Source organism: Cupriavidus numazuensis (assembly GCF_905397435.1).
Lineage (GTDB): Bacteria > Pseudomonadota > Gammaproteobacteria > Burkholderiales > Burkholderiaceae > Cupriavidus > Cupriavidus numazuensis.
Genome location: NZ_CAJPVI010000046.1, coordinates 1 through 57,671, shown reverse-complemented (window position 1 = coordinate 57,671; position 57,671 = coordinate 1). Strand labels below are relative to the sequence as shown.

Genomic DNA, 57,671 nt, shown 5'->3' with positions numbered 1-57,671 from the left:
GGTGAAGGGCTCCGCCACGCAGCTGCGAAAGGCGTCGCCCCAGTTGCCGCCGTACATGGCAACGGTCAGCTTGCCGCTCTGCGAGTATGCAGGGGTGGCGAAAGTGGCGGCCAACAGTGCGGCGCCGACGAGGGTGGTGCGTGTCTCCAGTCCCATTTGCTGCTCCCCTTGAGGTGGAATTCTGTGGTCTCAGGCTGTGGAGGCATTGTGGGCGCAACGGGCGCTCCGCCTCTTGCAAGTCGTCGACAAAAACTTGAATAATTGCGTCATGCTGAGAGCCTCTTCGGATTCACCAAAAACCGGCGCGGGTAAACCCGAGCTGAGCGTTGGTTTCGTGCTGCTGAACCAGTTCACCCTGGCCGCCTTTGCCGGTCTGGTTGATGTGCTGCGCCTGTCCGCCGACCATGGCGGGCGCAGCCGGCAGATCCACACGGCGTGGCGGGTGATGAGCATGGACGGACTGCCGCGTACGTCGAGCGCGGGCTTTGCGATCGAGGTCGCGGGCGCATTGCCCGATGACCCGACCGGCTTTGACTACATCGCGGTATGCGGCGGCAACGATTACCCCAACACTTACATGCCGCCGGCGCTGCGCGACTGGTTGCAGCGGACCGCAGCCAGCGGCGTGCGCATGCTTGGCATCTGCACCGGCACTTTTGCACTGGCGCAGGCCGACGTCATTGGCTCGCGCACCGTCTGCGTACACTGGAACGTGCTCGACGCTTTCCGCGCGCGCTTTCCGCAGGTGCGCGCGGTGGTGGACCACCTGTTCGTCGACGAGGGCGACCTGATTACCTGCGCGGGTTCCACTGCCGCCATCGACCTCGGCCTGTACCTGGTGGCGCGGCATTGCGGGCGCGAAAAGGCGCAGCAGGCGGTGCGCCATATGATGCTGCAGGGGATGCGGCCGGCCAAGCTGCCGCAGGCGCATTTCTATGCCGACCTGACCCACATCCAGGATGCGCGCGTGCGCCAGGCCGCGCACTTCATCGAGCAGCGCATCGACAACCCCCCGTCGCTCGACGCCATCGCGCGCTATGTGGGTCTGGGGCGCCGCCAGCTCGAACGCGCTTTCCACGAAGCGCTGGCCATGTCGCCAATGAGCTTTCAGCGTGGGCTGCGGCTTGAGTACGGCAGCTGGCTACTGCAGAACGGCCACAGCAACATCACGCAGATCGCGTTGGATTGCGGGTTCTCCGACGGCGCGCATTTCTCGCGCGATTTCCGCGCGCGTTTCGGCCTGACGCCGCGCGAATTCAAACGACGCGGCGGCGCGGAGGAAGGGACGACGTCGCCGAGTGCAGTGGTGTCGGAGCGGGTGGGGCGATAGCTGGGGGCATCGACTTTCCGCGCCAAAAATAGCGCGCGTGAATCGCCCCCAGGTTTCCGGGCGCGTGGGGGTGTGTCCATATGCGGTGGCACCGCATATCGAACGCATGATTCCTTCGTTTGATTGGCGTGCCGGCGCCCGTATCGTTGGTTCCCAATCTTCAAGACGATACGCGCCCCGATGAAATCGCCCAGCTATCCCGCTCGCCGCACAGCCCTGGCCCGCATTGCCGCTGGTAGTCTCGGCGCCGCCGCGCTGTTCTCCACGTTCCGTGCCTCTGCAGCCGCTCGTCCGGACGTGATCCGTATCGGCGTGGCCCAGCCGGCAACCGGCACGCCACCGACATTCGCGGGCAGTTCGCTTTCGATTGCCCACGCGAAGGGTTGGTTCGAGGAAGCGTTCAAGTCCTCAGGGACCCGCGTGGAGTGGTACTTCTTCAAGGGCGCCGGCCCGGCGGTCAATGAAGCGCTGGCCAACCTCCAGCTCGACTTCGCGCTGCAGGGCGACCTGCCGTCCGTCGTCGCGCGAGCGGCAGGACTGAAAACGCGCCTGGTGCTTGCCACCGGCGTGCGCTCGAACATCTATATCGGTGTGCCGCCCGACTCGCCGCTGAAGACGGTGGCCGACCTGCGCGGTAAGCGCGTATCGCTGTTCAAGGGCACCAACATGCATCTGCCGGCGCTCCGACTGCTCGAAGCGAACGGCCTATCCGACAAGGACCTGCGCCTGCTCAACCTCGATACCGCCGGGTATCTGGCTGCCCTGAGCACACGCGACATCGACGCGGCCATCGGCGCGATGGATATCCTGCGTCTGCGCGACAAGGGCGCCGTGCGCGTGCTCTATTCGAGCAAGAATCAGTCGCCGATCTATACGCGCCAGAGCCACGTCCTTGTCACGGAAGAGTTCGCCGGCCGCTACCCGGAAGCAACGCAGCAGTTCGTAAAGACTGCCGTGGAAGCGGCGCGCTGGGCGTCCGACGAAAGCCACCGCGAGGAGGTGTTGCGCACCTGGGCGCGCGCGGGCACGCCGTACGAGCACTGGAAGGAGGACTACGATGGCGAGCCGCTGCGTGTACGGATCAATCCGAACTTCGACCCATTCCTGATTGCGCGCTACAAGGACGCAGCCGAGCAGGCCTATCGGTTCCGTCTGAGCCGGTCGCGCTTTGACGTTGACCAGTGGATTGACCCGCGTTACCTGAACGCGGCGCTGAACGACCTGAGCCTGAAAAGCTACTGGCCCGTCTATCAGCCGAACGGCAAGATCCTGGGAGCATAGTCATGGCCGCCAATCCTGCCGTGTCGACCGCGCCCGGGGCGCTTGACGTCACTCACTCCGCTTCGAAAGCAGCTCTCCGCCGTCTGCTCGGGCTGCTTGCCGATCCATTGCTCGCCTGGATCGTTCCGGCCGTGCTGCTTGCTGTCTGGTTTGTGGCGGCGCGCCTTGAATGGATTCCACAGCAAGTCCTCCCGGCACCGGAAGCGGTGGCCGGGATGCTCGCCGAGCTGTACCGCAGCGGCGAGTTGTGGGCCAACCTGCAAATCAGTGCCATGCGTGTGGCCGCCGGGTTCGCGCTCGGACTGGCGGGAGGACTTGCGCTGGGCGCTGCGATGGGACTCTCGCCTCGCGTGCGCGACTACGTATATCCGACCTTCAAGGCATTCAGCCAGGTACCGGTGCTGGGCTGGCTGCCGCTGCTGATGCTGCTGGTCGGCATCGACGAGGCGCTCAAGATCATCCTGATCGCAAAAGCCGCGCTGGTGCCGATTGCGCTGAACACGTACAAGGGCATCCATAACGTGCCGGCGCGCTACCTGGAAGTGGCTCGGGTGATGAAGCTCACGGCCTGGCAGACGCTGGCGCGCGTGGTGTTCCCTGCCGCCGCTGCGCCGGTGTGGAACGGTATCCGCTACGGTCTCACTCACGCGTGGCTCGCGCTGGTGGTAGTGGAGTTGCTCGCGTCGTCCGAGGGGCTCGGCTACCTGATCGTCTACGGCCGGCAGCTCTTTCAGCTCGACCTGGTCATCGCGGCGGTGATCGTGGTCGGCGCGGTCGGCTTCTTGCTCGACAAGGGCCTGGCGCTGGCCGAGCGCGCGGTGCTGCGCTGGCGAAAGCCAGGCTTCTGAGGGCAGCGTCATGGCGAACATTCATGGTTTTCGCATTCCGCGCGTACTGCGCGGCTGGGTACTTCCGCTCGCGCTGCTGGCGCTGTGGTGGGCGGCCGTCGCGTTCGGCTGGTCGACCTCGCCGCTGCTGGTGCCCGTGTCAAAGGTCTGGGACACAGCCGTCGACCAAGCTCTCACAGGAAAGCTGGCGGTCGCGCTGAAGGCAAGCCTGTGGCGCGATCTTGCCGGCTTCGCGATCGGCGCCTCGGCAGGGCTCGCGTTCGGTGCGATGCTCGGGCTGTCGCGCCTGGCCGAAAAGCTGTTCGGGCCGACCTTCCACACCGTCAAGCAGATCTCGCTGTTCGCGTGGATTCCCTTGATTTCGGTCTGGTTCGGCCTCGGCGATGCAGCCAAGGTCGTGTTCCTGTCGCTCGCGGCATTCTTCCCGGTCGTCCTCAACACCTTCGAGGGCATCCGCGCTGTACCGGCCGACCTGCTCGACGTGGCGCGCGTGCTGCGCTTCACACGCTGGCAGACGCTGTGGCGCGTGGTGCTGCCATCGGCCTCGCCATCGATCTTCGCGGGCATCCATCTTGGACTGATCTATGCCTGGCTCGCGACGCTGGGCGCTGAGTATCTTCTCGTGGCCGGCAAGGGCATCGGCAACACCATGACCGATGGCCGCGAGAACTTCTGGATGGACCTGGTCATCTTTGGCGTGATCGTGGTCGGCCTGGTCGGCTACACGCTGAACTGGATCGCAAGCCGCATTGAGGCGCGGCTGCTGCGGTGGCGGGGCACGTCGGTCGCCATATCCTGAATTTCCGCAATACTTAACGGGAGCTGCCATGCCGCACGCCGGCACGTTGCACATCAACCATCTTCACAAGCAGTACGAGGTCAAGGGCAGGGCGCTGCCCGTGCTCGAGGATATCTCGCTAACCATCGCGCCGGGCGAGTTCGTCAGCATCGTCGGCGCCAGTGGCTGCGGCAAGTCCACGCTGCTGCGCCTGATCGCGGGGCTGGAAGACGACTATCGTGGCGAGATCCATGTGGACGGACAGCGCATCGTCGGCACGAGCCTGCAGCGCGGCATCGTGTTCCAGGAGCACCGGCTGTTCCCGTGGCTGACTGTCGCGCAGAACGTGTCGCTCGCGCTGCTTAACCGAAACCTGAGTCACACCGACAAGCGCCGCACCGTTCAGTCGCATATCGAACTGGTCGGCCTCACGGGATTCGAGAACGCGTTTCCGCACCAGCTTTCCGGCGGCATGTCGCAACGCGTTGCCATCGCCCGTGCACTGGTCACGCGGCCCGACATCCTGCTGCTCGACGAGCCGTTCGGTGCCCTCGATGCCATGACGCGCGCCCACCTTCAACAGGAGTTGCGCCGCATCTGGCAGGCAGAAGGCATCACGATGATCCTGGTCACGCACGATGTCGAAGAGGCGGTATTTCTTGGCGACCGCGTGGTCGTGATGGAGCCGCGCCCGGGCCGGATCCGCCGCTTCCTGCCGGTCGACCTGCCACATCCGCGCGATCGCGCCTCGACGGCGTTCGCTCGTGTTCGCGATGGCGTGCTGCGAGAGTTCGCCGAACAGCGCGACTCCGTTCACATCGCCGATTCCCGCGAAGTCCTTTCGCACTGATCTCTCCCGGAGTTTCCACGATGACGCAATCCTTTGAACAGCAGGCGCTCGACATTCATCCCGTCGCCGGTCGCATCGGCGCCGAAATCCGCGGCATACGGCTCGGTGCAGACGTGTCGCCGGGCACGTTTGACGCAATCCGCGCCGCGTTGCTGCGCCACAAGGTACTTTTCTTCCGCCAGCAGAACCATCTCGACGACACCGCCCAGGAAGCGTTCGGCAAGCGCTTCGGTACGCCGGTCGCGCATCCGACCGTACCCGCGCGCGACGGCACTGAATACCTGCTCGAGCTCGACTCGCAGCACGGCGGGCGCGCCAATTCGTGGCACACCGACGTGACGTTCGACCTCGCATATCCGCAAGTCTCGGTGCTGCGCGCAGTGAAGGTGCCGGCCGCCGGCGGAGATACGGTGTGGGCCAACACGGCCGCCGCCTATCAGGACCTGCCGGAGCCACTGCGCGGCCTTGCTGACAAGCTGTGGGCACTCCATACCAACGATTACGACTACGCCGCGTCGCGCCCGCTCCCGGACAACGAGGGTGCGCGGCGCTACCGCGAGGTCTTCACATCCACGATCTACGAGACCGAGCACCCGGTGGTTCGCGTGCATCCCGAGACCGGGGAGCGCACGTTAGTGCTCGGGCATTTCGTCAAGAAGCTGTTGGGCTACTCGTCGGTCGACTCCGCGCATCTGGTTTCACTGCTTCAGGGGCATGCGCATCGCCTGGAAAACACGGTGCGCTGGCGCTGGGAGGCGGGAGATGTCGCCATTTGGGATAACCGGGCCACGCAGCACTATGCGATCAACGACTATGGCGACGCCCACCGCGTGGTGCGCCGCGTGACGATCGCCGGGGACGTGCCGGTCAGCGTCGACGGGCAACCAAGCCGTGCGATCAAGCCGGAGCCGGCCGTGCGGGATGCCGCCAACGAGCGCAAGGTGGCCTGAGCATGACAGATGCTTACCGTCAATCGCCACGCCAGCTCCACCTGGGAGCCTTCGTCATGGCTACCGGGCACCACGTGGCCGGCTGGCGCCACCCCGATGCGCACGCCGACGCCGGCCGCAGCCTGTCCCACTATGCTGCGCTGGCCCGGCGTGCCGAGGCGGCCGGCTTCGACGCGCTGTTCCTGGCCGATGGCGTGGCGATCCGCGGCATGGATGACGCGACGCTGCCGCATACCGCCCGCGCTGCCACGTTCGAGCCGCTGACACTGCTGTCCGCGCTGGCCGCCGTCACGCAGCGTATCGGGCTTGTGGCGACGGCGTCGACCACCTACAACGAGCCATACCACGTAGCCCGAAAGTTCGCATCGCTCGACCACCTGAGCGGCGGCCGGGCCGGGTGGAACGTTGTGACGTCATGGTCCGATGCCGAGGCCCGCAATTTCAGCCTGGACCGGCATCCCGAGCACGCCGACCGCTACGCGCGTGCAGAGGAATTCGTCGACGTGGTGACCGGGCTGTGGGATAGCTGGGAGGACGACGCCTTCCTTTACGACAAGGCGAACGGCGTGCATTTCGACGCGTCGAAACTGCATCGGCTCGACCATCACGGCAGGCATTTTCAGGTGCGCGGCCCGCTCAATATCGCACGCCCGCCCCAAGGTCATCCGGTGATCGTGCAGGCTGGATCGTCCGAAGCCGGACAGGAACTGGCCGCGCGCACGGCCGAGGTTATCTTTACCGCGCAGCAGTCGCTGGAAGGGGCGCAGGCGTTCTACCGTGGGCTCAAGGGGCGGCTGGCGCGGTTCGGGCGCACACCGGACCAACTCAAGATCCTGCCGGGCGTTTTTCCTGTGGTGGGCCGAAGCGCGGCAGAAGCGGAGGAGAAGTTCGAGGCGCTGCAGGACCTGATCCTGCCGTCAGTCGGGCTCGCGCTGCTGTCGCAGCATCTCGGCGGTATCGACCTGAGTGGCTATCCACTCGACGGTCCGTTGCCGGATAACCTGCAGGAGCCGAACGGTGCAAAGAGCCGCTTCCAGCTTGTAACCGGCCTGGCGCGCGAGGAGGGGCTGACGATCCGGCAGCTGTGCCGGCGCGTAGCTACGGCGCGTGGGCACTGGTCGATCCACGGGACACCCGCGCAGATCGTCGATCAGTTGCAGGCGTGGTTCGAAGCGGAGGCGGCCGACGGGTTCAACGTCATGCCGCCCTGGCTGCCCGGCGGCCTCGACGACTTCATCGAACTCGTGCTGCCCGAACTGAGGCGGCGGGGCCTGTTCCGTGAGCAGTACACCGGGACGACGCTGCGCGAGCACCTGGGGCTGGTCCGACCCGGCCATCTGCGGCGCGAACGGGCAAGAAGCGCATGACCAAGCAGGGCGCGAGCGGCAGGATTGGCCACTCGCGCCACCTGCCCCATGACCGCGCCTCTCGGGGTTCCTGACCACGTTCGCCATCTACTGCTACCTCATCCGCATTTAGTGAGCTTCCAGGGGCGCGTACAACTGGCGAAATCGGCTGCAACGGCGGAACGCGCCGTATGTGGCTGACGTCGCGAGGACCGCGCCACACAGTGCCCACTTATCTGTCTGTGATGGACGGCGGATTCGTCGCGGCGGAGCGTTCCTGGATCTGGGCAATGGCGATGCGCGCGGATTTTCGCACCTCGGGGTCGCCATCCCGCAACGCGGCATCCAGGACCGCGAGCTCCTCGACGCCGCCTGCCTCCCCGAGCGCCAGGGCGGCCTCCTTGCGCACATTGCTGATCGGATACGTCAGCAGCCTCGCCAGCGCGCCGGCACTGGCGGGATCGCCCAGCCGTCCCAAGGCGCGTGCGGCTTGCAGCGTCACCTGCCAGTAGTCGTCGTCGAGCGCTGTCTCCAGCGCGACCCGCGCGGCCGCCTGCCTCAGCTTACCCAGCGTTGCAGCGGCTTCCTCGCGCACCTGCCAATGTTTGTCGCCAAGCGCCTGGAGCAGGGTGGGCAGCACGTCGTCGTTCGGAGCGAAGCCGAGCGCGCCGACGGCGGCCCGTCGCACATCCGCATTGCCGTCGTCGCGCGCGAGCGCTGCAAGGGCGGCTAGGGCAGGCTCATGGCGCAACCATCCGAGCACGCCGATCGCTTCGCGCCGTACCGTTGCCACCGGGTCAGCCAGTGCCGCGTGCGCAGGGCCGGCGCTGTCGGGCAGTCGCAATTCCCGCAGCGCACGTAGCAACGCGGCGCGGGCAGCGTCGCCAGCGCCCGCCAGGCGCGGCAGCAGGCGCAGGCCCAGCGTGGGCTGCTTGAGCGCCGACAGGCTGTTGGCAGCGGTCTCTCGGGTGGCGGCGTCTGGGTCGGCCAGCGCGTCGCATAGGGCGTCGATGGCTTCGGGTGTTTCCCAAGCAGAGAGGTATTCCGCCGCCGTACGCCGCACGTCGGCATCGGCATCCCGGCGCAAGGCCTGAAGCAGGAGCGGCAGTTGGGCTTCATCCTCGCTCTCGGCAGCGTCGATGACGGCCAGGCGGCGAACGGCAGGGTCGGCGTCGGAAAAGCGGGAATCGGCGAACGGGACACTGAAGGGAATTGCGGAAACGGAAACGGTCATGGGGCAGGAAAAGTCGGTGCGCTGACGCGCCCGTCGCCGAGCGGGCTAAGCCGTGGCGCGGGCAGGGTGGACTGGCGATGGCGCAGCAATGCCAGCAGGTGTCGCTTGATGGCGATGAACTCGGGCTCGGTGACCAGGTCGCGCGATTCGGCGCGCTCACGTGGTCGGGCAAACGGCACGTGCAAATCTTCGATGATGGTGCCGGGTCCGGGACTCATCACCAGGATGCGGTCGGCCAGGAACAGCGCTTCATCGATGTCATGCGTGACGAACACGACCGTGGGCCGGTACTCGCTCCACACGTCGAGCAGCAACGCCTGCATCATCGCGCGCGTTTGGGCGTCGAGCGCGCCGAAAGGTTCATCCATCAGCAGCACGCGCGGCCCGGTAATCATGGCCCGGGCGATCTCCGCGCGCTGCTGCATGCCGCCCGATAGCTGGGATGGGTAGCGATCGGCAAAAGCAGCCAGCCCCACGCGTTCAAGCAGCTCACGGCCGCGGCGGCGGCGTTCTTCTTTGCCGATGCCCTGCATCTTGAGACCGAAGCCGACGTTGTCGAGCGTCTTGCGCCACGGAAATAATGTGTGTTGCTGGAACACGATGCCGCGCGCGGGATCGGGGCCGTCAATCCTCGTGCCGTCCAGGGTCGCGCGGCCTTCAACCGGAACGATATGTCCGGCCAGTACGCCGAGCAAGGTCGACTTGCCGCAGCCCGAGGGGCCCAGGATGCAGACGAACTCGCCTGGCGCGATCGACACGTTGACGTCGCGCACCGCCGTGAAGCGCTGCGTACCGCTGCCCAGCGCGATGGACAGGGATTCGAGCGTGACGGCGCCTGGGCGGGTGACAAGGTCGGCAGTCGTCATCGCCCGCTCCCCGCTACCGCCAGCCAGGGCGTCGCGCGTTGCCCCGCCAGCCGCACCAGCGCGCTGCTGCCCATTCCGAGCATGCCAATCAGCAGCATGCCGACAATAATGTCGGGATAGCGTTGCACCGTGTACGACTCCCACGTGTAATAGCCAATGCCAAACTGGCCTGAAATCATCTCCGCCGTGACCAGGCAGAACCAGGACGTGCCCATGCCGATCGCCAGCCCGGTCACAATGCCCTGCGCCGCGCCGGGCAGCACGACCTCGCGCAGCACGGCGGCGCGTCCCGCGCCAAGGCTGCGCGCCGATGCCACCAGGCGCGGGTCGACCGACTCGGCGCCGTGGATCGCGCCCAGCAGGATCGGGAAGAACGCCCCGGTGAAGGTAATGAAGATCATCGACAGCTCGGACGACGGAAACATCAGAATCGCCAGCGGGATCCACGCGACGGCCGGGATCGGACGCAGCACTTCCAGCGGTGGCAGCAGGGCGACGCGCACCCATTGCGAGCGGCCGATCAGCAGGCCGAGCACCGTCGCGAGCAGCGCTGCGGACGCGTAGCCCCAGCCCACGCGCGACAGGCTGCTCGCCAGATGCCGGGCGAGCTTCGGGGATTGCAGCGGCGACCAGCCCGCGGCAAGCGTCTCGGCTGGCGTCGGCACGTTCTCGAACGTCACCACGCCAAGGTGCAGGCGATGCTGCGTGGCAAGGTGCCAGCACAACAGGCCGAACACCAGTGACGCCGCCTGCAATAGGGTGCGGGCAGGGCGCTTGTGCGAGGCAACTGGCGCTGCAGGCGCCGTGCGGGACAGCACATGGCTCGTCATCGCGGCTCCTGACGGGCGGCCAGTGTGACCGTTTGACGGGCGCCGGCAAAATCGACCACCTGCCCCCCATTCTGACTGGCCCAAGCCTGGGCGCGCGACTTCAGCAGGAAGGCGTTCAGGCGGCCATCCTTGTCGCGTGCGAACCAAGCCTGATTGCCCAGCAGCTTGATGCCGGACTCGCGGTCCTGCGCATAGAACGCACGAATCTCCTTGCCATCGCGCTGGAGGGCGGCCAGTGCCTGCAGGGCCGTCTCGGGCGACGCGTAGTTGCGCACGCGAGATTCTCCACGCACCCAGACCTGTGCCACGCGGTCGAACTTGTCGATGCGTTTGCCAGTCACCGCGTCGTTGGCTTTGAGTGGCAGCGCGGCGTAGTCGCGCAGCGCTGCCTCGTAGTCGAGCTTCTCGGCCTGGAACGCGGCGCGCAGGTAGCGATCATCGACGAACGCGTCGACGTCAAGGTCGCCATCGGCGCGTTTGAGCAGCTTGAGCGTTTCAAATGACGTCTGCACGGCCTTGCGGTACTCCGGCTTCCAGGTCAAGTCGCGCGTCTGCAGGCCGAGCGGACCATGGAACAGGTAGTTCACCTCCGGCTCCACACCGGTGACTTTTGCAATCAGCTCGCTGTATTTTTCCGGTTCAGCTGCGATCAAACGGTTCGCCTCGATCACCGCACGCAGGTAGGCGACAACGACTTCGGGGTACTTCTGCGCGTAGTCCCTTTGGACCAGCGACCCGTGGAACGTGGCCGCTTTGGCTTGCGAGCCGTCATAGATCTTGCGGGCGAAGCCGCGGTAGGGGAACAGTTCGGCGAATGGCACGAAATCGGCATGCGCTTCGATCTTGCGTGCTTGCAGCGCAGGGCCGGCGACCTCCGGAGCCTGGGTGATGATGTTGACGTCGCGCTCCGGATCCCAGCCCTGTGCAGCGATGGCGCGCAGCAGCATGCCGTGCGACGTCGACGCGAACGGCACCGAGATCGTCTTGCCCTTCAGTTCAGCCAGCGATTGCACCGGTGAGTCGACCGGCACCACGATGCCGTTGCCGCTACCTTGCGTGCTGCCCGACAACACGTTGATAAAGACGCTGCCCTTGCCCGCCTTCTGATTCGCCACGCCGTTGAGAATGCCCGGGAAGTCGGCCATCGATCCAAAGTCAAGCTTGCCAGCAACCATCTCGTTCGTGATCGGCGCGCCGCTGGTGAAGTTCTTCCACTGGATATCGTAGACGGCATCCTTGTACTTGCCATCGTGTGGCAGGTACTTCTCCAGCAGCTTCAGTTCGCGGATCAGCGCACCGCCGGTGGCGGTGTTGATCGTGGTGTCCTGCGTGCCGATGGCCACGCGGATGGTCTCCGCGCCAGCAGGATGGGCCGCAAGCAAGGCGGTGCTGGTGAGCGCGAACAACAGCGTTCTTTTCATGTCACTTTCCTTTGGATCAAGAGGAAGGGCGGGGGCTTCGTGCAGCTTCAGCGCAGCAAGTAGGGGATGTCGACGTGGACTGCGCCGGTCGGACAGTCGCGCTCGCACGGCATGCAGTACCAGCATTCGTCAAACTTCATGAACGCCTTGCCGGTGACCGGATCGACTGCGAGCAGATCCATTGGGCAGACATCGATGCAGACCGTGCAGCCCTTGTCGGCAATGCACTTGTCTTCGTCGATTGTCACGGGAACGCTGGAGCGCGCATGCGCATCGCGTGGAACCAGGGCCATGTTGTTCTCCTAGGCGGCTATGGTCTGTACGGTTTGCGGGATGGAAGCCGACGTGGTCGCGGCGGCTGGCGTCACGCGCAGGCGCGAGTAGGCCGAGCGTTCGTTGTCGTTGAGCGGCACCAGGTAGGGCTCGACCGGTCGCTTGAATGACGTCATCGTGCCGTCTTCCGCCTTCTTCAGATGGGCGTGGCAGAACCAGTCTGCGTCGTTGCGCTGGGGATAATCGACGCGGTAGTGGTACAGCCCCCAGCGGCTTTCCGTGCGGAACAGCGAAGCACGCGCTGCCATCTCGGCGCAATCGAGAATCACGGACACCTCGGCCGCACGCATGAGTTCGTGCGGGTTGGCGGCCGATACCTGCGACAGGTCTTCCCGGATCTCGCCGAAGCGCTGCAGCCCGATCTCCATGCGCCGCGTGACCTTCGGCGGCTGCAGGTAGTCATTAACGAAGCGGCGCAGCTTGTATTCGACCTGCGACGGCGCAAGACCGTGCTTGCGGTGCAGCGGGGCATACACGCGCGACTTTTCTGCTGCAACCTGTGCGGCATCGACAGCCGGAAGCTCAGTCGCGGCCGCCCGGTCAGCGGCATGTTCGCCCGCGAACCAGCCGTAGGTAAACGCGCCCAGCATGTAGTTGTGCGGCACCGCGGCCATGTCCCCTGCCGCATAGAGGCCTGGCACAGACGTGGCCGCGTGTTGGTCCACCCAGACGCCGGACGCGCTGTGGCCGCTGCAGAAGCCGATTTCCGAGATATGCATTTCAATCATCCGCGTGCGGTAGTCGTTGCCGCGCCGCGCATGAAAGCGTCCGCGGCTCGGGCGCTCATTGGTGTGGAGAATGGTCTCAATGGTCCGTATCGTTTCCTCGGCCAGGTGATCCAGCTTCAGGAACACCGGTCCATTGCCACTTTGCAGTTCCTGGTAGAACTCCCACATCATCTGGCCGCTCCAGTAGTCGCATTCGATGAAGCGCTCGCCACGGCCGTTGGCCGTGTAACCGCCCAGCGGGCCGGTGACGTAGGCACAGGCCGGGCCGTTGTAGTCCTTGATCAATGGGTTGATCTGAAAACACTCGAGATTCGCGAGTTCCGCGCCAGCGTGATAGGCCATGGCATAGCCATCCCCGGCGTTGGTCGGGTTCTCGTAGGTGCCCATCAGATAGCCCGAGGCCGGCAAGCCGAGCCGCCCGGCGGCGCCGCAGCAGAGGATCACGGCCTTGGCGCGCACGACATAGAAATCGGCCGTGCGGCAGTCGAATCCCATGATGCCGGCCGCCTCGCCCGACGGACCGGTCAGCACGCGCGTGGCGACAATGCGGTTAGTCACCTCCACGCGTGCGCGCTTGAGCTGGCGGTAGAGCACCTTCTTGACGTCGTGGCCCTCCGGCATCGGCAGCACATAGGCGCCCATATGGTGCACCTTGCGCACAGCATACTCGCCGGTCTCGTCCCTTTCGAACTTCACTCCCCAGCGGTCGAGTTCCTCGATGGTGCGAAAGCTATGGCGCGCATAGGCCAGCACGGTCGCCTGGTTGACGATGCCGTCGTTGGCCACCGTGATCTCCCGCGTGTACTGCTCCGGCGTGGCATGGCCCGGGATCACGGCGTTATTGAGTCCGTCCATGCCCATCGATATAGCGCCGCTGCGCTTGACGTGCGCCTTGTCGAGCAGCAGCACCCGAAGGGCAGGGTTGCGCTGCTTCGCTTTGATGGCCGCCATCGGGCCGGCAGTGCCGCCGCCAACGACAACGATGTCGTATTCGAGTTCGTGTGTCTGCATGATCCTTTGGGAGCGCGGAGTTGCCCGCCCAACTCGTTATAACAAGTTGGATCGATTGTAGAGGCGGCTCCATGCCGCACCAATGAATGGTTTCGCACATGCTTGTGCGCGGCGCGCATATGCGCCGCAGCGCGTCAGCTCAGCGGGGTTTCCGGGTGCTTTGCCGGTCGATCCGCAGACGGTACTGGAAGGTATCGCTGCGGAAATAGAGGAACTCGAAGTCGACAGGCCGGCCCGAGCGGTCGTGGGTCAGCCGTTCGATGCGCAGCAGCGGTGCACCTTCCCCGATCTCCAGAGCGCGTGCAAGCGGCCTGTCGGCCAGGACGGCATCAATGCCGAGGTCCGCCGAGCCGAGCGGCACCGCACAGTCGTTTTCCAGGATCAGGAAGACATCGCGCGTGATGAGGTCGGCGCGCTGTAGCTGGCGGCCGAGCGACTCCGGCAGGAACGTGATCTCGTACGAGACCGGCGCGCGATTGAGCAGCCGCACGCGGTGGATTTCCGTGACCGTCGTGCCTGGCTCGAGGTCGAGCCGGTGGGCCACGTCCGCGCGCGCCGGGACAAAATCGAACGACACGACGCGGTTGACGATCTCGTGCCCCATACGCGACATCGCCTCGGCGAATCCCTCGAGCGCCGTTACGTTCTGGAACGCCTTCGGCTGCGACACGAACGACCCCTTGCCATGCCGCTTGAAGATCAGGCCCTCGCGTTCGAGGTGGCTGAGGGCCTGGCGGATCGTGATGCGGCTGACGCCGAAGCGGTCCTGCAACTCGCTTTCGGAAGGCATTTGGCTGTGCGGCGGATGGCTGCCGTCCAGGATGCCGGCGCGCAGCGTGTCACGGATCCTGATGTAGAGCGGGACGGAATCGTCGTCAGCGAGAGAGGGGCGGCGGATGGACATGCGTATCGGACGTGGAGCGCGCAGCATTATAGTCCCGTCGCTCTTTTGGTTCCCGGCATGAGAAGCTGCGCGGTGACCAGCGGTCTGCTCTGTCTGTCTTCTACACCCTGCCGCTGGCTGCTCCGCTGGGCGAGACAGATCGCGCGAAGGACCTTCACGCAAGGTTAGGTCGCCACGGCCTCCCGCAACGTCCCCCGTCTGTATCATCGGCAGTTTGTATCGGTTGGGGGCGGCTGCCCCCGCATCGCAGCAGGAGCGCCATGAACCCGTCCGCCATATCTCCGATTGCGATCTTCTTTGTCCAGGCAAGCCTGGTTGTCGCCACGCCGTTGATCCTCTGGCGCACGTTCCGCCTGGGCGGCATCGTACCCCTGGTGGTAATGCAGATCGTTGGGGGCATTGTGCTGGGGCCGTCCTTGCTGGGCGCGCTCTGGCCGGAGCATTGGCACGCGCTGTTTGGCTCGGAAAGGTTGGCGTCATTGATGGGCCTGCAATGGCTGGCGGTAGTGCTATTTGCCTTTCTGTCTGGCCTGCATATCAGCGGCGCCGAAGCTACCGGGCTACGACGTATCGCGATCAGCGCTGCAGTCGGCTGCGTGACGGTCCCGTTCGTACTGGGCTTTGGAGCGGGCTGGGTGCTGAATGGCTGGCGACCGGCGTTGGCCGGTGAGCTGGCCACGCGTTGGCAGTTCGCGATCGCGGTGGGCGTGTCAATGGCAGTGACCGCGCTCCCGGTGCTTGGTGCCATTCTGCGCGAAATGCGGATGACCGATACGACTGCCGGCCGCCTCGCGCTGGCGTGCTCCGCGGTCAGCGATGCTGCGATCTGGGTCGTGCTGTCGTGCATCCTGGCCAGTACCGGGCAGGCAGCGCAGGATCCGCTGCGACTGGCAATCGGCGGTGCCATCTATGTGGCGGCCATGTTCGTCATCGTAAGGCCACTGTTAGCGCGCTGGCTGCCGACATTGCGCGCAGGCGACGCGCGGCTCGCGGCCGCGGTGGTGCTGATCTTTTCGTCTGCCTGCGTATCTGAACTGATCGGCCTGCACTACATCCTCGGCGGGTTTTTGGCGGGCGTGATCGTGCCGCACCACGTTGCCGCTGATCTCGAGGCCCGGCTCGAATCCACCACTGTGGTGGTGCTGATGCCGTTTTTCTTCCTGATGACGGGCCTGCGGACGGACCTCAATGCGGCCGGAAGCGATGCCGTGATGGTTTTTGCATTGACGACGGTCGTCGCCGTGATCGGCAAGATGGCGGGGACCGCATTGCCCGCGCGTTGGTCTGGCCTTGGGCGGCGCGATGCGTGGACGCTGGGCGCACTGGCCCAAACGAAAGGGTTGATGGAAGTGGTGGTTCTGGCGATCCTGCTGGAGAACCGGCTGATCAGCACCGCTGCCTTCTCTGGCCTGTTGCTAATGGCATTGGCTACCACAATGGTGGCGAAGCCGTTGACCCTGGCAGCGATGCGCCTGCGCGAGGATTGAACCGCCTCGGTGGGCTCAGCGACGGGCGCCCCGCGCCGCCTCCGGCGCTCCACTTTCTCTTGCGGCTTTCGGCCACCCACAAGCGTTTTCGAATTCGGCTAATAGTCGATATCATCGGCCGACGCGTAGTGAACCATGAAGCACTTACAGTGGATCGTAGTAATGCTATTGCATTGGTTTAATCGAATTCGTATCCGATAGTATTGGTTGCGCAGTCACTTCGCACGAGCATCCCTCCATCTACTATGGCATTGTTTTTGCCATGTATGCATTCCATAGCATGTGGTCTCGCTTGTCTGATGGCGCCTGATGACACATACTATAGAAGAGCTTCCATCGTAAACAAATGCCATGTCATTACTCTCGCAGTCGCAGTCCATGCGCAGTCGCCGCGGCATGACCATCGCCGAACTGAGCCGGATGATCGGTATGGCCGCGCAGAACCTCTCAACGATCCTGCAGGGGAAAAAGGATAGCCGGGCCTCGACATTCGAATCACTTGCCGCCGCCATGGATGCGGAGTGGGTGATGGTGCCCAAGGAGAAGCTGGCTGAAGTGCGCCAGGTTCTCGAAGGCAAAGGCAGCGGTCCAGATCGCACTGCCCGTTCCACACTGGATTACCTGCTGAGCCAATAATGAGCTTTGAACTGCACCCCCGGTACCTGGAGGTTCACCTTCATGGTCGGCTCTGCGGCTTCCTTTGTGAAGCGGGCGGGAATACCCGCTTTGTACCCACGGAAGAATACCGGGGTGACAACGATCGCTACACGCTCAGCTTGTCCATTACTCTGCCGACAGAGATTGGCCGGGAAGCCACGTCGGCAGTGTTCGACAACGCATTCCACCCCGCGATCTACAACACGGGCGGCGAGCTCCCCCCGTACTTTGCCGGGCTGCTGCCAGAGGGCGAGCTGCGCAAGCGCCTTGAGTCCACCCGAAAGAATCCTGAGGACAAGGACGATTTTGGCGTCCTGGCCTCCGCTGGCAACGATTTGCCGGGCGCCATCGTTGTGAAGCCGGCCGATGTCCGCGCCCTGCCGGAATACGTGCGCACCTACGGCGTGACGGGCGGCGCTGACAACCTCGAGATCGCGGTAGTCGAAGGCGCGACGGAAGGCGCGGCGTCGGTTTCGGGCGTCCAGAACAAGCTGGCGCTTTCGACGATGCGCAAGGGCGAGCGGTACACCCTCCCGACGAAGGGGAAGGTATCCGACATCATCGCCAAGCTGCCGGCGAAGAACGACGATTCCCAGGTGTTCAACGAATACGTGTCGATGCGTCTCGCAGCGGCGGCCGGTGTGAACATCGCCTCGATCCAGGTTCTGCCGATGTCGAGTATCGACGTGCCGGACCTCGCAGATTTGATGGGAGAGGGCTTGCATTACCTGGCGGTGGAGCGCTTCGATCGCGCTGCCGACGGTGGCCTGATCCACGCGGAGGACGGCTGCCAAATGCTCGGCCGGATGCCCAACCGGAAGTACGCCAAGCGTGAAGAGTACATTCGGCTCGTGGCGGCACTGTACCGGCTGAGCCCGAAGGGATTTGAGAACGTACGACAGTTCTTCCTGCGCCAGGCAGTGAATACGCTGATCGGCAATAGCGACGCGCATCTGAAGAACTTCTCGGTGATCTACCACGACCGGAAGCTGCCGGAGCTCTCGCCGGCCTACGACATCGTGTGCGTCGCTGCCTTGCCCAACTTCACGTCCTATGGCCAGAACGTAGCGATTGACGAGTTCCAGCGCAAGGAGACCCTGGCTCTGTATGAAGATATCGCGGACAAGGCCGGCATCCCCAAGCGGATCGCTACGGCCGCGGTCAAGGAGGCCGTGTCCATGGCCCACACGCATTGGCCAGATCTTCTGGAGAAGATGGGCGCATCGCAAGCGGTGCGCGACGTCATCGCCGAGCGGCTGGAGAACCTGCCGCTGGCCAAGGTCGGAAGGTCAACCAGGAAAGGTTCTTGATCCGTACCACGGCCCGATGCGGCCGTTGTCTCATCATCCCGCCGGCGCCGCCGTCATGGCACAGCCCGTAAGGGCTTGCCTTGACTTCGGTCAGGTGATTGTTGCGTAACGGGAAACCGTCTATTGCTGAGTTCGCTCTTTGTCACTCTGGGGAAAACCCTTATCTTTCAAACCATGCGATACCGCAACGCAGCAACTCCATAACAGGCGGGTCGCACCAAAAAAGAGAAAAGGGAAATCATGAACGCCACCCGCTACACCTTGATCGTCATCACAGCCATCGCCGCCGCCTTGTCGGCTGCCCCGGTTCTGGCTAACAGCACAAAGTTCGATCCCTACACCAGCGGTGCGCGGGCTGCGAAGTACGACGTCTACGTCGACGGCGCCAAGGCTGGCAAATTCAATCCCTACGCCGATGGTGCGAAGGCGGGCAAGTTCGATGTCAACTCCGACGGCGCTCGCTACGAGTTCTCGACCGACCACATGCCGCTGTGAGGCAACAAGCCCTGAGAATCGGGGCATCGCGATACGACAAAGGGTTACAAGGCTTGCGCCTGTAACCCTTTTCCTTTTCTGGCGTGCTGGACGCAGATTTGCCCTCGTCCAGCTAAGCTCAGGAATATAGAAAGGCCTGCGACCAGGATTCCCATGTTATGCGCCACCGCGCATAACATGGGAATCTCCGGCAACCTTCAGCATCAGCTTGACCGGATTGCCGATCATTACGGAGTTTCTGCCAATGGCAAATCGAACAGTCATCATCGCAGGCGCCACCGGCTTAATTGGCAGAGAGATTCTTCATGGGTTGTTGGCCGACGTAACGGTGGCCAAGGTACACAGCCTGGGCCGCAGGACACCTGGGGTTCAACATCCCAAACTCACAGCCCATGTCGTCGACTTTGGCGCCATACCTTCTCTGCCTGCTGCGGACGAGTTGTACCTTGCGCTTGGAACCACAATCAAAGTCGCCGGCAGCCAAGCTGCTTTCCGGGCCATCGACTACGATGCCAATCTTGCGGTGGCGAAGGCGGCATTGATCGCTGGCGTCAGGAGGTTGGGCTTGGTGAGCGCGATGGGAGCCGACGCCAACTCGAACGTTTTCTATAGCCGGGTGAAAGGGAGTCTCGAGAACGCGTTGACGCCGATGCCGTTTGAAGGTCTGGTCATTGCGCGCCCGTCTCTGCTTGTCGGGAATCGGGAGGCTGTAGGGCAGCCGACGCGGCCGGGCGAGCAGCTTGGATTGACGATCAGCAAGGCAGTCGGCTTCCTTATTCCCTCGAACTACAAGCCAATCGAGGCCGCTGACGTTGCGAAAGCTTTGCTGATTGAGGTGCCTCGCGCTACGGGCAAGACGGTGATGCTATCCGGCTCGATGCGCGCCACGAAGTGATTCGCCACTTTGCGTCAGCGAACAAGTCGTCATTGCGCAGCCGAGCGCGCACGTCGACGCTCCGAACGCTGCAGCCGGCGCCAATGTTGACAAGACGAAGAAGCAGAGGGCGTTGGTTGCCTTGGCGGCAAACATGGTGCGCATCGAGGAAACGCGCCGTCAACGCAGATTCATGATCTCGCGCGCCTGGGCCGCGGTCGCGACAGGGCGACCATACTCCTCGCAAAGCTCGGCAACCTGGCGTACCAGCGCAGCATTGGACGGGGCGAGCGTATCCTTGTCCAGCCGCACATTGTCTTCGAGCCCGGTGCGGCAGTGTCCCCCGAGTTCGAGCGACCAGCGGGCCATCGTTAGTTGATTTCGACCGATGCCGGCGCCGGTCCATGTGGCATCGGGCGAGAGGCGCTTGAGGGTACGAACGTAGAACTCAAGCACTTCGTGATCGACCGGCATGGCATTCTTGATGCCCATGACGAACTGGATGTGCAGGGGACCGACGATCGCGCCGGCCGCCTGCATGGCAGCGGCCTGGAAGATCATCGACAGGTCAAAGGCCTCGACCTCGGGTTTGATGCCGTAGGTTTTCATCTCGGCGGCGAGCCAGTTGACCAGGTCCGGCGGATTGTCATAGACGCGGGTCGGGAAATTGACCGAGCCGGTTGCCAGCGACGCCATGTCAGGCCGCAGCGAAAGCATGGCGCCTCTCTCATTGCCGGCGCCGGAGCGACCACCGGTGGACACCTGGGTGATCATGCCCGGCGCGTGCTTGCGAATGCCCTCCAGCACCCGGGCGAATCGATCGGGATCCGACGTGGGCGTTTCGTCATCGTTGCGCACGTGGAGATGAACCAGGGTCGCCCCGGCTTCGAATGCCGCCTGGGTCGATTCCACTTGCTCGCTCACTGTGATCGGCACAGCCGGATTGTCTTTCTTGCGCGGCAGTGATCCCGTGATCGCAACAGAAATGATGCAAGGCTTGCTCATGCTTGATTCCAGTAGATGAGACGGGGCCGACAGGGAGCCTCCAGGGCCACCGGCAAGGCGACCTCAGCGCCGGGTTGGCGCTGCGCCCCCTTCGTTAGTAGGGGTCGACCATTTGCATGCATCGTAGGGGCGGCTGCCTGGCTTCGTCCAATACTGATTGGGTCTCCAACAATACGGAAGGAGTATCGATTGACGTCAACGTCGCACGTCGATCGTGCCTGGGTAATCCGTGAACAGCCGTTCGACCGCGTTCAGCCATGTCATGGCGAGGTGGGCGTGAAGTGCATGTTGAATGGCGCAAGCCTGGCCAGCCGGTCCTGCACCGCAGGGTGCGGAAAACCTGACGTGAGCAATTTTTCATTGCTTGCCCATCCGCAACATCTAGCATTCTGAAATCGCCTGCGCCCGGTGCGTCGCAACCCTGATTCTCACGCGGAAAGCTGCGGATCATTTTCTCGTTGTCAGCGCACTGTTTCATCGACGTAACGAAGTAACGCCGCCGCAGATCAGATCTAGAAAGCCGTACGTTGCGCTTTGTTCTTGGCGCCATATAGTGACTCTGCCCGGCGAGATCAGCGTCTTCCCGATGCCCTGATCGCGGGACCATTCAACCCAGGAAATCGTGGGGGCGCGACATGAGGCGTGTATTCCGAGCGGCGGAGCATAACGAAACGTTTCTCACCGAGGGGGCCGTTCTCGCACAGCTGCTGACTGAAGAGGAAGTGCTTGAATTGCAGCGGTTTTACTGGAGTGAGGCACCATCCCCGGAGCTCGGGTTTCACGCAACGATGTTCAGTGACGATGCGCAATATCGCGCGCGCGTCGATGCAAAGATAAAAGAATATCTCGGTCCGCGCCTTGCGATGTTTCTTGATGACTATCGCTGCGTTGTCGGCAATTTTGTCGTCAAGGAGCATAGCCGTTCGGGCAGCGAGGTTTCGCTGCATCAGGACTGGACCTTCGTCGATGAGCGCTCGATGCGCTCGGTCAATGTCTGGTGCCCGCTCATCGACACCGACGCTTCGAACGGCGGGCAGTCGATCTTCAAAGGCAGCCACCGCATTGTCGACGTTCTGCGTGGTCCCTATTTTCCGAACCCGTTCGTGACGCATGCCGAGACGATTGTGGAAAAGTATCTGATGGACGTTCCACTGCGCGCAGGGCAGGCGATCATTTACGACCACGCTCTGGTTCATGCCACGCCACCGAACCGGAGCCGGCAGACGCGCGTTGCCGCGAACATGGTGCTGGTTCCGACCGAGGCGCAGCTGCTTCACTGCTATCTCGAGCCAGGTGCCCCGCGCGCCAGGCCCGAGCTGTTCGCCATTGACGACGACTTCTTCCTTCACAACAAGATCGGCGATCGGCCAGGCGGACGTTTCCTCGGCTATGTCGATCACGCCATTCCGACCCTCACCCTCGATCAGTTGCCGCTCGTCCCGGCGTGACGCAGTCCCGCCGGCTGTCGCACCCGGCGCCGGGGCAATTCTCCCAACGTTGCGACAAAGGAGTCGTACGCAATGACTAACGAGCAAATGGAAAACTTTCTCGCCCTCGGTGAGCAGTTGGGGCACAGCCGATCCCAACTCCAGGCGCGCGGTTCACAGACTTCCACGGTAACGGTGACAAGTATCGAGCAGCTTCGCGCCTTGGTGCGTCCGCGCAACCCGCAACATCTGCAAGACCGCGAAGGCGATATCTCGCAGCGTGCAGCGGGCAGGCCACGGACGCTTGCGGAACACATCGAATCGTATCTGTACGGCCAGGGCGAGCTGTCCACATCGCAAGTGACTGCGGCGAACAAGGGGCTGCCGGTAAACGTGCGCCTTGTGTCCGAGGACACCTTCACGATGCACCACGGCGAAACCGTGATCGGACCCAGTGCCGATCCCACCGTCTGGAACTACGGAACGCTGAATTTCTACAGCGATTCCGTTCTGACGGTGAAGAACACCTACTTCACCCTTAACGTGCAGAACCTGGTGATGCAATACGTGGACCCCAAACATTAGCCAGACCGAATTGAACGGGAGACTTTTATGCCTACCTATGGAATCGGAATCATGGGCGCGGTTCAGAATCCGCCGCCCAAGCCAGCAAAACAATCCCAGGGAAATACGCCGTCTCAGGCAAAGGAAGGTAAGTGCGTCTGGGGGGATTCGCACTGCATGCAAGACGGACAGAACGGCGGCGATGGGGCCATGGGCAACGCCGGAACGAACGGAACCAACGGCGTCCAGGGTCTCGGTGCGCTTGCTGCGGAACTCAATATCACCACCTTGACAGGCTTCCTCGTCGTGGCGTCGCAAGGCGGCCCCGGGCAGGATGGCGGTCAGGGAGGGGATGGCGCCGATGGCGGAAATGGTGGTCAGGGCGGCAACGGACCTGCGTGCCAGGCCGTGGGCTGTAACGCGGGCAACGGCGGCAACGGTGCCAACGGCGCCGCCGGCGGGAATGGTGGCAACGGCGGCAATGGCGGCAACGCGCAGAAGGTCACGATCAACATCCCATTGGCCGGAGGCGGCACGATCTCCACCAATCCGGTAGCCGGTATTGTCGGGCAAGGTGGTATCGGCGGCCTGGGCGGCAATGTGGGTGCGGGCGGAGAGCCGGGAACGCACGGATACGGCGGGCACGACGGGAAGCGGGGTTCGCCGGGCACGGCAGCGGGTGCGCGCGGAAACCCCGGCAATCCGGGCACCACGATGGGCAACATCGGCATCATTGCCGTTGTGCCGCCCCGCAGCTGACTGCCATCATGACGGAGCTGGGTGCAATCGCGATGGTGCCTTACACGGACCGTGTGTTTCGTGGGCTGTTCGGCGCCGTGGCATCACTTCTACCGGAGGGCGCTGTACGTGCGCGCCAGGTCGCAGAGATTCTGCTTCATCATCCTCCGGTCGACGCCGAAGCGGTGCACCCGCGCTCCGATCTCAACGTCAATGGCTCGCCGCTCCAGCTGCTGTTGTCGGCCAGGCAGGCACGTTGGGAAGCCCGCCTTATTGCGGATCCGGCGTTCCATGAAGCGGATCCGCTGGTGCGCTGGCGAAAGAGCCTCGGGGCGCTGGAGGCAACGCTGCGCGCGACAGGCGCGGAAGACCTGCGGGAACTGGTTCAACTGACGGCGAGAACGGTCGTACCCCAGGATGAACCGGCGCTGCGCCGGTATCCGACCGGCATGATCCGCCTGGCCGCGGGACTGACTTCGCGCGGCGCCGCAGTCTATATGGGGGCGCCGCATCATGCGGACCGTTGGGATGTGGCACGGAGATGGGCCGCTTGCGTGCTCGGCTCGGCGGACACGGCGTGCGCGCTGATCGGTCGGCTTGAGCCGAACGCGACAGTTTTCGGCATGGGTGTCGAAGGGGTGAACCGGCCGCACGCACGGGCGAAGCTGTACTGGCGATTGCGAAAAACGGCACCGATCAACGCGTTCGAAACGCCTTGGCTTGTCAGCCCCGCGATGACGCGCTTTCTCGCCGCCGTGCTTGGCAACAGGAGCGTACCCCTGAATGCGCTCACATTTTCCGCTGCCTTCGACGTCGCGGATGGCACGCTGAGGGATGTCAAGACCGATGTGTGCGTCGCGAACGCCGGTCTCGGCCTGCGCGATGCGCTGCATTGTGTCAACGAGCAAGCCGCACTGCTCGGCCTGTCGCCACCGCCGCTCGACGGATGCAGTGAGGTTCTCGAACAGCATCACGTCGATGTCGGTTGCCTGGGGCTGGGAAGCGACAGTGGCGGCACGCATCGCCTCAATATTTACCTGCACCAGCGAGACCCGGCCCCCACGATTCCCCGATCAGACAGGTAGTGACGCCATGAGCATCGAAACATCAGCCAATCCCATCGGCGTCGAGGAAGAATCGACCGTGCCGGAGCTACGGACGTTCCAGACGCTCGATAGCTCGATCGGGCGAATTTCCGAGAACGTCAATCTGTTTCGCGGCGACGTGACCCTCTCGCTGGCATTGCTGACGCTCGCGAATCGCGGCGGACTCGAGGTGGATGTCAGCCTGAACTACCAGAGCGACATTCTGTGGGAGGTGAACACCTGGAATCTCGAAAGTCCGACGTCGATCGTGGGTTTAGGCTGGCAGTTGCCCTACGAGATGATCCAGCTCGACATCCACAACTCGGTCTCACCATTCGACGACGCGTACTACCTCAGCAGCACCGACGGATCGCAAAGCCAGCTTCGCCTGACGTCGCAGACCGCTGATGTGTGGACGTTCGAGGCGGAAGATTTCGATTTCTCGACCATTCTCTACTACCCGAAGAAAGAGGTCTGGAAGATCACGGATACGTCCGGCCTGACTCGCATCTATGGTGCGGACGTTGCAGCGGGCGACAGCCCGGCAGCGCTGCGCAACGCGATCAAGTGGGGCGGGGTGGACGGCAACTGGACCGACAGCAGCGTCCAGCTTGGGCAAAGCAATTTCCCGATCAGCTGGAATCTCGCCCGTGTGCGCAATCAGTGGGGTGACGAGATCCAGTTCACCTACTCGCAATTCCCCGACGATGCGGTCCAGATCGGCGGACCCGGCGGGAACTACTTTACGCGCGCTTCCTATCTGACCAAGATCACCGACCCGGCGGGACGTATCGTCACGTTCCACTACGCGGCCAAGACTTACAACGACACGATCCGCGAATACGAGGCACCCCACGTCAGTCCCAATCCGGCCGGACCGTTCGCGTTCCAGGACCGATATGAAACCCGTTTCCTGGATAGCATCAACGTCAGCCAGAAGACCGCGGGTGTCGTGCGTGACCTGTTTACGATTCGCCTGGCCTACCTTGTCGAGAACCTCTCCGATCCGGCGACACCGGGGGACAAACGCTACCTGTACAAGCGGTATCTGGCCGGCATTACAACGGTCAACGCCGATGGCAAGTTCCTGCCCGGTTTGCAGTTCACGTATTGCGACGGCTCCCACGTGGAAGAAAACCATGCGAGGGTCCATCGCGGCGCGATCGAGAGCATCACCTTTCCCGACGGCGGGGTTGCGACCTACAAATACACCTGGCAGCCGGTGAGCAGCACCTCGCTCGACTGCACCATGCAGAGCACGGACCCGAACTGGATAGCAGGCGTCCCGCGCTTCTGGTTCGCGCCGGACTATCTGGTCATCACGTACTACGACGAAGTCAATTCCAACAAGCTGACCGTTGCCGTGTACGACTGGAACGGTCAGTGGCTCGTCTCGAAGCCCGTGGTCACGAATCTTCCGTACAGCCTCGACCTGGATTCGCTTCAGGTCAGTCTGCAGGCGGAGAACTTCACGGTCTCGTACCGCCTGACGGGTGCCGGCACGAACGGCGTGCTACAGACCTACGCCGTGCGTCGCGCCTTCGGCCAGTACGGGCGCTGGGAAGCCACGCAGCTGACGATGCCGGATCTGCTCGCAACCGATGCGCCGTACCAGGTGGTCTCCGGCGACGGATTCGTTGTCGCCGCCGCCATGGGTGTCTCGGAGCTCTACCGGTACACCTGGAATCCGCGCTCGAAGCACTGGGTGTCGAATCCCCTATACATTTCCACGGTACTCGCCGGCGAATGGGCGCTCGGCGCTGCGGACAACTTCTTCACGGTCTGCCAGTATCAGCCCGGCGCACCGCTATCGCTGTCGTTCTACTACTACGACGTGGCAACGCTCGCGTGGAACGACAATCTTCCTCCGCTCGACAGTCTTCCAGCCTATGTCTGGCAGAAGGACCTGCCGAAGCTCTCCTGGAGCCTCTCCGATACCTTTGCAACTGCCACATACATCACCAGTGCGAACTCGGTTCAGGAGACCTTCAACTACGAAGTTCGCATCTATCCGTGGGACATCCATTTTCAGGCATTGCCGTCACCGAATCCGATCATCGGTACGGACATTCCGGCGAGCACGCTGGAGCCGGTTGCGGTGTCGCTCGCCGACGGCAGCATGATTGGCAATGTGGGCAATCTGCGCCGGTTCGACGGCATCCAGTGGAATTCCGGCACGCTCGGGCAATTCGGTTCAGGCACGGACGTCGCGCAGTTTGCCTTCGGCGATGATCTGGCGGTCGGCATCAGCTCGGTCCAGGGTGTGATCGGCGTCTACAACTCCTACCAGGGCACGTTCACGCAAGTTCCGGTCGCCGCGGGATCAGGCGGCCCGGCTGCGCCGACCATCAACGCGCCCTACGTGACGGTGCGCAACCTGATCTATCAGCAGATGCCGACCGGCGATCTCAGGCTGCTGAATGAGCAACTGCCGCTGGATGCCGTGTCGGTCTCGAACCAGGCGCCGCTGTTTCTCGCCTATGGGCGCGCAGACGGCAGTTCGTTTGTGTGGACGATGAAGAACGGCGTACTGGCCGCGAATCCTGTACAGGTGCAAGGCAGCATCTTCCCGAGCAACGATGGGCCGGGTACGGACCTGACCGGAGCCTTTGCCTTCGCGACGTTCACCGGCGTCTCATTCGATGCCCCCAGCAGCATTACGCTGCACCGGATGCTGTTCCAGTCGTATTGCGGACCGATGTACAGCTATGTGGTGTCGTCGGTCGAAGTGACCGATGGCATGGGTGTCACATCGGGCTCGGTCTTCGATTACAACACCCCGGGGGCAACCGGAACCGTCAGTCCCTATGGCCTGTCGACACAGTTTTCCTGCGTGAAGGCTGCGATGGGCACGACGCAGCCAGGCACCGCGCCGTTCGGCTATTCGATATACCACTATTTCGACGGCATGAGTCCGCACCCGGATTCGGATACCACGCTGTATTCGATGCTGAACGGCCTGCTGCGGGAAGTCGACGGCTACGACAGTCGCGGCAATCAGGTGGCGCGCACCAGCAGAAGCTGGGACGTCGTCCGGACCGCCGTCAACGCTGCGACAGGCGCGACCGTCAATCTGATCGGCGGCTACGTACGGATGCGTCAGTCGACGGAAACCATCTTCGACGTCAATCCGATGTCGTTGCCGGCGCAGCCGCCGCTGGATGTTCCCACAACGCTCATTTATAACGACGCAAACGGCCAGCCACGCACGAAGCAGACCCAGTATTACGACGGCACGCTGGGCCAGCTTGTCCAGGTTCAGGAAAGCTACACGTTTGCCTATGAGAAGTATCCGGCCCTGGCCGCGCCGGACGTCAATCAGATTGCACCGTCGGTCCTCAAGACCGTCACGGTCGGCAACACCGTGACACAGATCGAAGCGACGACGTGGAGTACGGCAAATCCGGGTTCGATCTGGGCGCCCTACCGGCGGTACCGCGCATTGTCGGCCAGCGCGACCTTCACGCCGGACAACTGGAGCAACAAGACCGACCCCGATCCCCTGGCGTGGCGCAGGATGTGGCAGATCACCGCCCGCGACAGGCGGGGAGAGATTGCGGAATACATCGCTGCGGACGGGCGCTCCAACTCGGTGATCACCGATACCTCGCAGGAGCTGGTGCTCGCGGTGGCGGGCAACGCGAGCGTCGTGAAGCAGCAGGTTCTATCGCTGGGATTCGAGGTCTATGAGGACCTGACCGGGTGGACGCTGGCGGGCAGCGCAGCCAATCTTCCAGCCGCGATCCAGTCCGACGATTCGTTCACGGGATCCCGCGCCCTGGCCATGGGCGGGTCGGGTGTCGCCAACTCGTCGCCGCTGGCAAGGACCCTGACGGTCACGGAAACCGCGGGCCGTCAGTATGTCCTGTCCTGCTGGTTCAAGACGCCTGCCGGATTTGGAGCGCTTCCGGGTGTTGCCAACTGGACCGTCACCGGCACGGCAGCGGGAACCGTGACGGCAGATGTCCCCGACACGGAAGGCGCATGGCAAACGTTCTGCATGCTGTTCGATCTGGCGGCCAATGTTTCGCCGCAGAGCATCGCGCTGACGCTGACCAATACCAAGGCGGCAGCCGTCAAGGTCGACGATCTGCGCTTCTCGCCATCCCGCGCCGGATTTACCGCGAATGTCTATAGCCCGTCGTGGCTCGTGACGACCGCGTCGATGGAGAGCTCCAGCCGGACGACCCGAACCGTACGCGGCGACTTTGAGGAATTGCTTGCCTATGTCGACGCCGAGGAATCGATTGGCACGATCACGGATTCCTATCTCTCGCGCAGGGGAAACCTCGGCAGGTTCTCGGCTGCGGATCCGAACGCCAGGCTCGCGATAACGCCGCGTGAGTTCGCTTTCTATCAGAGCTTCAATCTTGGCGATATCTTCGAAGGGGACTGGAGCAGCACCGCGCAAGCCAAATGGTCAACGGGGAGCGGGAAGCTGATCCACAGTGCGGGCGCGCGCGACAGCATCTCCTATACCGGCTATCCGGAAGCAGCGGCAGGCATCAATGCCTTCGGTGCTTCGGTGCGGGCGACGCCGTCAGGCGCGGTAACGGCTGCCACTGGCATCGAAATCAGCACGGGATTCCAGATTGCGTGGAGTCCGCAAACGGCTGCGTGGACGTTGACGGACAGCGCGTCGAACACCACGGTAACGGCGAGCGTTCGCGCCTTGCTCGATGTGTCGTTTGCCATGTACGCCGCCAATCTGAACGCCAGCGTGCTGCCAACCGATTTCCCTTCGCTTTTTTCGGCTGCCGGGTTGCCGCTTGCACCGTTGTCTACCGTGACGGCGGTCGCGGCCAATGCCCAATGGCGCGTCAGTGACTCCGCCAGCACGCTGGTTTATTACCTCGTGCGTTCGCCATCGGACAACACCAGGATTCAGGTCGTGGCGTTTCCGCGGCAGTGGACCGTGATGGTGGTGGACAAGAATATTGCGCTGTTCGCCGATGGCGGCCGCGTGTTCAGTTATCGCGCGCCGACTGCGCCGGCGCGCAGCTTCGCGCTGTTCGCGACAGACGCGATTGGCTTCGACAACGCGCTCTTCTTCGCCGGTCACGAAGTGCAAGTCAGCTATCTCGATGGGGATGCGCGGGTGCGGCAGGAACTGGTCGTCTCGGGCACGCCGACGGCGCCGAACCAGTGGACCGCGAAGGCGACGATCTACGATGCGCTGGGGCGCGACGTCATCCATACCCAGGGCGCAACGCTGACGCCGACTGCAGCGACCTGGGGCGGTTACGAAGCGGACCTTGCGAGCTTCGACTGGTCGTCGATGCGGATCACCGGGCTGGTGAAGACGGACAACCCGCAGTCAGGCGACTATCCATACTGGCGCACGCGTTACGAGGACTCTCCGCTTGGACGCAAGGCGGAACTGGGCTTGCCCGGCAATGACTATGCGATCAATCCGGCGAACGTGCCCGCGCATACGGCGCGTTTCTATTACGGGCTGAATAACGGCACGCTGGGATCCACGGCGGGAAAGTACACACACACCACGACGGTGGACGCGAATGGCACCACAGCCATCGAGCTGACGGACGAGCGAAAGTCAACCGTCGCGAAGGCCATGCTGGCGAACCCGGGGGCCGCCAATCCGCAGTGGATCGCCACAATGCAGCAATTCGACGCATTCGCCAATCTCGTCACCTCCACCAGTCCGATGGGGTGGAGCGATACCTTCACCTACGACTATCTTGGCAATCCGATCACGGCCAACCGGGCCAATGAAGGCCAGACGCGGTCGATGTATGACTCGGCGGGGCGCCTCAGATTCCAGATGGATGCACGCGGAGCGGCAGCGGCATCGCCTTATATCAAGTACTGGAAATACGATGCGCTCTCGCGCGTCGCCGAGGAAGGCTGCAGCATACAGACGTGGCCCGGTACGCTGCCACAGCACGTGGATGACCAGAGTTTTCCGGCGGCGACACCGTCCAACCAGTATGGGTACGACTTCGAAGTCAACGAGGCCGGCACACCGGCGTCGATGATCGCAGCCGGAAAGCTGACGAAGATCATCAGTGCCAATGAGGTCGCCGTGCCGGGGACGACGGATCCTTTCGCGGCGACGGAATGCCTCTACTACGATATCTGGGCCGAAGTCATCCAGCATTCGATTTCGTTTGCCGGCAATGCGATCCCGTACGTCACGAACTACTCGTTCAACTATCAAGGAGAAATCGTCGAGATCTCGTACCCAGGCCCGACCGCGATGACGGCGCAGTATGAGCTGGACTCGATCGGGCGTGTCGCGACGATCAGCGTCGATGGCAACCGGTGCGTCGCGTACACCTACGACCAGAACGGAAAGGCTGTTACGGAAACGATGTTCGCTTCCGGCGGCCAGCAAGTGGGGGCGACGCGAATGCTGGAGTATGCGCCGCCGGGATGGCTGTCGGACACCGCCGGTACGGCATTCACGGAGTCGACGGTCTACGCACCGGCGAACGAGGGGGCGCCCGGATACTTCGATGGCTCGCCGACCCAGGCCATCACCGCGCCGCGCGGCTCCCGCGGGCAGATCACGGCCAACTACACCTACGATCCGCAAGGACGTGTGCAATCGGCGCAGTTCAATGCAGGTGCGGCAAGCGCCTTCAACTACGATGCGAATGGCAATATCAAGCAGGTCGGGGCGGCCACCAACGCCTATCAGGCCGCGACCAAAGACCTGGTGCAGGCGACACAGGCGCCCGGAAGCCACCGGACGTACCAGTATGACCCGGGCGGGGAACTGAAGGCCCGCATCTCCAGCGATACCCCAAGCGCCGGCCTCGCGCTCTCGTGGGACGGCTTCCGCGGCCTGCCGCTGCAAGCAGTGGTTGGCGCGGCTGGCACGCAATCGACCGTGAATGTCCGCTATGGCCATCGTGGGCGCCGTGTCCTGAAAGCGGTCGCAGCGGGCGGGCACCCGGCCAGCACGCTCTGCTACCTGCGCGGCGCCGGCGACGATGCGCTGGTCGAAGTCAGTTCGTCGGGGACATTGATCCAGTATGTGATGGGACCCGCCGGGCTGGTCCACTTCCGGCAGGACAGCAGCGAGTACTTCGTATCGAGAGACCGGCTCGGCTCGGTTCGCGCGGTCCTCGATGCTTCGGCGAATCTCGTCGCCGGACGCGACTACCTGCCGTATGGATTGGACAATGGCGCGGCCCTCGGCTCGAATCCGGACATCCTGCGCTACCGGTACCTGGCGCGCGAGCTGGAGGAGACCGGACTCTATGATTTCCGCGCGCGACTGTATGACGCGCTGCAAGCGCGCTTCATGTCGCCAGATTCGCAGCGGCAGTACCTCAGTCCCTACCTCTATGCGGGCAACAATCCCTTGCTGCTCACGGACCCGAACGGCAACTTCGCGTTTATCCCGCTGATCCTGGCCTTCCTCGCGGAGGCTGCGGAAATCATCGAGGTAATGACGGCTATCGGGGCCGGCGTCGGGCTCGTGACGGGTGTCGTGCAGGGCGCGGAAGCGATCGCGCAGAACGATCTCAGTGGCGCGGAGGCCGCGGGGGTCTTCTTTGGCACGGTGGTGCTCAGTACCGTCGGCGGCGGACTGAGCGGCGGCGCAGGCGCGGTGACCGGGGCACTGGTAGAGGGCGTCACGCTGGCCTCGGCCGCGGCGATTGCCGCGGGCGTCGTGGCGCAGGCCGCGCTTGCGTCCGCCCAGTCGGCCGCGCAAGCGGCACTGGTGGGGGACGATCCTGGCGACGCAGCATGGAAGAACGCTATCGCCGGCGGGACATCGTTCCTTGCCGGCAGCCTGGTGACCGCGGGTGTCAGCACCGCGCTTGAAAAGGCTGCTTTCGCGGCAACCTGGAAGGGAACTACCAAGAGCGTGATCACCGGTGCGACGTCCGGGGCGGCGGGCGGCGTGGTCGGCAGCAGCGTGACATCGGCGCTCAACGATGAGGATTCCAGCGTCGCATTCTCCGACGTCCTGCAGGGCATCGCCTTTGGCGTGCTGGGCGGTGTCTTTCCGGAAGTGGTCGCCTACAAGCTTGAAAAGCGGAACCTCCTTATCCAGCAACGGACACACGCCGCACAACAGTTTGAAGTCGATAGCGACCTTCACCCACTATGATCAGCGCCTGCGAAACTGCCATCGACAGAGGCGTTGCCTTCCTGCGCGAACGGCAACGCGCGTGGGGCGAGTTCGCCTGCCACAAGTTCACCAATGCGCAATTGCACGGCGAGGGCCGCCCCGATTCCTCGCCGTTTGCCACGACACTGGTGCTGCAATCGCTGAGCTTCGTCAGACACGCTTCGATTGACGGGATGCGATCGAAGGCGATCGGTTTCCTGCTCGATGAACGGGAAGAGCCCGGTGTCTGGCGCTACTGGTCCTCGCGTCACGGCGCTCCGATCGACCCCGACCTCGACGACACCTGCTGCGCTGCCTTTGCGCTGCGGCAGGCGGGCGTCGACGAGCAAAGGCTGATGTCCAATGTCCGCTGCATTCTTGACAACCGCCATGACAGCGGCCTGTTCAAGACCTGGCTGCGCCACGCCGACGCCGATAATGATGTCGACGGCGCGGTGAATGCGAATGTCCTGCTGTATCTAGGCGAACGTCCGGAGACGGTCGCGGCGCGCGATATCGTCATCGAAGCCATCCTTGCCGATCGCGAAGACGAAGCATCGTGGTACTACACCAGCCCGCTGGCGCTCTACTACATGGTGTCCCGGGCATACTTCCATGGCGTGACGGGCTTCCGCACATGCCGCGATGCGGTGATTGAGAAGACAAGGGTGCATGCGCGCGGGGCGTCCCAACAGCCGATGTCCGTAGCGCTTGCACTTTGCATCCTGGCGAACTTCGGCGTTCAGGACAGGGGTATCGCGGCAGGTATCGGTTTGCTCCTCCAGCAGCAAGACAGGGAAGGCGCATGGTCCAGGTCGGCGTTCTACAGAGGGCCTGAACCCCCGGAAGCGCATTCGGTCTGGTGGGGCTCGGAAGAACTCACCACGGCGCTGTGTGTCGAGGCGCTTGCCCGCTCGGCGGTAGCACGATGACGCGCACAGTGATTGCGTTCTCGGGATGCACGCCGGTTCGGCGGGAACCGATGCGATCGCTGATGCAACGCGAAGCACGTTTTGCCGACATGCTCGCGCAGTGCGATGCGATTCTCGTGGAAGAGGCCGGTTGGAGCCTGCGGCAACTGTGGGAAGAAGAGGGCGAGGTGACCGACCTGCCGAGAAACTTCCCGCTGATGGTCGCTTTCCAGGTCAGCCTGTTTGAAATGCTGGTGCATCACGGCATCCGGCCGGATGCGGTGATCGGCATGAGTTGCGGCGAGGTATCCGCTGCCTATGCCACGGGCGCGCTCGGACTTCGCGACGCACTGCGAATCGCCGTGCATGGCGGGAAGTCGATGGAGCCTGTGGCCACGCAATGCCGCATGGCCCTGGTCTGGCTGCCTGCCGCAGCGTGTCGCGCCATCACGGATCGGATCAGCATTGCGGCGATCATGGCGCCGGAACTCACCGTGATCTCCGGCTTGAACGAGGACGTGATGTCTGTCACGCATCGATTGGCGGAAAGACGTGTCCCTGTCCATCCTCTTCCGCTGCCATGGGGCGTTCACACGACGCTGCTGCCGCAGCGCCATCCGCTGTTCGAGGCAGCGGTAGGGAGACTCGCCCCCGGTCCCGCACGGTGCCAGGCGTTTTCGACTTCGGGGGGAGATTGGACGTCATTTGATTTCGATGGCGCACGATGGTGGCGCATGTTTCGCGAGCCTGTGCTGTTCTCACCCGGAATCCGCGCATTCGCCGAGCGAGGCATCACGACGTTCATAGAAGCCGGACCCGCTTCGACGTTCGATTCGCTGTTGCCGCGATTGGGGGCCTCGGCGGTTTCCTTCACGGATGCGTTGGCGGTGGGCGCATGATGACAACACAACCGCTTCGCACATTGCCCGCTCCCTACCCGGAGTACGCGAGGCTGCGGCGAGACAGGCCGGTTTTCCATGATGCTGAAGCCGGTGTCTGGATCGTCAGCCGGTTTGAAGATGTGCGGACCGTGCTGCGGGACCATCGGCATTTCAGCTCCTGCGTACTCGGTCAGGACAATTTTGAGATTCGGGCGCCAGAGGACGGCGCTGTCCTGCCGAATGAGGAGACGCTCCTGGCCTCCGATCCTCCTCGGCATGATGCATTGCGCATGCATGTCGGACGGCTGTTTGCACCGGAACGGCTAGTGGCGTGCGAGGCGGCTGCGTGCCGTGAACTGGATCGCGTTGTCGTGAAGCTTGTGCAGGACAGTCGATTCGAGATCGTGCAGGACGTATGCAAGCCGGTCGTCGCTGCCGTGATGGCCTCGGTCTTCGGCCTCGACGCGCGCTGGAGTGCATGCGTTGCACAATGGCTGCAAGTCAGCGGCCAGTGCAATGCGCGTTCCCGCCCCGCGTCGCTCAAGGCAAGCTTTGACGCCATGCTCGATGAGATATGGCACGCCGCCGCGCATTGTCCCGATGCCGGCCTGGGTATGTTCATGGCGGCCTGCCGCCGTGGCGAAGTCGATGCCCGGCACGTACTGGACCTGACCGTTACGCTCCTGAAGGGCGGGGCGGATACGACGACTTACCTGGTCGGAAACGTGCTGGCGCTGCTGGCGGAACAACCGTGCCTGGCTTCCGACATACGCCGCGATCCGACCTTGATTCCCGCGCTGGTCGAGGCATCGCTGCGGCGTGATTCGCCGGTGCAGCTGACGGTCCGGGTGACGACTGCCGACGTCGAGTTGGCCGGACACCGCATTCCCGCAAACTCGCGCGTGATGCTGTTGCTCGGTTCCGCCAATCGCGACGAGGCAGTGTTCGGCAGCGAGGACGACATTCATCTTGACCGGAGGGCGAAGTCCCATCTCGCCTTCGGGGCGGGTCCGCATCGATGCCCGGGCGTAGCGCTGGCAAGGATGCAGGGCAGGGTGATCGTGCATGCGCTGATGACACGCCTGCCCGCGTTCAGGCTGGTGCCGGAGCATGCCCGCGAGGTCGAGCTCTGGGCCCTGCGTGGTTTCGACCACCTGGAAGCGGAGTTCCTGGCTTCGTCGCGGTAGGCCCTGACTGCCGCTGGAGCCATTGACACCGCGCAATCAATGCATCAACGCAGTAAGGGCGGGCTATTTGTCACTTTTGGAATTATGCGTCATTTCCAGCTTTATCCCGGCATGATCCCTTACACTGGGCCAGAGGTTTCCGATGGGAATCAACTTCGCCGACCAGCCCGGAATGTGAGTCATCCATGCGAATTCCCCGCAAGCTGCTTCACATTGCCGCATTGCTGCTCTCACTGGCTGTCACTGGGCAGGCTCCCGCGGCGTCCTACCCGGAGCATCCCGTCGAACTCGTGGTGCCGAGCACGGCAGGCGGCGGTACCGATACGGTCGCACGCGCGTTCAGCGAAGCCATGCGCAAGTACCTGTCGCAGCCGCTGACCGTGGTGAACAAGCCCGGTGCCAGTGGCGCAATCGGCATGACGGAAGTGGCCCGCGCGAAGCCGGATGGCTACAAGCTCGGCATCATCATCGCGGAAGCCGTGATCATCCCGCATCTCGGGCCGACCACGTTCGATCCCGCCCAGCTGGTGCCGATCGCGCGTTTGAATGCCGATCCGTCCGCGATCACGGTCAAGGCCGATTCGCGCTGGAACACCATCGAGGCGTTCCTGGCATTCGCCAGGGCGCACCCTGGAGAGGTGCAGGTCGGGAATTCCGGTCCGGGCTCGATCTGGCACCTTGCGGCGACGGCGCTGGAGGACAAGGCGCACGTCAGGTTCAATCATGTGCCGTTCACCGGTGCGGCGCCGGCGCTGGTGGCGCTGATGGGCGGGCATATCGACGCGGTGGCCGTCAGTCCCGCCGAGGTATCGGCCTATGTGGCAGCGGGCAAGCTGAAGACGCTCGCGGTGATGGCCGGGCAGCGTGTCAGCGGCTTCGAGAACGTGCCGACGCTGCGCGAGCGGGGTATCGACCTCGCGATCGGGACATGGCGCGGGCTGGCCGCGCCCAAAGGCACGCCGCCCGAGGTGCTTGAAATCCTTGCGGCCGCCAGCCGCAAGGCGGTGGCGGACCCGGTGTTCGTCGCGGCGCTGCGCCGGCAGAACCTGGGCGTTGCCTATGCCGACGCGGCGACGTTCAAGGCGATGATCGCGGCTGACGATGCGGTGATGAAGGCGCTGGTGGCCAGGACCAACCTGAAGAAGTGAGAGTGAGGCTGGCCCGGGCCGCAAGGCTCAGAAGATGAAGCGCGTGTTGATGAAGGTCGACTTGTGTCCGAGCACGATTTCGTCCAGCAGCGCTTTCGATGCATTGGTTGCCTTGGCGGCGATCATGGTGCGGATCGAAAAGGCGCGCAGCGCATCGCTGACCGACAGGGTCCCTTCGGCCGAATCCTTCCTTCCCGTAAACGGAAACACATCCGGCCCCCGCTGGCATTGGCAATTGATGTTCACGCGGCAAACCTGGTTCACCAGCGGATCCACCAGCCGCGCGATCTGCTCGGGATCGGTCCCGAAGATGCTCACCTGCTGCCCATAGTCGGACGACTCGACGTAATCCAATGCCGTGCTGACATCATCGAACGGCACAACCGGAATCACCGGGCCAAACTGTTCTTCACGATACAAGCGCATGCGTGCGTCGACCGGATAGACAATGGCCGGCACGACCAGCGAAGCACAGGCGAGGCCGCCGGCAGGGTTCAGCACCTCGGCACCCTTTGACTGCGCATCGGCAATGCACTCCGCGATATAGCGCGGCTTGTTGGCATCCGGCAGCGGCGTGATGGATACGCCGGCTTCCCACGGCATGCCAAGCTTGAGCTGGCCTACCGCGTCGACGAGCTTGTCGAGGAAGGGCCGCGCCACCGACCGGTGCACCAGCAGCGTTTTCAACGCCGTGCAGCGCTGGCCGTTGAACGAGAGCGCCCCCAGCACGCATTCCCTGACGGCGAGATCGAGATCCGCATCCGGCAGCACGATGGCCGCGTTCTTGGCATCCAGGCCGAGCACGGCACGCAGGCGGTTGGTCTTGGGATGCAGTTTCTTGAGCTGGTCCGCCACGCGCGATGACCCGATCAGCGCCAGTACGTTGACCTTGCCGGAAGCCATCAGCGGCGGCACCACCTCTTCCCCACGGCCGTAAACGGTGTTGACCACGCCAGGCGGAAAGGCCGCGCGGAACGCCTCCAGGATCGGTTCGAACAGCAGCGTGCCGAACTTCGGCGGCTTGAACAGCACCACGTTGCCCATGATCAGCGCCGGGATCAGGGTGGTGAAGGTTTCATTCAGCGGGTAGTTGTAGGGTCCCATGCACAGCACCACGCCCAGCGGCGCGCGGCGTACCTGGGCGATGGTTTCCTCGACCACCTGGAAACGCGAATTGTTGTTGTCGAGTTCCTTCAGCGCATCGATGGTCTGCCGGATATAGGCGATGGTGCGATCGAATTCCTTGGCCGAGTCGGCTGCCGACTTGCCGATTTCCCACATGATCAGCTTGACGATCTGTGTGCGCTGTTCCAGCAGGCGCCGCGTGAAATCCTGCACGTGTGCGATGCGGGCCTCGACCGCCATGGTCGGCCACGGTCCCGTGCCCGATGCGTAGGCGGCCACCGCGGCGTCGAGGGCCTGCAGGCTTTCCTTGACGGTGGTGACGGGGAAGCTGCCCACCTCCACGGCAGTCAGGTTGTCATGGTCGTCGCGGACTTGTACTGGTGAAAGGACAGTGCGAAAAGGGCCATCCCAGCTTTGGATGTTTCCGTTAATGAGGATCCCGCGTTGGTGCAAGGGGGCATCCAGGCGCTGTTCAGCCGGGATGTCGGCAAGGCGAGGGAAATGGCGGGCCAGATCGGCTTGGGTCGGTATGGAGGGCATGGTCGGTCAGCAGGACAGTGCGGTGGGCGGTCAGACAGGAGAGACGAGACGCAGCAGGTTGGTAGACCCCGGCGTGCCGAACGGCATGCCGGCGACGATGGCGAACGGTTGCTGGTCCGAGGCGAAGCCTTCGCGCTTGGCCACTTCGGTGGCGTGCGCAACCATCTCTTCGACGCTATGCGCGTCATGGGTATGGACCGGGTGGACGCCCCAGACCAGCGCCAGCCGCCGCGCGGTTTGCGCGTGGGGCGTCATGCCCACGATCGGCACATTCGGCCGCTCGCGCGCCACGCGCAACGCACTGGCGCCGGACACGGTGTAGGTCACGCAGGCAGTCAGCGGCAGGATGTCGGCGACGGTACGGATCGCCGCGCCGATGGCGTCCGCCGATACGGCGTCGCGCCGGGTGGCAATGGCGTGCATGGTGTCGCGCTGCAGCTTGTCCCGCTCGGTATTGCGGATGATGCGGGCCATCATCTGCACGGCTTCGACCGGATACTCGCCCGACGCGGACTCGGCCGACAGCATGACGGCGTCCACCCCGTCATACACGGCGGTGGCGACGTCCGACGCCTCCGCCCGCGTCGGCGCGGGGGCACCGATCATGGATTCCAGCATCTGCGTAGCCACGACCAGCGGCTTGCCGGCCTCGCGGCAGAGGCGGGTCAGGCGCTTCTGGATTGCCGGCACTTCCTCGGGCGGCATTTCGACGCCCAGATCGCCGCGGGCCACCATGATGCCGTCGGCCGCGCCGACGATGGCATCGATGTCGGTCAGCGCTGCGGGCTTCTCGATCTTGGCCATGATCGCCACGTCCTTGCCGACGATCGCGCGGACCTCTTCGATATCGCGTGCCGACTGGACGAAGGACAGGGCGATCCAGTCGACGCCGAGCGTCATGCCGAAGCGCAGGTCGCGGTGATCCTTCTCCGTCAACGCTGACAGGTTCAGCGCGCAGTCTGGCACGTTGACACCTTTGCGGTCGGACACGGTGCCACCGGTCTCCACGATGGTTTCCGCGAAGTCCGGGCCGGCTTCGCGCACGCGCAGGCGCACCCGACCGTCGTCGATCAACAGCGCGTGGCCAGGCCGCAGCGCCTCGAAGATCTCGCGGTGCGGCAAGTGGGCGACGTGCTGGCTGCCCGGCACGGCGTCCAGCTGCAGGCGGAACGGCTGCCCGGCGTTGAGCCGGACCGGGCCGCCGGGGAACGTGCCCAGCCGCAGCTTCGGGCCCTGCAGGTCCAGCAGCACGCCTGCAGGCCGGCCGGTCAGCGATTCCGCCTCGCGGATCAGGGCCAGCCGGGCCTGGTGGTCCTCATGGGTGCCATGGCTGAAGTTCAGGCGGAAGGTGTCGGCACCAGCCTTGAAGAGCTGGAGGATCATCTCCGCGGTGGAAGAGGCTGGGCCAAGCGTGGCAACGATCTTGGTGTGTCGCTCGCGTCGGAGGGTCATTGGAAGGCTCCGTCGAACGTGGAGCATGGGACGGCAAGCGGGCGGGTGCTGATACGGGTCATGGGAGCGAGTGAGCGAGTGAGCGTGTAGGCGTCAGGAAGCAAAGGGCGGCGGAGCGCTTAGGACAGGCGGGCAATCTCCTCAAGCAACGCGGTCTCCATGGCCTCGATCGGTGCGCGCGCGCACCCGGTGTAGAACTCGACCTGGGCGCATGCCTGGTGCAGCATCATGCGTGTGCCGTCGATGGTGCGGCAGCCAAGCGCGGCGGCATCGCGGATCAGCTTGCTCCTGACCGGGATAAAGGCGGCATCCATGACGATCAGGTGTGCGGCGAGTTGTCCGGAGACCGGGTTGACGTCGGGGGCGCGAAAGCCCGCGGCGGTCGCGTTGGCGAGCATGTCGAAATCCGCCGCGCGGAAGTCCGCCAGCCCACCGCCAAAGCGCAGACCAAGCGACGCGGCCAGTTCTTCGCCGCGTGCCGCGGTGCGATTGAACACAGTCACGCTGGCGCCGGCCTGGCACAGGCCGTAGGCCATCGCCCGCGCCGCGCCACCTGCGCCCAGCAGTGCAATGCGCTTGCCGGCCACCTCGGTCACTTCCTCGAAGGCGCGCACGGCGCCGATGCAATCCGTGTTGTAGCCGGTCAGTACACCATCGAGGTTGTTGATGGTATTGACTGCGCCAATGGCGCGGGCGGTTTCATCGAGATGGTCCAGATGCGGAATCACGGCCTGCTTGTGCGGCATCGAGACATTCATGCCGCGCACGCCCAGCGCGCGGATCGATTTCACCGCGCCGGGCACGTCCTGCACGCCGAAGCACACAAAGGTGTAGTCGATTCCGAGCGCGCGGTAGGCGGCATTGTGGATGCGCACATTGAAGGTAAAGGGCTCGCCCATGATCGAGCCGCACAGCGTGGGAATGGAACTTGGCATTGCGGGATGTCCTTGCGGGGAAAGTCAGGCGGCTGCCTGGGGAGCAAAGGCGGCCACGTCGAAGCGCGCGGCCGGTTGCCGACCGGCGAGCGCGTCCAGCAGGTTGCGCGTGGCAAGCTCGGCCATCGCGCGCCGGGTCTCATGCGTGGCCGAGCCGATATGGGGCAGGGCGGTGACCATGGGATGGATGCGCAGCGGCGAATCCTGCGGCAGTGGTTCGGTGGCGAAGACGTCCAGCCCGGCGGCGCGCAGGTGGCCGCTGTCCAGCGCCGCGAGCAGCGCGTCTTCCTGCACGATCTGGCCGCGCGCGCCGTTGACAAAGATGGCACCCGGCTTCATCAGCGCGAACTCGCGCTGGCCCATGAGGCCACGCGTGCTGTCGGTGAGGGGCAGCGTGACCGCGACGATATCGGCGCGCCGCAGGGCATCGTCGAGATTGGTCCGCGTCGCGCGCCCCACCAGATCGGGCGGCTCCGCCGCCGTCTCGTTGACGTAAAGCACTTCCATGCCGAAGCCAAGCGCCGCGCGTCGTGCCACCGCCTGGCCGATGCGCCCGAAGCCCAGGATCGCCAGTGTCTTGCCATGCACGTCCCAGCCGAACAGGTTCTCGCCGATATTGGCAGCCCAGCGGCCCTCGCGCACATGGGCTGCCAGCTCGACCAATCGTCGGCTCGTGGCCATGATGAGCGCGAAGACAGTGTCGGCGGTGGTCTCGGTGAGTACGCCGGGCGTGTGGCACAGCATGATGCCGCGACGGTGCAGGCAGGCGAGGTCGTAGTTGTCGACGCCCACCGAAATACTGGAAATCACCTCCAGTCGGCCGGCATCGGCCAGTTCCGCCCCGCCTAGCTTTACGCTGGAGCCAATGAGTCCATGGGCGCTTGCCAGCGCGGCGCGGAAAGCCGGGCGTTGTGCCGGCTGGCGCGGGTCGGCCACGATCACGTCATGCTCGGACTCGATCCTGGCGAGCAGGTCGTCAGGTATCGAGCGAAACACCAATACATTCTTGCGCATGGATATCCTCGCAGTGGCTTCACAAACTGGCTGCCGCCAGTTGGGCATGAGTGGGCAAGCCTTCGGTATCGCCGCGGACCTGGACTGCGCGCGCGCCGATCCATGCACCGCGACGGACGGCGTCGCCCACCGGCCGGCCTTCCAGCAGCGCGCTGATCACGCCCACGGCAAAGCCATCACCGGCGCCCACGGTGTCGACGACTTTCGTCACGTTGAATGCCTCGACATGACCGGTGCCGGACTCGCCATCGAAGTACGCACCGTCGGCGCCAAGCTTCACCACCACCAACCTGGCACCGCGGGCCCGATAAAAGGCGGCGATGCGCTCCGGCTCGGCATGGCCGGTAAGGAAGCGTCCTTCTTCGATGCCGGGCAGCACCCAGTCGCACTGCTGCGCCAGGTCGTTCAGCGTCTCCCGCATCAGCTCGGGCGTGGCCCACAGCGTGGGCCGCAGGTTCGGATCGAACGAGATCGTGCGTCCGGCGGCGCGCATGGTGGAGATGGCCTGGCGCGTGGCGGCTTGCGTGCCGTCGGCGAGCGCGGGAAATACGCCGGTGACGTGCAGGTGCCGCGAGCGCCGCAGCCACTTGTCGTCCAGGTGTCCGGGAGTCATGCGGCTCGCCGCCGAGCCGCGGCGGTGGTACTCGACGGGCGGATCGCTGCCGTCATCGACACGGCCCTTGAACTGGAAACCGGTGCGTTCTCCGGGTTCGCACACGACCTGGCTGCAATCCACGCCTTCGCGTTGCATTTCACTGAGGAGGTAGCGCGCCATCGAGTCGTTGCCGAGCCGGCTGGCCCAGCCGACCTTCAGGCCAAGGCGCGACAGGCCGATCGCCACATTGGTCTCGGCACCGGCGGTGCGCTTGTGGAAGGTCTGCGCGCCTTCGAGCGGCCCGGCTTCTCCGGCGACCAGCATCAGCATCGCCTCGCCCAGCGTGACCACGTCGAGATCGGGGCTCATGCGGGCACCTCCACCGAGCGCAGCAGTTCGACATGACTGCGGGTGACCTGTACCAGATCTTCGCCTTGCAGCGGGAATTCGATTGCACGGGCAACGTGGGCGGGCAGGCGGCGCAGGATGCTGCGCCAGGGTGCCGCAGACTGGTCGAGCGGCACGGCGACCCATTTGGCAGGGGTGCGCTGCACGCCCTTGCAGTGCACGTAGCCGACGCCGGCGCCGAAGACCTGCGCGGCGTCGAGCGGGTCTTCGCCGGTCCAGTGCCAGTTGCCCATGTCGAAGGTCATCGGCACGGTCTCGCCGAGTGCCGCGATGCGCGCGAAGAAATCGCGCAGCGGCGGTACCGTGCCGGCCTGGGCGGTCTGGTCGTTTTCCACGACGAGCTCGATGCCATCGTGCCGCAGCCATGGGAGCAAGGCTTCCAGCGACGTACCTGTCCGATAGCCGCCAAGCGACATCTTGACCCGGGTCGCACCGAGCGCCGACGCAGTCGTGAAGGCGCGGTCGAGCGCGGCAGCGTCTACGCTGCCTGCGTCATCCCACAGGCCTTCCGGGCTCGACCAGACCACGCCCAGTCCATGCTGCCCGGCGACCTCGCGCTGTTCGCTGACTTCATCCTTGTGCCCGCGCTGGAGTTCGCCGCGGAATTCCACGCCGTCCGCGCCCGCGGCCGCTGCAATGCGTGCCAGCGCAGCCTGTCCGTCGCGCAGGGCGAGGTCGGCGCCATAGGCCGTCAGCGAGATCAGCACCGGCGGGCGTGAAGCGTCATTGGTTTGCCGCTGGCTCATTTCAGTGCTCCCGCGCTGAGGAATTGTTGCAGCTCGGGCGTCTGCGGCTGTGCGAACAACGCCTTGGAAGGCCCCGCTTCGTGGACCTTGCCCTGGTGCATGAAGATGGTGGTATGCGCCATGCGGCGCGCGAACTCCATCTCATGCGTGACCAGCACCATGGTCATGCCGGAGGCGGCCAGGTTTTCCATGACCCGCAGCACTTCCGCCGTCAGCTCGGGGTCGAGCGCGGAGGTGACCTCGTCGAACAGCATGACCTTGGGCTCCATCGCCAGCGACCTGGCGATGGCCACGCGCTGCTGCTGCCCGCCCGACAACTGCTCGGGGTAGCGGTCCTTCTTGTCCAGCAGGCCGACCTGGGTCAGCACCTGATCGACGATGCCGTCGATCTTGCCCGCGGCCATCTTCTTCACGATGGATGGCGCCAGCGCGATGTTCTCGCCCACGGTCAGGTGCGGAAACAGGTTGTAGCTCTGGAACACCATGCCCACGTCGCGGCGCAGGTCCAGCAGGCGCTTGCGGTCGTGGTCCAGCTTGTGCCCGGCAACGGTGATATTGCCGGCATTGATCGTCTCCAGGCCGTTCAGGCAACGCAGCATGGTGCTCTTGCCGGAACCGCTGCGGCCAATGATGGCGACCACCTGGCCGGGCTCGATCGCAAACGACACGCCCTTCAGGACTTCGACGTGGCCATAGGACTTGTGCACGCCCTGTGCTTCAACGATTGACATGGAGCCTCCTTTCCATGCGCCTGGCTGCCGACGACAGCGGGAAGCAAAGCGCGAAGTAGATAAGTGCGACGACCACAAAGACCGCGAAGGGCTGGAAGGTCGCGTTGTTGATCAGCTGGCCGGCGCGCGTCAGTTCGACGACGCCGATGATGGAAGTGATCGAGGTGTTCTTGACCAGCTGGACCGAGAACCCCACCGTGGGCGGCAGCGCCAGCCGGACCGCCTGCGGCAGCACCACGTAGCGCAGTTGCTGCCAGCGGGTCAGGGCAAGCGCCTCGCTGGCCTCCCACTGTCCCTGCGGCACGGCCTCGATGCAGCCGCGCCAGATTTCGCCAAGATAGGCGCTCGCGTAGATCGACATCGCCAGCATGGCCGCGACCATTGGCGACAGCTTGAGCCCCAGCACGGAGAGCCCGTAGTAGCTCAGGAACAGCACGATCAGCACCGGCGTTCCTTGCACCACCTGGATATAGGCCGTACTGGCCAGGCGCAGCAGGGGGCTTCTGGCGGTGCGCGCCAGCGCCACCAGGAAACCGGCCAGCGTGCCGCCGACGAAGGCGAGCAAAGTCACCCAGAGCGTCCAGCGTGCCGCCAGGAGCAGGATTTCAAGATGATTCCAGGAGAACTCGGTAATCATTTCGCGCTCCCGGCCATCGCTGTCGTCAATTCCACCTTCGCCAGCGGCATGGCCGGCGCCGTGCGGGCCAGCTTTCGTGCACGCCCCACCACGCGGCGCCGCTTGAACACCAGGTTGCCGATCAGGGCAAAGATGGCGCGCAACAGCAGGGCCAGCCCGATATAGAGGAACATGACCAGGATGTAGCTCTCGAAGGTGCGGAAGGTCTGCGAATCGATCTGGCTGGCGACTGCGGTCAACTCCTCCACCGAGATCGCCGACACCACGCTCGACGTCAGCATCATCAGCGTGAACTGGCTGGTCAGGGCCGGATAGACCTTCTCGAAGGCCGGCACCAGCGCGACGTGGCGGATCAACTGCCAGCGCGTCATGCCCAGCGCGGCGGCAGCCTCGAGCTGCGAGCGGTGAACCGCCTGCAAACCCGCCCGGATGATTTCCGTGGAGTAGGCGCCGAGGTTCACGGTCATCGCAACCACTGCGGCGGTGACCGCATCGATCTGCAGGCCCACGGTCGGCAAGCCGAAGAAGATGATGAAGAGCTGGATCAGGAACGGCGTGTTGCGGATGGCTTCCACATAGGCCCTGGCGGCGCGCTGCAGCCAGGGGCCGCCAAAGGCGGCAGCGATGGCGCCTGCGGTGCCGACCACGGTACCGAGCAGGATCGAACCGAAGCTGAGCGCCAGCGTCATCGCCGCGCCTTCCGCGAAGCGGTCCAGCTGCGACAACACCGGGGTCCATTCGAATTGGTAGTTCATGCGGGTCTCCTGGCACGCCGGCTCGCGCCGGCGCGCAACATCAGGCTGCCTGGTTCAGAACGCCTGCAGCGCGGGCAGCGCCTTGCCGGTCCACTTCTGCGCAATGGCATCGAGTTCGCCATTGAGCTTCACGTAGGAGATGGTGGTGTTGAGCCACTGGCGCAGCTCGAAGGCATCGCGGCGCACGGCCATCGAATTCGGCTGCACCGAGAACGCAAACTTGGCGTCGAACTTGCCGGCACCGCGCGCCTTCATGATCTCGTTGCCGGTGGTATTGGGCAGGGCGATGGCGTCGACCTGGTTGCTGATCAGTGCCTGCGCGCAGGTGGCGTCGTCCTCGAAGCGGACGATATTCATGCCGGGCACGGCCAGCCGGGTCAGCGCGGTGTCCTGCGTGGTGCCGCGCGTCACGCCTACTTTTTTCTTCCCGAGTTCGGTCAGCTTCGTGTACTTGGCGGCCACGGGCGCAAAGATGGTCAGCTCGAACGCGCTGTACGGGGCGCTGAACATGATGGCCCGTGCCCGCTCGGGCGTCGGTGCCAGTGTCGCGACCAGGAAATCAACCTTGCCGGATTCCAGCGCCGGAATCCGGCTTGGCGAGGTGAGCGGGACGATGTCGACGGGCACACCCAGGTACTTGCCCAGCAGGTTGGCCACGTCGACGTCATAGCCCGCGGGCTTGCCGGTGGCGTCCGTGGTGCCGAAGGGTGGGGCGCCGGTCACCACGCCGATGGTGACCTTGCCCTTCTTGACGATCTCGGCGACGGTCTGTGCCTGGGCGGTGAAAGCGGCGCTGGTCAGGACCAGCAGAGTCAGCACGGGCGCGGCTACGCGGCGCAACAAGCGTTGGACGTTCATCAATGTCTCCTGCACAGAATTGGAATGTGTCGCTGGCATCGCAGCGTTCGGCAAACACCGTCTTGAAACCGGTTTCAGAATTATAGGAAACCGGTTTCAGAGGTCCAGCAGTGGAAACCCTTAGGAGCAAGGCGGCGCTTTTTACGGAGCGGGAAGCAGCAATTTCCCGCACCCGCTGGCGGTGCGCAGCGGGTGCCAGGCGTGGATCAGGACGCGCACGGGCGAGTGCCGGCGCAGGCGGGCGAGGGGATCAGGTGCGGCGGGTGGACCCGCGCGTGACCAGGGTGCCGGGCAACAGGACCCGACGTGGTGGCAGCTGCGTGCCTTGCAGGCGCTCGAGCAGGCAGTTGGTGGCGACGCGCCCGATGTCGTCGGTGGGCTGGGAAATGGCACTAAGGCCAGGCCCGACCAATGCCGCCCATTCCGGATCATCGAAGCCAATCAGGCCAAGGTCTTTGCCCAGCTGCCACCCCAGTCGGCCGGCGGATGCGGCCACGCGCAGCGAGATGACCGCGTTGGCGGCCAGCACGGCAATGGGCGCCGTGCCGGCGCGACGGCGCAGCTCGCGCAGCGCTTCATCCAGGGCATTGTCGTCACCGCGCTGGGCTTCAAAGGCGGTCCCGCTGACCGTGTCGGCGTGTTCGGCGACAAAGCCCTGAAAAGCGCGGGCCCGCTCATTGCGTGAGCTGATGGCCTTGATCGGCTCGCTGATGAAGAGCAGGTGCCGATAGCCGGCATCGACGAGATGGCCGGCCGCCTCATGGACCGCGGTCAGGTTGTCCAGGGCCACCAGGTCCACTTCCGCATCGCCGACCTTGCGGTCGACCAGCACCACCGGCTTGCCCAATTGCGCCGCGTCGGCCAGGGCACCGGCATCGTGACCCAGCGTGTGCAGGATAAAGCCTTCGACCCGATAAGCCGACAGTGAGCGAATGGCTTCGCGCTCCAGTTGCTCGTCGTTGCCGAGATTGAACAGCATCACCATATAGCCGGCGTCGCGGCAGGCCTTTTCCACGCCACGCAGCACGGCCACCGAGAACGAATTGGAAACATCCGCCACCACGAGCCCGATCAGGCGCGACTTGCCGCGCTTGAGCCCCTGCGCCATGGGGCTGGGGCTATAGCCGAGCGCGCGTATGGCCGCGGCCACGCGCGCTTCGACATCTGCCGATAACTGCTCGCCGCCCCGGTTCAGGTAGCGCGATACGGTTGCCTTCGAGACTCCCGCATAGTCGGCAACATCCTGGATGGTGAGTTTTTCCGCAGGTTTCACGTCGGGTGCAGGTTGGGTCACAGGGTCGGCATCGAATTCGGTTTCGTTGAAACCAGTTTCACAATTATGCCTCGACCGTGCCCGGATTTACCACCCACGGCAGCCCTTCGAGGGAATTGCATGGGCAGCGCCAGAGCCTCGGCACGAACGACTTAGGACGCCGGATGCCTCAAGTCACGGTGCTCACAAAGGCCTCGAACGCGCTGGCCTCCACTGGCGGACAGAAGAAGTGGCCCTGCCCGTAGTCGCAGCCGGCAGCCAGCAGGATGTCGCGCTGCGATTCGGTTTCGACGCCCTCGGCAATCACGCGGATGCGCAGTGCATGCGCCATGCTGATGATGGCCCGGCACAAGGCCACGTCGTCCGGGCCCCGCGTCAGCGAGCGGATGAAGGACCGGTCGATCTTGATGTAGTCAATGTCCAGGCGCCGCAAGTACGACAAGGAGGAGTAGCCGGTGCCGAAGTCGTCGAGCGCGATCTCGATGCCGGCCGCCTGGAAGCGGGAGAGCTGATCCATGATATCGGCGCTCTGCTCCATCAACGAGCCTTCGGTGATCTCGATGACAAGGCTGCCCACCGGGACGTTTCTGCGCTCGATCATGCTGGACCAGGACTCGGGCCCGTTGGCAGGCGCGCAGAACTCCATGGGTGATTTGTTCACCGAGATCTGGAAGCCCTTGCCCAGCAGCGCCTGCCAACGCGCAAGCCGGTCCAGCGCTTCTGCCAGCACCCAGCGGCCGATGTCGATGATGAGTCCGGATTCCTCCGCAACGGGAATGAAATCGGCAGGGTGGATCGGCCCGCGCACCGGATGGTTCCAGCGAATCAAGGCCTCGGCCTTGCAGACCTTGCCCGTGCGCAGATCGACAATGGGCTGGTAGTGCAGCGCGAACTGCCTGGACGCCAGCGCCGTGCGCAGGTCCTGCGTGATGCGCAGGCGCTCCCTCTCGGCCTGCAGCAGCGCCTGGGTGAAGATCTTCCAGCGATTGCGACCCTCCTCCTTGGCGGCAAACATCGCGTGGTCGGCGTACACCAGCAGGGTTTCGGCGTTGTCGGCGTCCTTGGGATAGATCGCCACGCCGATGCTGGCCGACACCACGACCAGCTCGCCGGCCAGGCGGTAAGGCGCGGCAATCTGCTTCAGGATCGCCTCGGCAATGTCCCCGGCAACACCGGCATCGCCCACCGCGGGCAGGATCACGGTGAACTCGTCGCCAGCCAGCCGCGCCACGGTATCCGACGCGCGCACCGATGCCCCAATGCGCCGCGCCGCCTCCAGCAGCAACAGGTCGCCCTGGTTATGGCCGAGGGTATCGTTCACCTCCTTGAAGCGATCCAGGTCGATGAACAGCAGCGCCAGCACATCCTGCGTGCCACGCGAACGCTCGATCTCCTGCTCCAGCCGCTCGAAGAACAGGCGGCGGTTGGGCAGATCCGTGAGCGCGTCGAAATTCGCCTGGTGCCGGATGACTTCCTCCGCCTGGCGCTTCTCGGTCATGTCATGGATCAGCGCGACGCGGCGGCGCTCGCCATACGCGTCAGCCAGATAGGTATCCACGGTCAGGTAGGCGGGAAACTCGCTGCCGTCCTTGCGGCGGATGAGGAATTCGCCGCTCCATCTGCCCTTGGCGTTCACGGTAGCCCGCACGCGTTCGACCAGCGCTGCCGCATTACTTGCCCCGCTGACGCTATAGCTGGAGCGGCCCTTGATTTCCTCGGCGGTATAGCCGGTGGCGGCCGCGAACGCTGGATTCACGTCGATGATGGTGCCCTCGAGCGACGTCACCACCATGGCCTCGCTACTGGACGAGTAGACCAGCGAAGCCAGTCGCATCTCCTCCAGATGGCGCCGTCGCTCCGCCATGGAGCGGCGCAGGCTGTAGTACAACAGGCCAAGCAGCAGCGTCGAAGCGATGGCACCGGCGAACGCAACGCGGCGATAGACCTCGTAGGGCGCCAGCACCAGGTCGATCGACTCGCCCACCACGAAATTGAGCCCGAACTCCGGAATACGGTAATAGCCGAAGACCCGTTCCACGCCTTCGGAACCCGACACCGCGCGATAACTACCAGACTGGGGCGATGCACTATCCAGGTACGGCCTGTTGCTGACCGACCTTGCCAGCGAGCCCTCCAGCGCCGGCACGCGCGCAATGACCTGGCCGGAAGTCTTGATGACCGACGCCACTTCGCCGTCGCGGTTAGTGAACGATTGCGCAAAGCTGGCGAACTGCTCGGGACTGACCGAGACCACGATGACCCCATCGAAGCGGCCCGCGCGCAGGATGGGACGCGTGAACTGGATCGACCATTTGCGCGAGATCTTGCCCTTCACCGGGTCGCTGATGAACAACGTGTCGCGCCCGCCCGCGTTCTGATGGACCCGGAAATGCTCGCGCCCGCTCAGGTCGACCTTCTCGCCGGACGCGGGCGGGGCGATGGACGAGTAGATAAGCAGGCCATGCTTGTCGATCACCGCCACCTGGAACGACAGGTCCACCACCAGGTTCTCCCGCTCACGCACCAGGTCGATGAATCCCGTCTGGCCGACCAGCCAGCTGGTCCGCAGGTCCAGGAGGAACTCGGACAGCCGCAGGATGCTCGATTTCGAGTAGGCGCCGAACGCCAGCGCCTCCGATTGGGTGCGCTCCGCCGCGTCGTGCAGCAAGCGGTCCCGCTCGCTTGCGAGCTGAAACGCCGCGAACGCCCATGTTGCAATCAGCCACGCCGCCGCCCCCAGGTTCAACGGGGAAAAGACCTGGCGCAGGCGCTGCAGCGCCTTGCCAAATCGGGTGGTCGAGCGTTCTGGCATCAAATGGGTATCGCAGCGCAGCGCAGCGAAGAATCGACATCGATAGCAGGCTAGCCGAGGTCAGCCCACCCGACAAGCAGCATGCGCGTTTGTCCACGCTCCCTGCGTGGAACCGGCGCGACATGCGCCGAAAGCATCACGTCATGATTGAATGATTCCCTCAGGCGTTCTTGTCACGCAGGGACCTGTTCCACGACGGGCCTTGCTTCGACATCGCTACTGCACGCGGTGACTGCCAGCGTGCCGGCCCACCGGCTGCGGGCCGCGCCCGCCAGAGGACACTGGAGCGGGATCGAGATGATCTGGAGTGCTGGAAGACTTCAGGGGCGCGGTTGCCGTCGCCAGGGAACCGATTGATCTGCCCTAGAAAGTGGCCACCGGTCCGAGGACGGACGAGCTAAAAGCGATGGGCGGCTTTTACCGGAACTCATCTGCGGCGAATTTTCAAAATGGCCGCTTAGTTCAGCAGCCCATACCGGCGCGCTTCAAAGGTGGCCTGCGTGCGCGTCTTGACGCCCAGTTTCTTGTGGATGTTCTTGACGTGCGATTCGATGGTCAACGTGGACAGCGACAGCGCGGCGGCGATTTCGCGGTTGGTCGCGCCCCGGTCGATGCAGCGCAGGATCTCCAGTTCGCGCGCGCTCAGCGGGCCCCTGGCCACGGCGCCGGCGCGGCCGGCGGCCGGGCTGCAGGCGGCGTGCGGGTCGGCAGGCACCAGCGACTGCAGGACTTGCCTGGCGATGAACGGATCGATCGGCATGCCGCCGCGCAGGGCACTGCGCAGGCAGACCGAGAGTTCAGTGTCGTCGCGTTCCTTGAGCAGGTAGCCGCTGGCTCCGGCGCGCAAGGCACTCATTACGTCGGCTTCGGCGGCCGGATCGGAGATCACCACGATCGGCAGGCGCGGATCGCGCGCATGCAGCGCGCCGATCAGGTCGATGCCATTGCCTTTGGCCAGGCTGCTGTCGACCAGGGCCATGTCGAATGGGCGTTCGACCAGCAGGGCATGGGCCTCGTCGGGGCAGCAGGTGTAGGCGAGTGCGTCTGCCGTGTAGTCGAGATCCGAGAGGATCGCGCAGAGGCGGGCGCGCATACGCTTTTCGTGTCCGACCAGCAAGAGGTTCCCCGACAGCGCAGGCTTCTTGTTGGCAATAGTTGGATTCATGTGGAAATGAGGGTTGACGGGCGAGCCACACTTTTGCCGTCCACGCCGCAGGCAGAAAACTGACATCAATGCATCGCTCTCAGAATACCCAAAAATGAGCAATTCGATGCCATCGACTTTCGCGTTTCTGGCAACTTTGCGCGAACTACAGAAAATACCGGATTACAGGTATTGTCCTGTCCAAGTGGCACAGCGTAAATTTCGCCTGACTTCCGTTGCACAACCAACAGAAACACAAAGATTTAGGGGTCAAAAGCGCGGAAGTAGGGGTTTTCCCGGGGATGTCGTGTTGTTTCTGACACAACAAGTTCCGGGGCAAAAAGAGAGCCTGACGGGGCGAACGAGCTGGCAGCGCCCGCTGCCTGTGCACGCCGTCCCGATAGGAACGGGTAGCTAAAACACAAAGATTGCCAAAGAAGGCTTGCCTTGCGGCTGATGCGGCGTAGGCCGTCTTCGACCTCGGCGTGGGACGATGATTTCGTCTACGCCGGGGGGCTTTGCCATGCGCACGATATTTGTGCGAATTCGATGATTGTTCGGACGCATTCAAGTCCTTCCGGAGAGTTCCATGTCCAATAGCCTGCAGAAGTGGGTCGGGCGCAATCGCCCGCCCCGTGTCCAGATCTCGTACGACGTCGAAGTGGGTGACGCCATCGAGAAGCGTGAATTGCCCATGGTGGTCGGCCTTCTGGCCGACCTGTCGGGCCATCCCGCCGAGCCGCTGCCCAAGCTGAAGGAGCGCCGCTTCGTCGAGGTCGACCGCGACAACTTCGACGAGATCATGGGCAAGATCGCGCCGCGCCTGGAGCTGTCGGTTCCCGACACCATGAAGGACGGGCAGTCCAACCTGAAGGTCGAACTGAACTTCGAGAAGTTCGCCGACTTCCATCCGGAAAGCCTGGTGGGGCAGATTCCGCGCCTGGCCAAGCTGCTCGAGGCGCGCCAGCAACTGCGCGACCTGTTGGGCAAGCTCGACGGCAACGACGAGCTCGACTCGCTGCTCGAGCGCATCGTGCGCGATGCCGATGAGCTGAAGAAGGTGCGCAGCGAAGCCGACGCCGGCCAGCCGGCCGCAGCGAGCGAAGTAGCCGCAGAAACGCCGGCCGACGCCAGCTAAGTCCGAAGCATAGGAAGCAACGAATTCCCTGAGGGTGATCCAGATGGCAAGCAATCCTATCGCCGAAGCGGCGACCGAATCGACGGCGGCGGCCGCTGCCGCAACCGAACTGACCCTGCTCGAGCGCATCGTGCAGGAAGGCAACATGGCCGTGGAGCCATCGCAGAGCGTCTACGCGAAGAAGCTGATCGGCCAGTTGGCCTCGCAGATTCTCGACGAAGGCATGCGCACCAGCCCCGACAAGAGCCTGGTGGCAACCATCAACGAGCGCGTGGCCGAGATCGACCAGCTGATCTCCGACCAGCTCAACGCGATCATGCACGACGCGGACTTCCAGGCGCTGGAAGCGTCGTGGACCGGCCTGCATGACATGGTGTACGGCACCGAGACCGGCCAGAACCTGAAGCTGCGCCTGCTCAACGTCAGCAAGCGCGACCTGCTGAAGGACCTGGAGTCGGCGGTCGACCACGACATGAGCGTGCTGTTCAAGAAGGTCTACGAAGAAGAGTACGGCACCTTCGGCGGCTATCCCTACACCGTGCTGATCGGCGACTACAGCTTTGGCCGCCATCCGCAGGACCTGGCGCTGCTGGAGCGCGTGTCGAAGGTGGCCGCAGCCGCCCACGCACCGTTCATTGCCTCGGCCGCGCCGAGCCTGTTCGACCTCAAGACGTTCACCGACCTGGGCGTGGCGCGCGACCTCTCGAAGATCTTCGAGAGCGCCGAGCTGGCTGCCTGGCGCTCCTTCCGCGAGTCGGAGGATTCGCGCTATGTGTCGCTGGTGCTGCCGTCCTACGCGGCACGCCTGCCGTACGGCGCCAAGACCAACCCCGTCGAGAACTTCAACTTCGAGGAAGACGTCGACGGCACCGATCACGGCAAGTACCTGTGGGCCAACTCGGCCTACCAGCTCGGTCTGCGCATCACCGGCGCCTTCTCCCGCTACGGCTGGGCAACCGCGATCCGCGGCGTGGAAGGCGGCGGCAAGGTGGACGGCATGGTTGCCCACGCCTACAAGACCGACGAAGGCGACGTGGTGCTCAAGTGCCCGACCGAGGTGACCATCACCGACCGTCGCGAGAAGGAGCTCAACGACCTCGGCTTCATCGCCATCGTCAACGCCAAGGGCTCCAACAGCGCCACCTTCTTCGGCAGCCAGACCGCCAACAAGCCCAAGATCTACAACAAGGACTCGGCCAACGCCAACGCGCAGCTGTCGGCACGCCTGCCGTACGTGCTGGCGGCATCGCGCTTCGCGCATTACCTGAAGGTGATCATGCGCGACAAGGTGGGTAGCTTCCAGAACCGCACCGACGTGGAGAACTTCCTCAACAACTGGATCGCGGATTACGTGCTGATCAACCCGTCGGCGTCGCAGGAAGCCAAGGCGCGGTTCCCGCTCAGCGAGGCACGGGTCGATGTGACGGAAGTGCCGGGCAAGCCGGGCGCCTATCGTGCGACCTGCTTCCTGAAGCCGCACTTCCAGATGGAAGAGCTGACCGCATCGATGCGCCTGGTGGCCGAATTGCCGGCCGCAGCCGCCTGATCGATACCGTCGCGCGGTGCAAGGCGGCGGGACGATGCCGCCCCCTTGCACCGCAGCCAGCCTGCTGACCTTACCCGAGTTTCTCCGGAGCCAAACAAGCCATGGACACCATCATCCTCGAGATCACTGATATCAAGGGCAACACCAAGATCACCGGCCACGAAGACAAGATCCAGATCATGTCTTTCAGCAATGGTGTATCGATGCACATGAACCGGGATGTCTCCAATTCCGAGCGCACCATGGGTCGCCCGGACTTCCAGAACATCACCCTCAGCAAGATGACCGACCAGGCCACCCCGGGCCTGTACGGCGCCTGCGCCGGCGGCAAGGACCTTGGCGTGGTCAAGCTGCTGATGGGGCGCAACGAGGGCGACACGTTCATGCCGCTGATGACCTACACGCTGAAGAACACCATGGTCAGCAACATCAGCACCGGCGGTGGCGGCAGCGAAGCGATGGACACGTTCTGCCTGGACTTCACCGAGATCAAGGTCGAATACACCAAGCAGGGTTCGGACTCGAAGAAGCAGGGCACGGCCGCTTTCGGCTGGGACCTGGCTACCAACAAGGCCGTTTCCTGAGCGGCAGGCCTGCCTGGCGGACCTGAGCCCGAGGCGATCCCATGGCGACGATCATCAGCGGCGCACCCGTGCCCCTGTTCGAACGGCTGGCGTCCGGCGGCACCGAGCCGTCGGCGCACCTGCTCGACGGGGCGCAGTTGCGCCAATCGGTGGCGCGCGAACTGGGACGCCTGCTCAATACGCGCTCGCGCCTGTCCGCCGAAGCTTTCCTCGCCAGCGAGGGCACGGTGCTTGATTACGGCCTGCCCGACTGCTCTTCGCGTTCGCTGCAGTCCGGCCCGGACCGCGCGCTGATTGCCGCGCTGGTGCGGCATGCCGTGACCTTGTTCGAGCCGCGGCTGCGCAACGTGAACGTGCAATTTAGTCCCCCTTTGAACACCGCGTTGGCGCAGCCGGTCCTGCTGATCGACGGTGAGCTTTGTCTTGGCCAGGCGCCCGAGCGGGTTTCGTTCGAACTGGCCGCAGGCGACGAGACGGCCCAGCTGCGCGGGGCCGATCATGGCTGAGCTGGGCGAAGGCGACATCCTGCACTACTACAAGCGGGAGCTGTCCTATCTGCGTACGCAGGGCGCGGCTTTCGCCGAACGCTATCCCAAGGTGGCGTCGCGCCTGGCGCTGCACGGCACCGAATCGCTTGACCCGCATACCGAACGCCTGATCGAGGCGACAGCCTTCCTGGCCGCACGTGTGCACCGCGATCTCGACCAGTCCTTTCCGCAGGTCGCATCGTCGCTGCTGGAAAACGTCTGCCCGGCGCTGGTGCAGCCGCTGCCCTCGATGACCGTGGTGCAGTTCGCGCTCGACCCGAGCCAGGGCAAGGTCACCGCGGGCTACCGGGTACCTCGCCATACCGGACTGCAGGCCCGCACCGAGAACGATCAGACCTGCCGCTTCCGCACCAGCTGGGACACGACGCTGTGGCCGCTGACGGTCGAGCAGGCCCGGCTCGACCAGGACCATACGCTGCGCCTGACGCTTGCCTGTGCCGACGGTGTCGACTTCTCGGAGCTGGAACTCACCACGCTGCGCCTGCACCTGCATGGCGACTGGATGGTGACGATGCCGCTTTACGAACTGCTGGTGAGCGGGGTGGCCGGCGTGCGCATCGAGCCGTGCGACGGCGAGGCCTCGCTGCTGCCGGCTTCGGCCTGGCGTGAGGTCGGCTACGATGCGGACGAGGCCGTGCTGCCGCAGCCGCCCAATGCGCAACCGGCTTATGGGTTGATGCAGGAGTACTTCGCCTTTCCGCGCAAGTTCCACTTCTTCGATCTGGCGTTGCCCGCGGGCCGGCTTGGGCGCGGTACGCGCTGCGATATCGTGCTGCGTCTGGCGCGCGTGTCGCGCGGCATGGCGCGCATCGGCGCCAGCAATTTCCGTCTCGGCTGCGTGCCGGCCATCAACCTGTTCTCGCAGACCAGCGAGCCGATCGTGCTCGACCAGCGTCACTACGAGTACCGGCTGGTGGCGGACCAGCGGCGCGAGGCCGCCACCGAGATCCATTCGGTCAGCTCGGTCGTGCTGTCCGATCCGGCCAGCGATCGAACCCAGGCAGTGCCACCGGTTGCCGCGGCCAGCGGCGACGCGGGCGCCGATGGGGTGTATTGGTGGACCCGCCGCGAGCCGACCCTGCGGCCCGGCCTGTCCGGCACCGACACCTACCTGAGCTTTGTCGATGCGGGCAAGTCCACCGGCCAGCCGGCAGCGCCGGTCGCCTATGCCAACGTGCTGTGCACCAACCGGCGCCTGGCCGAGCAGGTGCCGGTGGGCGCGCGCATGCTGGTGGAGAACGTCTCGCAGAACGCGCGCGTGCGTTTGCTGTACGAGCCGACGGTGCAGCGCAATCCGCCGCTGGGCGGCGAATCACTGTGGCGGCTGGTGTCGTTGCTGACGCTGCATCACGGCACGCTGGCCAGCGGTGCTACCGGTCGCCACGAGGTGCAGCAGATGCTGCGCCTCTTCGCCGCCGACGGCAGCCGCGAACTGGAACAGATCCGTGGCATACGCAGCGTGCAATCGCGCGGTGTCACCGCACATATCGGCGGCGATGCCTGGCGCGGCTTCTGCCGTGGCACCGAGATCGCCATCGAGTTCGATGCCGACGCCTTTGCCGGGGGATCGCCGCTGTTGATGGGCGCCGTGCTGGCGCGCTTCTTCGCGTTGTACACCTCGGTCAATTCCTTTGTGCGGCTGGTGGTGCGCCGCGGAGACGAGATATGGAAGCAATGGGAGCCGATGACCGGCTGCCAGACGCTGCTGTGATCGACCGTCTCGCCGCCAACCCCGCCGCGTTCAACCTGTTCCAGGCCATCGGCCTGCTGGAACGGGCCACGCCCGGTACGCATCCGCTCGGCCACGGCGACGGCAGCGGCGAGGCCGTTCGCCTGCGCGGGCTGGTCTCGCTGGCCTTCCAGCCACGCGATGTGGCATCGGTGGTTGCCGGTGCGCCGCAAGATGCCGACCATGCCGACAGTGAGCTGCCCCCGGGGGCCGGCCAGCCGCCCTACACGCTGACCACGCCGGCCCTGTCGCTGGCGGGGGCAAATGGGCCGCTGCCATTGCCTTACACCGAGCTGCTGCTGGAGCGCCGCGCGGCGCGCGACCACGCCATGGCGGAGCTGCTCGACATCTTCAATCACCGCTTCCTGTCTTTCCTTTATCGCGGTCGCGTCAAGCACGCGCCGGGGCTGGGCGCGCAGGCGCCTGCCACCACGACGATGGCCGCCTGCCTCGACGCGCTCAGCAACCTGGGCCTGCGTGCCGGCCTGCGCGGTCCGGCCGGCGCTGCGCCCTGGCTGCGCCACGCCGGCCTG

49 protein-coding genes (1 of these 49 running past the window's edge) are annotated in these 57,671 nt (G+C 64.4%); 27 read left to right on the top strand and 22 right to left on the bottom strand.

The annotated features are described in order from the left end of the window. Nucleotides 1-156: the 5' end (the start) of an ABC transporter substrate-binding protein gene (locus tag KHO41_RS29665; protein ID WP_211956812.1), read on the bottom strand. It extends 894 nt beyond the left edge of the window; 156 of the gene's 1,050 nt are visible here — the first part of the coding sequence; the start codon lies at nt 154-156; the stop codon falls past the left edge of the window. A 112-nt stretch (nt 157-268) separates the two neighbouring features. Here KHO41_RS29665 and KHO41_RS29660 point away from each other — a divergent pair, with 112 nt between their 5' ends. The 7 genes from KHO41_RS29660 (at nt 269) to KHO41_RS29630 (ending at nt 7,404) form a co-directional block, all read left to right on the top strand. After that, complete coding sequence (locus tag KHO41_RS29660; RefSeq protein WP_211956811.1) at nt 269-1,330, top strand: GlxA family transcriptional regulator; 1,062 nt, start codon at nt 269-271, stop codon at nt 1,328-1,330. Between the two features lie 180 nt (nt 1,331-1,510). After that, complete coding sequence (locus tag KHO41_RS29655; RefSeq protein ID WP_211956810.1) at nt 1,511-2,611, top strand: ABC transporter substrate-binding protein; 1,101 nt, start codon at nt 1,511-1,513, stop codon at nt 2,609-2,611. A 2-nt stretch (nt 2,612-2,613) separates the two neighbouring features. After that, on the top strand, nt 2,614-3,459 hold the full coding sequence (locus tag KHO41_RS29650; protein ID WP_211956809.1) for an ABC transporter permease: 846 nt from the start codon (nt 2,614-2,616) through the stop codon (nt 3,457-3,459). Between the two features lie 10 nt (nt 3,460-3,469). Next, nucleotides 3,470-4,258 (top strand): ABC transporter permease, encoded by a 789-nt coding sequence (locus KHO41_RS29645; protein ID WP_211956808.1) that lies wholly within the window; start codon nt 3,470-3,472, stop codon nt 4,256-4,258. A gap of 28 nt (nt 4,259-4,286) precedes the next feature. After that, nucleotides 4,287-5,087: an ABC transporter ATP-binding protein gene (locus tag KHO41_RS29640; protein ID WP_211956807.1), complete on the top strand. Its 801-nt coding sequence runs from the start codon at nt 4,287-4,289 to the stop codon at nt 5,085-5,087. Nucleotides 5,088-5,107: 20 nt separating this feature from the next. After that, nucleotides 5,108-6,037 carry a TauD/TfdA dioxygenase family protein gene (locus KHO41_RS29635; protein ID WP_211956806.1) on the top strand — a complete coding sequence of 310 codons (930 nt, stop codon included), beginning with the start codon at nt 5,108-5,110 and terminating at the stop codon, nt 6,035-6,037. Between the two features lie 2 nt (nt 6,038-6,039). Beyond that, complete coding sequence (locus KHO41_RS29630; protein ID WP_211956805.1) at nt 6,040-7,404, top strand: LLM class flavin-dependent oxidoreductase; 1,365 nt, start codon at nt 6,040-6,042, stop codon at nt 7,402-7,404. A gap of 211 nt (nt 7,405-7,615) precedes the next feature. Here the strand turns inward: KHO41_RS29630 and KHO41_RS29625 are convergent, their stop codons facing one another. The 7 genes from KHO41_RS29625 to KHO41_RS29595 form a co-directional block, all read right to left on the bottom strand. Further along, entirely contained in the window at nt 7,616-8,617 is a 1,002-nt protein-coding gene (locus KHO41_RS29625) for a HEAT repeat domain-containing protein (protein WP_211956804.1), read from the bottom strand. After that, complete coding sequence (locus tag KHO41_RS29620) at nt 8,614-9,483, bottom strand: ABC transporter ATP-binding protein (protein WP_211956803.1); 870 nt, start codon at nt 9,481-9,483, stop codon at nt 8,614-8,616. Before KHO41_RS29620 ends, KHO41_RS29625 begins: the two co-directional genes overlap by 4 nt. Further along, nucleotides 9,480-10,313, bottom strand: coding sequence for an ABC transporter permease (locus KHO41_RS29615; RefSeq protein ID WP_211956802.1), 834 nt, complete (start codon nt 10,311-10,313; stop codon nt 9,480-9,482). The genes KHO41_RS29620 and KHO41_RS29615 overlap by 4 nt, the downstream gene beginning before the upstream one ends. After that, nucleotides 10,310-11,734 (bottom strand): ABC transporter substrate-binding protein, encoded by a 1,425-nt coding sequence (locus KHO41_RS29610; protein WP_211956801.1) that lies wholly within the window; start codon nt 11,732-11,734, stop codon nt 10,310-10,312. The genes KHO41_RS29615 and KHO41_RS29610 overlap by 4 nt, the downstream gene beginning before the upstream one ends. 47 nt (nt 11,735-11,781) lie before the next feature. Next, nucleotides 11,782-12,027: a 4Fe-4S dicluster domain-containing protein gene (locus KHO41_RS29605; RefSeq protein ID WP_211956800.1), complete on the bottom strand. Its 246-nt coding sequence runs from the start codon at nt 12,025-12,027 to the stop codon at nt 11,782-11,784. A gap of 9 nt (nt 12,028-12,036) precedes the next feature. After that, the gene (locus KHO41_RS29600) at nt 12,037-13,806 is read right to left on the bottom strand and encodes a fumarate reductase/succinate dehydrogenase flavoprotein subunit (protein ID WP_211956799.1); all 1,770 of its coding nucleotides are present in this window, start codon (nt 13,804-13,806) and stop codon (nt 12,037-12,039) included. Between the two features lie 139 nt (nt 13,807-13,945). Next, nucleotides 13,946-14,710 carry a GntR family transcriptional regulator gene (locus KHO41_RS29595; RefSeq protein WP_211956798.1) on the bottom strand — a complete coding sequence of 255 codons (765 nt, stop codon included), beginning with the start codon at nt 14,708-14,710 and terminating at the stop codon, nt 13,946-13,948. Between the two features lie 260 nt (nt 14,711-14,970). Here KHO41_RS29595 and KHO41_RS29590 point away from each other — a divergent pair, with 260 nt between their 5' ends. The 5 genes from KHO41_RS29590 (at nt 14,971) to KHO41_RS29570 (ending at nt 19,554) form a co-directional block, all read left to right on the top strand. Next, nucleotides 14,971-16,197 carry a cation:proton antiporter gene (locus tag KHO41_RS29590; RefSeq protein ID WP_244874095.1) on the top strand — a complete coding sequence of 409 codons (1,227 nt, stop codon included), beginning with the start codon at nt 14,971-14,973 and terminating at the stop codon, nt 16,195-16,197. A 351-nt stretch (nt 16,198-16,548) separates the two neighbouring features. After that, entirely contained in the window at nt 16,549-16,833 is a 285-nt protein-coding gene (locus KHO41_RS29585) for a helix-turn-helix domain-containing protein (RefSeq protein WP_376989775.1), read from the top strand. Next, the gene (locus KHO41_RS29580; protein ID WP_211956796.1) at nt 16,833-18,164 is read left to right on the top strand and encodes a type II toxin-antitoxin system HipA family toxin; all 1,332 of its coding nucleotides are present in this window, start codon (nt 16,833-16,835) and stop codon (nt 18,162-18,164) included. The genes KHO41_RS29585 and KHO41_RS29580 overlap by 1 nt, the downstream gene beginning before the upstream one ends. 240 nt (nt 18,165-18,404) lie before the next feature. Continuing rightward, nucleotides 18,405-18,659 (top strand): hypothetical protein, encoded by a 255-nt coding sequence (locus KHO41_RS29575; protein WP_211956795.1) that lies wholly within the window; start codon nt 18,405-18,407, stop codon nt 18,657-18,659. Nucleotides 18,660-18,903: 244 nt separating this feature from the next. Beyond that, a complete protein-coding gene (locus KHO41_RS29570; protein WP_211956794.1) occupies nt 18,904-19,554 on the top strand; it encodes a Rossmann-fold NAD(P)-binding domain-containing protein in 651 nt (216 codons plus the stop codon). 159 nt (nt 19,555-19,713) lie between these two features. Here KHO41_RS29570 and KHO41_RS29565 read toward each other — a convergent pair whose 3' ends face one another. Beyond that, nucleotides 19,714-20,538, bottom strand: coding sequence for a BKACE family enzyme (locus tag KHO41_RS29565; RefSeq protein ID WP_211956793.1), 825 nt, complete (start codon nt 20,536-20,538; stop codon nt 19,714-19,716). 635 nt (nt 20,539-21,173) lie between these two features. Between KHO41_RS29565 and KHO41_RS29560 the strand changes: the two genes are divergently transcribed. The 9 genes from KHO41_RS29560 (at nt 21,174) to KHO41_RS29520 (ending at nt 36,568) form a co-directional block, all read left to right on the top strand. Continuing rightward, nucleotides 21,174-21,986, top strand: coding sequence for a phytanoyl-CoA dioxygenase family protein (locus KHO41_RS29560; protein WP_211956792.1), 813 nt, complete (start codon nt 21,174-21,176; stop codon nt 21,984-21,986). Between the two features lie 72 nt (nt 21,987-22,058). Then, nucleotides 22,059-22,550, top strand: a complete 492-nt coding sequence (locus tag KHO41_RS29555; RefSeq protein WP_211956791.1) for a hypothetical protein — start codon at nt 22,059-22,061, stop codon at nt 22,548-22,550. Between the two features lie 51 nt (nt 22,551-22,601). Then, nucleotides 22,602-23,288: a hypothetical protein gene (locus KHO41_RS41720; protein WP_211956790.1), complete on the top strand. Its 687-nt coding sequence runs from the start codon at nt 22,602-22,604 to the stop codon at nt 23,286-23,288. An 8-nt stretch (nt 23,289-23,296) separates the two neighbouring features. Then, on the top strand, nt 23,297-24,352 hold the full coding sequence (locus KHO41_RS29545) for a hypothetical protein (protein WP_211956789.1): 1,056 nt from the start codon (nt 23,297-23,299) through the stop codon (nt 24,350-24,352). A 7-nt stretch (nt 24,353-24,359) separates the two neighbouring features. Beyond that, nucleotides 24,360-32,441, top strand: coding sequence for an RHS repeat domain-containing protein (locus KHO41_RS29540; protein ID WP_211956788.1), 8,082 nt, complete (start codon nt 24,360-24,362; stop codon nt 32,439-32,441). Next, nucleotides 32,438-33,373 (top strand): prenyltransferase/squalene oxidase repeat-containing protein, encoded by a 936-nt coding sequence (locus tag KHO41_RS29535; RefSeq protein WP_211956787.1) that lies wholly within the window; start codon nt 32,438-32,440, stop codon nt 33,371-33,373. Before KHO41_RS29540 ends, KHO41_RS29535 begins: the two co-directional genes overlap by 4 nt. 62 nt (nt 33,374-33,435) lie before the next feature. Next, nucleotides 33,436-34,251: an acyltransferase domain-containing protein gene (locus tag KHO41_RS29530; RefSeq protein ID WP_211956786.1), complete on the top strand. Its 816-nt coding sequence runs from the start codon at nt 33,436-33,438 to the stop codon at nt 34,249-34,251. Between the two features lie 272 nt (nt 34,252-34,523). Continuing rightward, the gene (locus KHO41_RS29525; RefSeq protein WP_211956785.1) at nt 34,524-35,420 is read left to right on the top strand and encodes a cytochrome P450; all 897 of its coding nucleotides are present in this window, start codon (nt 34,524-34,526) and stop codon (nt 35,418-35,420) included. Between the two features lie 185 nt (nt 35,421-35,605). After that, the gene (locus KHO41_RS29520; protein ID WP_211956784.1) at nt 35,606-36,568 is read left to right on the top strand and encodes a Bug family tripartite tricarboxylate transporter substrate binding protein; all 963 of its coding nucleotides are present in this window, start codon (nt 35,606-35,608) and stop codon (nt 36,566-36,568) included. A 27-nt stretch (nt 36,569-36,595) separates the two neighbouring features. Here KHO41_RS29520 and KHO41_RS29515 read toward each other — a convergent pair whose 3' ends face one another. The 13 genes from KHO41_RS29515 to KHO41_RS29455 form a co-directional block, all read right to left on the bottom strand. Next, complete coding sequence (locus tag KHO41_RS29515; protein ID WP_376989777.1) at nt 36,596-38,224, bottom strand: NADP-dependent glyceraldehyde-3-phosphate dehydrogenase; 1,629 nt, start codon at nt 38,222-38,224, stop codon at nt 36,596-36,598. A gap of 39 nt (nt 38,225-38,263) precedes the next feature. Beyond that, nucleotides 38,264-39,685, bottom strand: coding sequence for a pyruvate kinase (gene pyk, locus KHO41_RS29510; protein WP_211956782.1), 1,422 nt, complete (start codon nt 39,683-39,685; stop codon nt 38,264-38,266). Nucleotides 39,686-39,804: 119 nt separating this feature from the next. Beyond that, nucleotides 39,805-40,620 carry a shikimate dehydrogenase family protein gene (locus KHO41_RS29505; protein WP_211956781.1) on the bottom strand — a complete coding sequence of 272 codons (816 nt, stop codon included), beginning with the start codon at nt 40,618-40,620 and terminating at the stop codon, nt 39,805-39,807. A gap of 24 nt (nt 40,621-40,644) precedes the next feature. After that, the gene (locus KHO41_RS29500; protein ID WP_211956780.1) at nt 40,645-41,634 is read right to left on the bottom strand and encodes a 2-hydroxyacid dehydrogenase; all 990 of its coding nucleotides are present in this window, start codon (nt 41,632-41,634) and stop codon (nt 40,645-40,647) included. A gap of 19 nt (nt 41,635-41,653) precedes the next feature. After that, entirely contained in the window at nt 41,654-42,598 is a 945-nt protein-coding gene (locus tag KHO41_RS29495; RefSeq protein ID WP_211956779.1) for a sugar kinase, read from the bottom strand. Further along, a complete protein-coding gene (locus tag KHO41_RS29490; RefSeq protein WP_211956778.1) occupies nt 42,595-43,383 on the bottom strand; it encodes a sugar phosphate isomerase/epimerase family protein in 789 nt (262 codons plus the stop codon). Before KHO41_RS29490 ends, KHO41_RS29495 begins: the two co-directional genes overlap by 4 nt. After that, nucleotides 43,380-44,114, bottom strand: coding sequence for an amino acid ABC transporter ATP-binding protein (locus tag KHO41_RS29485; RefSeq protein ID WP_211956777.1), 735 nt, complete (start codon nt 44,112-44,114; stop codon nt 43,380-43,382). Before KHO41_RS29485 ends, KHO41_RS29490 begins: the two co-directional genes overlap by 4 nt. After that, entirely contained in the window at nt 44,101-44,751 is a 651-nt protein-coding gene (locus KHO41_RS29480) for an amino acid ABC transporter permease (protein ID WP_211956776.1), read from the bottom strand. The genes KHO41_RS29485 and KHO41_RS29480 overlap by 14 nt, the downstream gene beginning before the upstream one ends. Beyond that, nucleotides 44,748-45,506: an amino acid ABC transporter permease gene (locus tag KHO41_RS29475; RefSeq protein WP_211956775.1), complete on the bottom strand. Its 759-nt coding sequence runs from the start codon at nt 45,504-45,506 to the stop codon at nt 44,748-44,750. Before KHO41_RS29475 ends, KHO41_RS29480 begins: the two co-directional genes overlap by 4 nt. 54 nt (nt 45,507-45,560) lie before the next feature. Continuing rightward, nucleotides 45,561-46,364, bottom strand: coding sequence for a transporter substrate-binding domain-containing protein (locus KHO41_RS29470; RefSeq protein WP_211956774.1), 804 nt, complete (start codon nt 46,362-46,364; stop codon nt 45,561-45,563). 250 nt (nt 46,365-46,614) lie between these two features. Next, the gene (locus tag KHO41_RS29465) at nt 46,615-47,658 is read right to left on the bottom strand and encodes a LacI family DNA-binding transcriptional regulator (RefSeq protein ID WP_244874094.1); all 1,044 of its coding nucleotides are present in this window, start codon (nt 47,656-47,658) and stop codon (nt 46,615-46,617) included. Between the two features lie 148 nt (nt 47,659-47,806). Beyond that, entirely contained in the window at nt 47,807-50,449 is a 2,643-nt protein-coding gene (locus KHO41_RS29460) for a bifunctional diguanylate cyclase/phosphodiesterase (protein WP_211956773.1), read from the bottom strand. Between the two features lie 457 nt (nt 50,450-50,906). Further along, nucleotides 50,907-51,614, bottom strand: a complete 708-nt coding sequence (locus KHO41_RS29455) for a LuxR C-terminal-related transcriptional regulator (protein WP_244874093.1) — start codon at nt 51,612-51,614, stop codon at nt 50,907-50,909. Between the two features lie 568 nt (nt 51,615-52,182). Between KHO41_RS29455 and tssB the strand changes: the two genes are divergently transcribed. From tssB to KHO41_RS29425, 6 genes are all read left to right on the top strand, one after another. Beyond that, the gene (gene tssB, locus KHO41_RS29450; protein ID WP_211956771.1) at nt 52,183-52,731 is read left to right on the top strand and encodes a type VI secretion system contractile sheath small subunit; all 549 of its coding nucleotides are present in this window, start codon (nt 52,183-52,185) and stop codon (nt 52,729-52,731) included. A gap of 43 nt (nt 52,732-52,774) precedes the next feature. Beyond that, nucleotides 52,775-54,277 carry a type VI secretion system contractile sheath large subunit gene (tssC, locus tag KHO41_RS29445; RefSeq protein ID WP_211956770.1) on the top strand — a complete coding sequence of 501 codons (1,503 nt, stop codon included), beginning with the start codon at nt 52,775-52,777 and terminating at the stop codon, nt 54,275-54,277. Nucleotides 54,278-54,378: 101 nt separating this feature from the next. Further along, nucleotides 54,379-54,861: an Hcp family type VI secretion system effector gene (locus KHO41_RS29440; RefSeq protein ID WP_011297894.1), complete on the top strand. Its 483-nt coding sequence runs from the start codon at nt 54,379-54,381 to the stop codon at nt 54,859-54,861. 41 nt (nt 54,862-54,902) lie between these two features. Beyond that, nucleotides 54,903-55,367, top strand: a complete 465-nt coding sequence (tssE, locus tag KHO41_RS29435; protein ID WP_211956769.1) for a type VI secretion system baseplate subunit TssE — start codon at nt 54,903-54,905, stop codon at nt 55,365-55,367. Next, complete coding sequence (tssF, locus tag KHO41_RS29430; RefSeq protein ID WP_211956768.1) at nt 55,360-57,120, top strand: type VI secretion system baseplate subunit TssF; 1,761 nt, start codon at nt 55,360-55,362, stop codon at nt 57,118-57,120. The genes tssE and tssF overlap by 8 nt, the downstream gene beginning before the upstream one ends. Further along, a partial coding sequence (locus KHO41_RS29425; RefSeq protein WP_244874092.1) for a type VI secretion system baseplate subunit TssG occupies nt 57,075-57,671 on the top strand: 597 nt, incomplete at its 3' end. The genes tssF and KHO41_RS29425, both read left to right, overlap by 46 nt.

What these genes read in the sequence shown, in the direction of transcription:
- KHO41_RS29640 (WP_211956807.1), top strand. Translation starts at nt 4,287, where the DNA reads ATGCCGCACGCCGGCACGTTGCACATCAACCATCTTCACAAGCAGTAC.
- KHO41_RS29460 (WP_211956773.1), bottom strand. Translation starts at nt 50,449, where the DNA reads ATGCCAGAACGCTCGACCACCCGATTTGGCAAGGCGCTGCAGCGCCTG.
- KHO41_RS29565 (WP_211956793.1), bottom strand. Translation starts at nt 20,538, where the DNA reads ATGAGCAAGCCTTGCATCATTTCTGTTGCGATCACGGGATCACTGCCG.
- KHO41_RS29475 (WP_211956775.1), bottom strand. Translation starts at nt 45,506, where the DNA reads ATGAACTACCAATTCGAATGGACCCCGGTGTTGTCGCAGCTGGACCGC.
- KHO41_RS29620 (WP_211956803.1), bottom strand. Translation starts at nt 9,483, where the DNA reads ATGACGACTGCCGACCTTGTCACCCGCCCAGGCGCCGTCACGCTCGAA.
- KHO41_RS29440 (WP_011297894.1), top strand. Translation starts at nt 54,379, where the DNA reads ATGGACACCATCATCCTCGAGATCACTGATATCAAGGGCAACACCAAG.
- KHO41_RS29530 (WP_211956786.1), top strand. Translation starts at nt 33,436, where the DNA reads ATGCAACGCGAAGCACGTTTTGCCGACATGCTCGCGCAGTGCGATGCG.
- KHO41_RS29555 (WP_211956791.1), top strand. Translation starts at nt 22,059, where the DNA reads ATGACTAACGAGCAAATGGAAAACTTTCTCGCCCTCGGTGAGCAGTTG.
- KHO41_RS29595 (WP_211956798.1), bottom strand. Translation starts at nt 14,710, where the DNA reads ATGTCCATCCGCCGCCCCTCTCTCGCTGACGACGATTCCGTCCCGCTC.
- KHO41_RS29505 (WP_211956781.1), bottom strand. Translation starts at nt 40,620, where the DNA reads ATGCCAAGTTCCATTCCCACGCTGTGCGGCTCGATCATGGGCGAGCCC.
- KHO41_RS29605 (WP_211956800.1), bottom strand. Translation starts at nt 12,027, where the DNA reads ATGGCCCTGGTTCCACGCGATGCGCATGCGCGCTCCAGCGTTCCCGTG.
- KHO41_RS29610 (WP_211956801.1), bottom strand. Translation starts at nt 11,734, where the DNA reads ATGAAAAGAACGCTGTTGTTCGCGCTCACCAGCACCGCCTTGCTTGCG.
- KHO41_RS29455 (WP_244874093.1), bottom strand. Translation starts at nt 51,614, where the DNA reads ATGAATCCAACTATTGCCAACAAGAAGCCTGCGCTGTCGGGGAACCTC.
- KHO41_RS29650 (WP_211956809.1), top strand. Translation starts at nt 2,614, where the DNA reads ATGGCCGCCAATCCTGCCGTGTCGACCGCGCCCGGGGCGCTTGACGTC.
- KHO41_RS29520 (WP_211956784.1), top strand. Translation starts at nt 35,606, where the DNA reads ATGCGAATTCCCCGCAAGCTGCTTCACATTGCCGCATTGCTGCTCTCA.
- KHO41_RS29660 (WP_211956811.1), top strand. Translation starts at nt 269, where the DNA reads ATGCTGAGAGCCTCTTCGGATTCACCAAAAACCGGCGCGGGTAAACCC.
- KHO41_RS29590 (WP_244874095.1), top strand. Translation starts at nt 14,971, where the DNA reads ATGAACCCGTCCGCCATATCTCCGATTGCGATCTTCTTTGTCCAGGCA.
- KHO41_RS29630 (WP_211956805.1), top strand. Translation starts at nt 6,040, where the DNA reads ATGACAGATGCTTACCGTCAATCGCCACGCCAGCTCCACCTGGGAGCC.
- tssC (WP_211956770.1), top strand. Translation starts at nt 52,775, where the DNA reads ATGGCAAGCAATCCTATCGCCGAAGCGGCGACCGAATCGACGGCGGCG.
- tssE (WP_211956769.1), top strand. Translation starts at nt 54,903, where the DNA reads ATGGCGACGATCATCAGCGGCGCACCCGTGCCCCTGTTCGAACGGCTG.
- KHO41_RS29480 (WP_211956776.1), bottom strand. Translation starts at nt 44,751, where the DNA reads ATGATTACCGAGTTCTCCTGGAATCATCTTGAAATCCTGCTCCTGGCG.
- KHO41_RS41720 (WP_211956790.1), top strand. Translation starts at nt 22,602, where the DNA reads ATGGGCGCGGTTCAGAATCCGCCGCCCAAGCCAGCAAAACAATCCCAG.
- KHO41_RS29535 (WP_211956787.1), top strand. Translation starts at nt 32,438, where the DNA reads ATGATCAGCGCCTGCGAAACTGCCATCGACAGAGGCGTTGCCTTCCTG.
- KHO41_RS29490 (WP_211956778.1), bottom strand. Translation starts at nt 43,383, where the DNA reads ATGAGCCAGCGGCAAACCAATGACGCTTCACGCCCGCCGGTGCTGATC.
- KHO41_RS29560 (WP_211956792.1), top strand. Translation starts at nt 21,174, where the DNA reads ATGAGGCGTGTATTCCGAGCGGCGGAGCATAACGAAACGTTTCTCACC.
- KHO41_RS29580 (WP_211956796.1), top strand. Translation starts at nt 16,833, where the DNA reads ATGAGCTTTGAACTGCACCCCCGGTACCTGGAGGTTCACCTTCATGGT.
- KHO41_RS29540 (WP_211956788.1), top strand. Translation starts at nt 24,360, where the DNA reads ATGAGCATCGAAACATCAGCCAATCCCATCGGCGTCGAGGAAGAATCG.
- tssB (WP_211956771.1), top strand. Translation starts at nt 52,183, where the DNA reads ATGTCCAATAGCCTGCAGAAGTGGGTCGGGCGCAATCGCCCGCCCCGT.
- KHO41_RS29545 (WP_211956789.1), top strand. Translation starts at nt 23,297, where the DNA reads ATGACGGAGCTGGGTGCAATCGCGATGGTGCCTTACACGGACCGTGTG.
- KHO41_RS29495 (WP_211956779.1), bottom strand. Translation starts at nt 42,598, where the DNA reads ATGAGCCCCGATCTCGACGTGGTCACGCTGGGCGAGGCGATGCTGATG.
- KHO41_RS29585 (WP_376989775.1), top strand. Translation starts at nt 16,549, where the DNA reads ATGTCATTACTCTCGCAGTCGCAGTCCATGCGCAGTCGCCGCGGCATG.
- KHO41_RS29655 (WP_211956810.1), top strand. Translation starts at nt 1,511, where the DNA reads ATGAAATCGCCCAGCTATCCCGCTCGCCGCACAGCCCTGGCCCGCATT.
- KHO41_RS29570 (WP_211956794.1), top strand. Translation starts at nt 18,904, where the DNA reads ATGGCAAATCGAACAGTCATCATCGCAGGCGCCACCGGCTTAATTGGC.
- KHO41_RS29615 (WP_211956802.1), bottom strand. Translation starts at nt 10,313, where the DNA reads ATGACGAGCCATGTGCTGTCCCGCACGGCGCCTGCAGCGCCAGTTGCC.
- pyk (WP_211956782.1), bottom strand. Translation starts at nt 39,685, where the DNA reads ATGACCCTCCGACGCGAGCGACACACCAAGATCGTTGCCACGCTTGGC.
- KHO41_RS29625 (WP_211956804.1), bottom strand. Translation starts at nt 8,617, where the DNA reads ATGACCGTTTCCGTTTCCGCAATTCCCTTCAGTGTCCCGTTCGCCGAT.
- KHO41_RS29470 (WP_211956774.1), bottom strand. Translation starts at nt 46,364, where the DNA reads ATGAACGTCCAACGCTTGTTGCGCCGCGTAGCCGCGCCCGTGCTGACT.
- KHO41_RS29635 (WP_211956806.1), top strand. Translation starts at nt 5,108, where the DNA reads ATGACGCAATCCTTTGAACAGCAGGCGCTCGACATTCATCCCGTCGCC.
- KHO41_RS29600 (WP_211956799.1), bottom strand. Translation starts at nt 13,806, where the DNA reads ATGCAGACACACGAACTCGAATACGACATCGTTGTCGTTGGCGGCGGC.
- KHO41_RS29645 (WP_211956808.1), top strand. Translation starts at nt 3,470, where the DNA reads ATGGCGAACATTCATGGTTTTCGCATTCCGCGCGTACTGCGCGGCTGG.
- KHO41_RS29575 (WP_211956795.1), top strand. Translation starts at nt 18,405, where the DNA reads ATGAACGCCACCCGCTACACCTTGATCGTCATCACAGCCATCGCCGCC.
- KHO41_RS29485 (WP_211956777.1), bottom strand. Translation starts at nt 44,114, where the DNA reads ATGTCAATCGTTGAAGCACAGGGCGTGCACAAGTCCTATGGCCACGTC.
- tssF (WP_211956768.1), top strand. Translation starts at nt 55,360, where the DNA reads ATGGCTGAGCTGGGCGAAGGCGACATCCTGCACTACTACAAGCGGGAG.
- KHO41_RS29525 (WP_211956785.1), top strand. Translation starts at nt 34,524, where the DNA reads ATGCATGTCGGACGGCTGTTTGCACCGGAACGGCTAGTGGCGTGCGAG.
- KHO41_RS29500 (WP_211956780.1), bottom strand. Translation starts at nt 41,634, where the DNA reads ATGCGCAAGAATGTATTGGTGTTTCGCTCGATACCTGACGACCTGCTC.